This is a genomic window from Parabacteroides acidifaciens (genome assembly GCF_003363715.1).
GTDB classification, from domain to species: Bacteria; Bacteroidota; Bacteroidia; order Bacteroidales; family Tannerellaceae; genus Parabacteroides; species Parabacteroides acidifaciens.
On record NZ_QREV01000010.1, the window covers coordinates 57672 to 112188 of the forward strand.

General features: G+C 48.5%; 49 protein-coding genes (1 of these 49 running past the window's edge). 2 read left to right on the plus strand and 47 right to left on the minus strand.

All coding sequences use genetic code 11. From position 1 onward, the window contains the following. Positions 1 to 159, plus strand: partial view of a formate--tetrahydrofolate ligase gene (locus DWU89_RS06360; protein ID WP_115498800.1) — the 3' end only. It extends 1509 nt beyond the left edge of the window; only the last 159 of its 1668 coding nucleotides appear in the window; its start codon lies off the left edge, out of view; its stop codon occupies positions 157 to 159. 134 nt (positions 160 to 293) lie between these two features. Here the strand turns inward: DWU89_RS06360 and DWU89_RS06365 are convergent, their stop codons facing one another. The 13 genes from DWU89_RS06365 to cysQ form a co-directional block, all read right to left on the minus strand. After that, entirely contained in the window at positions 294 to 1100 is an 807-nt protein-coding gene (locus DWU89_RS06365) for an alpha/beta hydrolase (RefSeq protein ID WP_115498801.1), read from the minus strand. 31 nt (positions 1101 to 1131) lie between these two features. Beyond that, positions 1132 to 2175, minus strand: a complete 1044-nt coding sequence (locus tag DWU89_RS06370) for a cytochrome-c peroxidase (protein ID WP_244205868.1) — start codon at positions 2173 to 2175, stop codon at positions 1132 to 1134. 56 nt (positions 2176 to 2231) lie between these two features. Beyond that, a complete protein-coding gene (locus DWU89_RS06375; protein WP_115498803.1) occupies positions 2232 to 2408 on the minus strand; it encodes a DUF4250 domain-containing protein in 177 nt (58 codons plus the stop codon). A 3-nt stretch (positions 2409 to 2411) separates the two neighbouring features. Then, entirely contained in the window at positions 2412 to 3305 is an 894-nt protein-coding gene (gene dapA, locus DWU89_RS06380; RefSeq protein ID WP_115498804.1) for a 4-hydroxy-tetrahydrodipicolinate synthase, read from the minus strand. Positions 3306 to 3398: 93 nt separating this feature from the next. Then, positions 3399 to 3920, minus strand: coding sequence for a DUF6913 domain-containing protein (locus tag DWU89_RS06385; protein WP_115498805.1), 522 nt, complete (start codon positions 3918 to 3920; stop codon positions 3399 to 3401). Next, positions 3917 to 5920 carry an NAD-dependent DNA ligase LigA gene (ligA, locus tag DWU89_RS06390; protein WP_115498806.1) on the minus strand — a complete coding sequence of 668 codons (2004 nt, stop codon included), beginning with the start codon at positions 5918 to 5920 and terminating at the stop codon, positions 3917 to 3919. The genes DWU89_RS06385 and ligA overlap by 4 nt, the downstream gene beginning before the upstream one ends. 89 nt (positions 5921 to 6009) lie before the next feature. Next, positions 6010 to 6981, minus strand: a complete 972-nt coding sequence (locus tag DWU89_RS06395; protein WP_115498807.1) for a PCMD domain-containing protein — start codon at positions 6979 to 6981, stop codon at positions 6010 to 6012. Between the two features lie 28 nt (positions 6982 to 7009). Beyond that, on the minus strand, positions 7010 to 8110 hold the full coding sequence (locus tag DWU89_RS06400) for a sulfotransferase family protein (protein ID WP_115498808.1): 1101 nt from the start codon (positions 8108 to 8110) through the stop codon (positions 7010 to 7012). Positions 8111 to 8113: 3 nt separating this feature from the next. Next, complete coding sequence (cysN, locus tag DWU89_RS06405; RefSeq protein ID WP_115498809.1) at positions 8114 to 9577, minus strand: sulfate adenylyltransferase subunit CysN; 1464 nt, start codon at positions 9575 to 9577, stop codon at positions 8114 to 8116. 1 nt (position 9578) lies between these two features. After that, positions 9579 to 10490, minus strand: coding sequence for a sulfate adenylyltransferase subunit CysD (gene cysD / locus DWU89_RS06410; RefSeq protein WP_187574922.1), 912 nt, complete (start codon positions 10488 to 10490; stop codon positions 9579 to 9581). 27 nt (positions 10491 to 10517) lie between these two features. Next, the gene (gene cysC, locus DWU89_RS06415) at positions 10518 to 11135 is read right to left on the minus strand and encodes an adenylyl-sulfate kinase (RefSeq protein ID WP_115498811.1); all 618 of its coding nucleotides are present in this window, start codon (positions 11133 to 11135) and stop codon (positions 10518 to 10520) included. 10 nt (positions 11136 to 11145) lie between these two features. Continuing rightward, positions 11146 to 12699, minus strand: a complete 1554-nt coding sequence (locus tag DWU89_RS06420; protein WP_115498812.1) for an SLC13 family permease — start codon at positions 12697 to 12699, stop codon at positions 11146 to 11148. A 141-nt stretch (positions 12700 to 12840) separates the two neighbouring features. After that, positions 12841 to 13656 carry a 3'(2'),5'-bisphosphate nucleotidase CysQ gene (cysQ, locus tag DWU89_RS06425; RefSeq protein WP_115498850.1) on the minus strand — a complete coding sequence of 272 codons (816 nt, stop codon included), beginning with the start codon at positions 13654 to 13656 and terminating at the stop codon, positions 12841 to 12843. A 185-nt stretch (positions 13657 to 13841) separates the two neighbouring features. On the opposite strand from cysQ, the gene DWU89_RS06430 reads away from it, so the two are divergent. After that, a complete protein-coding gene (locus DWU89_RS06430) occupies positions 13842 to 14222 on the plus strand; it encodes a hypothetical protein (RefSeq protein ID WP_115498813.1) in 381 nt (126 codons plus the stop codon). Positions 14223 to 14310: 88 nt separating this feature from the next. Here the strand turns inward: DWU89_RS06430 and DWU89_RS06435 are convergent, their stop codons facing one another. The 34 genes from DWU89_RS06435 to DWU89_RS06600 all read right to left on the minus strand — a co-directional run bounded on the left by DWU89_RS06435 (position 14311) and on the right by DWU89_RS06600 (position 54123). Next, a complete protein-coding gene (locus DWU89_RS06435) occupies positions 14311 to 15141 on the minus strand; it encodes a patatin-like phospholipase family protein (protein ID WP_115498814.1) in 831 nt (276 codons plus the stop codon). A gap of 93 nt (positions 15142 to 15234) precedes the next feature. Next, entirely contained in the window at positions 15235 to 16233 is a 999-nt protein-coding gene (locus tag DWU89_RS06440) for a 2-hydroxyacid dehydrogenase (RefSeq protein ID WP_115498815.1), read from the minus strand. 126 nt (positions 16234 to 16359) lie between these two features. Further along, positions 16360 to 16491 carry a hypothetical protein gene (locus DWU89_RS21180; protein WP_255418887.1) on the minus strand — a complete coding sequence of 44 codons (132 nt, stop codon included), beginning with the start codon at positions 16489 to 16491 and terminating at the stop codon, positions 16360 to 16362. Next, on the minus strand, positions 16488 to 16688 hold the full coding sequence (locus tag DWU89_RS06445) for a DUF6722 family protein (RefSeq protein ID WP_115498816.1): 201 nt from the start codon (positions 16686 to 16688) through the stop codon (positions 16488 to 16490). Before DWU89_RS06445 ends, DWU89_RS21180 begins: the two co-directional genes overlap by 4 nt. A 75-nt stretch (positions 16689 to 16763) precedes the next feature. Beyond that, positions 16764 to 17942 (minus strand): sensor histidine kinase, encoded by a 1179-nt coding sequence (locus DWU89_RS06450; protein WP_115498817.1) that lies wholly within the window; start codon positions 17940 to 17942, stop codon positions 16764 to 16766. Beyond that, the gene (locus DWU89_RS06455; protein WP_115498818.1) at positions 17939 to 18616 is read right to left on the minus strand and encodes a response regulator transcription factor; all 678 of its coding nucleotides are present in this window, start codon (positions 18614 to 18616) and stop codon (positions 17939 to 17941) included. The genes DWU89_RS06450 and DWU89_RS06455 overlap by 4 nt, the downstream gene beginning before the upstream one ends. A gap of 53 nt (positions 18617 to 18669) precedes the next feature. Next, complete coding sequence (locus DWU89_RS06460; RefSeq protein WP_115498819.1) at positions 18670 to 21795, minus strand: efflux RND transporter permease subunit; 3126 nt, start codon at positions 21793 to 21795, stop codon at positions 18670 to 18672. Between the two features lie 24 nt (positions 21796 to 21819). After that, positions 21820 to 22908 carry an efflux RND transporter periplasmic adaptor subunit gene (locus DWU89_RS06465; RefSeq protein ID WP_115498820.1) on the minus strand — a complete coding sequence of 363 codons (1089 nt, stop codon included), beginning with the start codon at positions 22906 to 22908 and terminating at the stop codon, positions 21820 to 21822. Positions 22909 to 22938: 30 nt separating this feature from the next. Continuing rightward, the gene (locus DWU89_RS06470; protein ID WP_115498821.1) at positions 22939 to 24186 is read right to left on the minus strand and encodes a TolC family protein; all 1248 of its coding nucleotides are present in this window, start codon (positions 24184 to 24186) and stop codon (positions 22939 to 22941) included. Positions 24187 to 24285: 99 nt separating this feature from the next. Continuing rightward, positions 24286 to 24747 carry a septal ring lytic transglycosylase RlpA family protein gene (locus DWU89_RS06475; protein WP_115498822.1) on the minus strand — a complete coding sequence of 154 codons (462 nt, stop codon included), beginning with the start codon at positions 24745 to 24747 and terminating at the stop codon, positions 24286 to 24288. Positions 24748 to 24794: 47 nt separating this feature from the next. Continuing rightward, on the minus strand, positions 24795 to 26174 hold the full coding sequence (locus DWU89_RS06480) for a cytochrome c peroxidase (RefSeq protein ID WP_115498823.1): 1380 nt from the start codon (positions 26172 to 26174) through the stop codon (positions 24795 to 24797). Between the two features lie 188 nt (positions 26175 to 26362). Then, positions 26363 to 27250, minus strand: coding sequence for a beta-propeller domain-containing protein (locus DWU89_RS06485; RefSeq protein ID WP_115498824.1), 888 nt, complete (start codon positions 27248 to 27250; stop codon positions 26363 to 26365). Between the two features lie 6 nt (positions 27251 to 27256). Continuing rightward, entirely contained in the window at positions 27257 to 28129 is an 873-nt protein-coding gene (gene lsrF, locus DWU89_RS06490) for a 3-hydroxy-5-phosphonooxypentane-2,4-dione thiolase (RefSeq protein WP_115498825.1), read from the minus strand. 83 nt (positions 28130 to 28212) lie between these two features. Next, positions 28213 to 28827 (minus strand): DAK2 domain-containing protein, encoded by a 615-nt coding sequence (locus tag DWU89_RS06495; protein WP_115498826.1) that lies wholly within the window; start codon positions 28825 to 28827, stop codon positions 28213 to 28215. A gap of 7 nt (positions 28828 to 28834) precedes the next feature. Next, on the minus strand, positions 28835 to 29851 hold the full coding sequence (locus DWU89_RS06500) for a dihydroxyacetone kinase subunit DhaK (RefSeq protein WP_115498827.1): 1017 nt from the start codon (positions 29849 to 29851) through the stop codon (positions 28835 to 28837). A gap of 33 nt (positions 29852 to 29884) precedes the next feature. Next, positions 29885 to 30199 (minus strand): hypothetical protein, encoded by a 315-nt coding sequence (locus DWU89_RS06505; protein ID WP_115498828.1) that lies wholly within the window; start codon positions 30197 to 30199, stop codon positions 29885 to 29887. A 61-nt stretch (positions 30200 to 30260) separates the two neighbouring features. Continuing rightward, positions 30261 to 32696, minus strand: a complete 2436-nt coding sequence (gene ccsA / locus DWU89_RS06510; protein ID WP_115498829.1) for a cytochrome c biogenesis protein CcsA — start codon at positions 32694 to 32696, stop codon at positions 30261 to 30263. Positions 32697 to 32826: 130 nt separating this feature from the next. Then, complete coding sequence (locus tag DWU89_RS06515) at positions 32827 to 36822, minus strand: SUMF1/EgtB/PvdO family nonheme iron enzyme (RefSeq protein ID WP_115498830.1); 3996 nt, start codon at positions 36820 to 36822, stop codon at positions 32827 to 32829. Positions 36823 to 36852: 30 nt separating this feature from the next. After that, complete coding sequence (locus DWU89_RS06520) at positions 36853 to 37614, minus strand: cupin domain-containing protein (RefSeq protein WP_115498831.1); 762 nt, start codon at positions 37612 to 37614, stop codon at positions 36853 to 36855. A gap of 144 nt (positions 37615 to 37758) precedes the next feature. Next, positions 37759 to 38853 carry a chorismate transformation enzyme, FkbO/Hyg5 family gene (locus DWU89_RS06525; protein ID WP_115498832.1) on the minus strand — a complete coding sequence of 365 codons (1095 nt, stop codon included), beginning with the start codon at positions 38851 to 38853 and terminating at the stop codon, positions 37759 to 37761. Then, on the minus strand, positions 38850 to 40625 hold the full coding sequence (locus DWU89_RS06530) for a YncE family protein (RefSeq protein ID WP_115498833.1): 1776 nt from the start codon (positions 40623 to 40625) through the stop codon (positions 38850 to 38852). The genes DWU89_RS06525 and DWU89_RS06530 overlap by 4 nt, the downstream gene beginning before the upstream one ends. A 17-nt stretch (positions 40626 to 40642) precedes the next feature. Beyond that, positions 40643 to 41452, minus strand: coding sequence for an IclR family transcriptional regulator (locus DWU89_RS06535; protein ID WP_115498834.1), 810 nt, complete (start codon positions 41450 to 41452; stop codon positions 40643 to 40645). Positions 41453 to 41694: 242 nt separating this feature from the next. Continuing rightward, complete coding sequence (locus DWU89_RS06540; protein ID WP_115498835.1) at positions 41695 to 42789, minus strand: ABC transporter permease; 1095 nt, start codon at positions 42787 to 42789, stop codon at positions 41695 to 41697. Between the two features lies 1 nt (position 42790). Then, positions 42791 to 43885 (minus strand): ABC transporter permease, encoded by a 1095-nt coding sequence (locus DWU89_RS06545; protein WP_115498851.1) that lies wholly within the window; start codon positions 43883 to 43885, stop codon positions 42791 to 42793. Between the two features lie 4 nt (positions 43886 to 43889). Beyond that, a complete protein-coding gene (locus DWU89_RS06550; RefSeq protein WP_115498836.1) occupies positions 43890 to 44624 on the minus strand; it encodes an ABC transporter ATP-binding protein in 735 nt (244 codons plus the stop codon). Positions 44625 to 45038: 414 nt separating this feature from the next. Continuing rightward, a complete protein-coding gene (locus DWU89_RS06560) occupies positions 45039 to 45965 on the minus strand; it encodes an ABC transporter ATP-binding protein (RefSeq protein WP_115498838.1) in 927 nt (308 codons plus the stop codon). A 26-nt stretch (positions 45966 to 45991) separates the two neighbouring features. Next, positions 45992 to 46882, minus strand: coding sequence for an HlyD family secretion protein (locus tag DWU89_RS06565; protein ID WP_187574921.1), 891 nt, complete (start codon positions 46880 to 46882; stop codon positions 45992 to 45994). Positions 46883 to 47018: 136 nt separating this feature from the next. Further along, positions 47019 to 47342 carry a GIY-YIG nuclease family protein gene (locus tag DWU89_RS06570; RefSeq protein WP_115498840.1) on the minus strand — a complete coding sequence of 108 codons (324 nt, stop codon included), beginning with the start codon at positions 47340 to 47342 and terminating at the stop codon, positions 47019 to 47021. Between the two features lie 162 nt (positions 47343 to 47504). Further along, on the minus strand, positions 47505 to 48821 hold the full coding sequence (locus DWU89_RS06575) for a TolC family protein (protein ID WP_115498852.1): 1317 nt from the start codon (positions 48819 to 48821) through the stop codon (positions 47505 to 47507). A gap of 14 nt (positions 48822 to 48835) precedes the next feature. Further along, positions 48836 to 49480, minus strand: a complete 645-nt coding sequence (locus tag DWU89_RS06580; RefSeq protein ID WP_115498841.1) for a TetR/AcrR family transcriptional regulator — start codon at positions 49478 to 49480, stop codon at positions 48836 to 48838. Between the two features lie 123 nt (positions 49481 to 49603). Beyond that, on the minus strand, positions 49604 to 50605 hold the full coding sequence (locus tag DWU89_RS06585) for a glycoside hydrolase family 43 protein (protein WP_115498842.1): 1002 nt from the start codon (positions 50603 to 50605) through the stop codon (positions 49604 to 49606). Between the two features lie 10 nt (positions 50606 to 50615). After that, the gene (locus tag DWU89_RS06590) at positions 50616 to 51818 is read right to left on the minus strand and encodes an L-serine ammonia-lyase (protein WP_115498843.1); all 1203 of its coding nucleotides are present in this window, start codon (positions 51816 to 51818) and stop codon (positions 50616 to 50618) included. A gap of 39 nt (positions 51819 to 51857) precedes the next feature. Next, positions 51858 to 52988, minus strand: coding sequence for an acyltransferase family protein (locus tag DWU89_RS06595; protein WP_115498844.1), 1131 nt, complete (start codon positions 52986 to 52988; stop codon positions 51858 to 51860). A gap of 19 nt (positions 52989 to 53007) precedes the next feature. After that, positions 53008 to 54123 carry an acyltransferase family protein gene (locus DWU89_RS06600; protein ID WP_115498853.1) on the minus strand — a complete coding sequence of 372 codons (1116 nt, stop codon included), beginning with the start codon at positions 54121 to 54123 and terminating at the stop codon, positions 53008 to 53010. Positions 54124 to 54517: the final 394 nt, after the last annotated feature.

Here is a 54517-nt window from a genome sequence, read left to right on the forward strand (position 1 = left end):
AAAAACTTCGAGATGAAAGTACGCGATATCATCATCAACAACGGCGCTGAAATGATCGTCGTGATTATGGGTGAGATCATGCGTATGCCGGGACTTCCCAAAGACCCGCAGGCAAAACGCATCGACATCGTGGACGGTGTGATCGAAGGATTGAGCTGACCAAAAGAAAAGCGTTACATCCTATAAAACCAAACACTTATGTTGCGATTCAAAAACATAAGTGTTTGGTTTCAAAAACATAAGTATTTGTCGGTGAAAACATAAGTATTTCGACTTCAAGACATAAGTATTTCTTATTTCCGGTCGAAAAATTTCTTGAAGAACATGATCTGATAATCGATCGAGTTTTTCCAATACTCACCGTTATGGGCACCGGGACGGACCAGGAAATCATGGTCGATCTTATACTTCAGGAGTTTCTTGTGAAAGTCATTATTCACTTCAAAGAAGAAATCGCTGTAACCGCAATCAAAGATAATTGCCAATTCGCCATTCTTGATACGGTCAATCTGGTTGATTGCCGTATGGCTATTCCAGACATCCTGGTTGTCGCTCTCATTCCCCAGCTGCTTGCTCATCTCCCAGTTGTTCGGAAACGGACGGATATCGACACCTCCACTGGTACTGCCAACAGCCCCGAACACATCTTTATGGCGGAAAGCCAGCCACATGGCTCCATGTCCGCCCATGCTCAAACCGGTAATGGCACGGCCGCTACGGTCCTTGACTGTCTGATATTTGGAATCGATATATTTGACCAGTTCCCCGGAAACGAATGTTTCATAACGATACGAAGGATCTTTCGGGCTATCCCAATACCAACTGTTTTTACCATCGGGGCAGACAAATATCAGTCCGTCCCGGTCGGCAATATCTTTCAACTCCGGTTTCATGGAGATCCAGGTTTTCGCATTCCCGCCATATCCGTGCAACAGGTAGATCACAGGCTTAGGCGACCGGCTATTATCCGGAGAGACGACAACTACCTGGACATTTTTTTTCATCGCATCGCTGTAAACAGCCAACGTATCGACAACAGCACCTTTTACTGAAAAAACAACCAGTATAAAAACAGCCAGAAAAGAGAATTTAAGTTTCATGGTTTCAATTTATTAAGTTATTTATTAAGTCCTAACGATAGCCATCGGTCAGCGCCTGCATGAAAGCAACAATGGCAGCCTCTTCCTCCGGGCTAAGCCCCAGATTGCCCAATTCCTCCCGGTTGACCGTCGCGGCATATTCGGGCGCCGGATAGTCCTCCACATCACGTACGTTATAAAAATGGACAATCTCTTCGAGTGTCTTAAAATAGCCGTTATGCCCATAAGGGGCGGTCAAAGCGATATTACGCAAAGTGGGTACACGAAACTTGCCAAATTCCGCACTGTCACCGAGAAAAGCGCCCAACCCCAGGTCCATCGTATCCCGCCCTACCGTGTTATAAGGAGGCGAAACATGAAAAAACGGGTTGTCCGGATTGGAAGGGATCCCTAAGTTATCATACGTATGGTCGGTAAACAAAACACGTCCGGCACGTTCGTCTTTCTCCAGTACATGACATTCGGCACACATCCCTTTTTCCTTAAACAAAGCCAAACCTTTCTTCTCCTGTTTGGTAAGTTTGCATTTGCCCTCCAGATAGGCATCATATTTCGAAGTGTAGGGATTGACTTCCACCGAACGCTCGTAGGCAGCCAACGCATCCAATATTTTCGAAAAGAGAGAATCATCAGACGCTATCTCGCCATAAAGGCGGACAAAATCAGGATAGTAGGCTGTACGGCGAAACTTCCCGACAACCATCCGGCTGTCCTTGTTACCCATCTCCAACGGATTGATAAAAGGTTGGCCGGCCTGTTCTTCCAAAGAGTTCACACGTCCGTCCCAGAACAAACCGCCGACATATGTTTCATCCTCGTCATCGTAATACAAGGCGGGGACATACGCCACATATGAACAGGTCATGGCATTCCGGTTGCTGAACAAACCTTGCACGGCCCCCTCCGAAGTGATCCGCCCATATTTATCGGCAAAGCCTTTAGACGGTTCATGGCAGGTTCCACAAGATTGTCCCGCCGGTTCCGAAAGCGATTCGTCGAAAAAGATTTGTTTTCCCAAGAGTTCTTTTTCACTTAACGCCGTACGAACTCCGGTAGTACACGAAGAAAGCAACATGGCGATCCCGACCGACCATGCAGCCATTGTTTTTCCATATACTACACAACTATTCATTACCAGAACTTATTATTCTCCCGGCTATACTCGAATCCAACGTTTTTCAATTTCTGAACAAGTGTTTCTTTCTTGATATGCATATCGTCGCACAATTCATCAAGAGAAGAATAATCATCACGCAGTTTCATATTGATGACGCTAAACAGCATCATCGGATCTTCCGGCAATGTCATCTTTTAGCACTTTATACTAAGTTGGTTCAATACGTCACGGATCTTTTCAAATGTCGTAATACGGGTCGGAACCAATGGCAAACGCAACTTGTTTTCGATAAAGCCCATTGCATTCAGCATACTCTTCGCCCCTGCCGGATTACCGTCTACAAACAAAAGGTTGAACAACTCCGTAAAACTATGGTGAATCGTACGGGCACTGTTGTAGTCACCTGCCAATGCCAAGCGTACCATACGGCTAAATTCACGCGGGAAAGCATTCCCGATTACGGAGATCACGCCGACAGCACCCAATGTGATAAGCGGGAACGTGATACCGTCGTCACCGGAAATCACGCTGAAGTTAGCCGGCTTGTTCTTGATGATATCATCCATCTGGGTAATATTGCCGGAGGCTTCCTTGACTGCAATCACATTCTTAAATTCACGGGCAATGCGGAGAGTCGTTTCGGCCGTCATGTTCACACCCGTACGTCCGGGGACGTTATACAACACGATCGGCAACGTAGTCGCTTCGGCAATCGCTTTATAGTGCTGGTAGATTCCTTCCTGGGAGGGTTTATTATAATAAGGTACGACAGACAGGATCGCGTCTATACCGTCGAAATTGTCGTTCTTCAGTTTTTCGACAATCGACCGCGTACAGTTTCCGCCCAGTCCCAACACAATGGGGATGCGACCGCTAACCTTCGTTACTACTAAATCAACTATATTCTTCTTTTCTTCTTCTGTAAGTGTAGGGGTTTCCGCAGTGGTACCAAGCACAACCAGATAATCGGTTCCATTCTGCAACTGATAGTCTACAAGCCTTCCTAACGCTTCGTAGTCAACACTTTCATCTTCTTTAAAGGGAGTGATCAACGCCACACCCATTCCTTTTAAGTTTATGTCTGCCATGATTATTAATTGACAATTGATAATTGACAATTGATAATTGAAAGAAAAATAGCAACAATTATCAATCAGCCTTGCAAAAATAAGGAATTTATATCATTTTGAGCGTATCGCCTGCAAATAAAATAATATATGGTCGAACAAATGCTTGATATCTTCACGCTCTGTCAAGGATATAGACAGGTCGTACAAATCGATATCGGCACGCTTCACTCCCACCTTAAACCGGCAAGGATGCTGTAACATAATATATTGCATCGGATAACAATCAGAACGTGTAAGGTCGATCAGTATATCCGCCCTGACCGTCTTCAATTGTTCGACAATGGCATCCGAAGGTGTCTGCCAGGTATCCAGATCCTTCTTGGCATGGACTGCCGTGTATGACGCTTTCATCTCCGGAAGCGTACTGCCGGACACATAGACACAGGCCTCTACCTTTTTACGCATCTTACGCAACTTTTCGAGACAAGGCTCCACAAACTCATGGTCGTCCGCCTGGTACAAGACCAGGATGTGGCCGGCATCTTCCAATGTGCAAAACTCATGTTTGCGGTTTGCAGCTCCGGAAGCTAAAGACTGCACTTTCTTCTTAATAAAATAATTCGTCAGTCTCATTCCGCTATCATGTTTAGAAATTCGTCTTCGTTTATAATCTTCACGCCCAATTTGGCGGCCTTTTCAAGTTTAGCCGGTCCCATATTCTCGCCTGCCAGGATATAATCGGTCTTACCGGATACGGAACCGCTGTTCTTACCGCCATGCTGCTCGATCATCGCCTTGTATTCGTCACGCGAATGTTTCGAGAACGTCCCGCTGATCACGATGACCAACCCCTTCAGTTTCTCGGAACGGTTCGCCAAAACCTCTTCGGCAACGGACATCTGAAGACCATACTCTTTCAAACGGTCCACCAACACCCGGTTACGTTCGTCGGCAAAGTAATCGATTACGCTCTGTGCGATACGCCCCCCGATTTCATCCACTGCCGTCAGCTCTTCCAAAGAAGCTTGCTCCAGCTGTTCCATCGAATGGAAAGCGGAAACCAAACGTTTTGCAACTGTTTCCCCCACATAGCGAATCCCCAATCCATACAGGACACGTTCGAAAGACACCTGCTTGGACTCTTCAAGGCTGGCGATCAAATTGCTCGCGCTCTTCTCCGCCCAGCGTTCCAGACGAAGCAAATCGGCTATTTCCAGCGTATAGAGATCAGCTGCGTTCTTGACATAACCGGCCTCGTACAAATCTTCGACTGTTTCCGGCCCCATATTGATATTCATTGCCCTTCGGGTAACGAAATGCTCGATCCTTCCTTTAATCTGGGGAGGGCAACCGGATTCGTTCGGACAATAATGCCCGGCTTCTCCTTCCGGACGTACCAACGGCGTTCCGCATTCAGGGCAGGAACGGATGAAACGCACCTTGTCGCCTATCAGTAAAGAACGGGCTTCGACGTCCACCCCTACGATCTTAGGGATAATCTCCCCGCCTTTCTCCACATAGACCATATCTCCCAAATGCAGGTCGAGGCCTTCGATAATATCCGCATTATGCAAGGATGCACGCTTAACAGTCGTACCTGCCAGCAAAACCGGTTCCAGATTGGCCACCGGAGTGACAGCTCCCGTACGCCCCACCTGGAAAGAGACAGAGTTCAGACGGGTCACGGCACGTTCTGCCTGGAACTTATAGGCAATCGCCCAGCGCGGGCTTTTAGCTGTAAAGCCTAAATTCTTTTGTTGCCGCAGGGAATTTACTTTCAGGACGATCCCGTCGGTTGCCACCGGCAAGTTCTTACGTTCGGTATCCCAATAGGCGATATAATCGTAAATATCCTGCAGGCTGTTACATTTACGGATCACATCCGGTATTTTAAAGCCCCATGAACGGGCAGCCTCCAGATTGTCATAATGCGTCTCAGCCGGCAACTCTTCCCCTAACAGGTAATAAAAATAGGCATCCAGCTTACGTGCCGCCACGACAGTAGGATTCTGCTGTTTCAATGTGCCGGAAGCCGCATTACGGGGATTCGCAAACAGCGGTTCTTCCTGCTCCTCGCGTTCCTTGTTCAAACGATCGAACTCAGCCCAGGGAAGCAATATCTCCCCGCGTATTTCAAACACCGACGGATATCCGTCTCCCATCAGCTTCAAGGGTATGGAACGGATTGTTTTCACATTCGCCGTCACATCGTCGCCACGGGTACCGTCGCCACGGGTTACAGCGCGAAGCAGGCGTCCGTTCTCATAAATCAGCGAGATGGAAGTTCCGTCATATTTCAGTTCGGCAACAATCTCAAAAGGCTCGTTCAGGTCACGGGCTATACGCTCGTAGAAGTCCTTTACTTCCTCTTCCGAATAAGTGTTGCCCAAAGAAAGCATCGGATATTTATGCACTACCTGTTCAAACTCTTTAGAGAGGTCGCTTCCCACCCGCTGCGTAGGCGAATGGGGATCGGCATATTCGGGATGCGCCTCTTCAAGGGTTTGCAACTCCTTCATCATCTCATCAAACTCGCGGTCTGATATCGTCGGCGCCGAAAGCACATAATAATTATAATTATGCTGCTCCAAGGCCTCACGAAGTGCTTTTATTTTATCTTTTGCTTCCACCATTTTTTCAATTGACAATTGATAATTGACAATTGACAATTAAAGACATCGACAAACAAATTGTCAATTGTCCATTGTCAATTATCAATTTATTAATATATAAGTTCTACGTTATCGATCCACATCGTATTACCCGGCGAACCGATATAGGCACCGCCATGGCTGGAAGTAAACTGCAGGATCAGATGAGTCGGCATTTCGTCTTCCTCCGCCCAGCCTATTTCCTGAATCGGGACGCTTTCTCCCCGGCTGTTCAAGGCATACCGTTCTTCCACCTGAATCTGCATATAGGGTTTATATTCCGGATGATGGGATATATCTCCATAAAGAATCGGATAAGTAGCGTCGTTCGTCCAGCCGTCTGTGGACTCCGTATAACGCTGCACCATTGTCCCGACACGCTTGGCATATATATTCCCTTCCTTATCCTCCCAACGTTTCTGCAAGAAAAGGATGGCGGCGATCGAATCCTGCCCGGCCACCGTCGATTTACGGCTGAAACCGGTACTGCGAATACGGTCCTTTTCCGGAGCCAACTTCACCTTATAATCAAAACGCAGGGCTTTCGGCTTCTTGCTAAACGCAACTCCGCTGTTCAACATGGCCTGCGGGTTCTTGGTCCCTTTGATCGGTTCGTGCACTGATCCTAAGAAAAGAGAACCGGCAGCCACGACTTCGATGTCGACCAAACCGAATACTTTTACGCTCTCCATCCGTGTTTCCAGGCGTGCGCACCATCCGTCACCCCGTTCCTCCGGGAAAACGGAAGTATTGGTCTTAACCACGCCCGCTACTTTAGCCATCACGTTGGAGTTTGCCCAAGGAGAACCGCCCCGGTTCTTATACGCCGTATTGCCGACGATCGTATCTGTCGGCCCCAGCTCATAAAGGTGCTTCGTGTTTCCTCCGATAATACCGGATTCATGTATTTCACGAACCACCCACTGGTCCATATCGCCGTAAGTAAACGGGACGACATGCTCCTGTCCTTTGACAAGCGATAGCTGACCATTGGCAAGCAACAGGGAACCTATCGCCAATATTTTCAAATATTCAAATCTCATTCTCCTTTTATTACACAAACTATCCATCTTATAAAGAATACCCCCATTCCTTGAGAGCCATTCCCCAGTTTTCCTCTACAAGCTGTACCGTACGGTCGTCATACTTGTATTGGTTCTTTTTATAGCCTTTCTTCTTACCGAGATATTTCTCGATATCTGCTTTAGACTCTTCGAATCCGGGGAGGTTTAATTTCTTGTAAATATCCTCCGTCATGGCAAAGGCGTCCTGCTCGAAATCCTCGAACTTCACCTCTACCAGGTTTCCTTCAGGTATCAGGTGCTTTTCTTCTTCATATTTATAGAACAAACGGCGATACACTTCGATCAGGTTGCTTTCGATCTGTTCGTTGGAAATATCCTGCAAGCGAAGCGGCTGTATCGTATTAGTGAAGAAGCTGCGTGTACTTTCGAATACAGTGTACGGATTCCGTTTCAGGTAAATAAATTTGGCATTGGGGAACATCTCGACCAATGTCTTTACACGTCCCGTATGAGGTGGGTTCTTGCTCAAGAACTGGGTTCCGTGCGTATTCCAGAGTGAAATCTTGATCAGTTTGAGGAAGGTCTGCTTAAATATTTCCCGCTCATGTTCGCTGATATTATTGAACAGCAGGTAGCGATCACAATATTCTAACATGTGTTTCGGGAAAAACCAGAAGTTATAATACGAATAAGGCATCATGTTAGCCAAAGCAAACTCCTCTTCCTGGGGAAGATCCACCTTCAACTCCATATTATCGGTCGGACGCTTATCCGGCATCATGAATGACATATTCTTCTTAAAGAAAGGCTGTCCCCAAAGCATCAGGTTCGGGAATACGGTCTGATACGTCGTGTTATAACCGAAATGCTTATCGCATGAAAAGACATTGTGCATGAATGTCGTCCCGCTGCGCCAATGCCCGAGGATAAATACCGGGTCCATTTCCAGCGGCTTGTCGGCAATCTTACGATAGCGTGCATTTTCAAACGGTTGCAACGGACTAAGCAGGCGGCAAACGGATTTAGTCAGAAAATACTTCTTACGAAATCCTTTGTCGATGGTTCTATTGGCTGTCACAGCCTTAAACGTTTTCCAGTCAGCCCCTACCAATGTATTGATCGGTAGCTTGTCAAATTCCAATCCCATAATTTATTTATTTTCTGTTATGTATTTCACAGGAACACCTTGCCGTTCGAGTTCCTGGCAAACAGTACGGATAGCCTCGTAATGCTCGGCCCCGATACCCAATTCCGGCAGGTTCAGTACGGCCAGTGCATCCTCCGTCACCATATCCCGTGCATCTATGCGGCCGATAATCATACCGACAGCCGATGTGTTGTTCGTGATCGGGTCGATCAGGATGAAGGCACCAGTCTGTTTATTCTTCTGATACGGATCAAAGAACAGTTCTTTACCGGTCGTAAAGACTACACGTCCGATCTCATTCAATTTCATTGGCAAATTCTCCACTGTCAATTGTCCATTGTCAATGGACAGCTGTTCCATCGTATTGACATTCACTTTATAGCGGATGCTGTCCACACGGGCACGTGTCAGGTTGGTCGTATGTTTGATATAGAACTGTTTGTTGACATCCATCGGTTCCTCGTCCATCCATACCAGCATCGCTTCGAAGTTACGGTCTGCAATCGGCTGATTATCCGGATGAACCAGCATTTCCCCGCGTGATACGTCGATCTCGTCTTCCAGTGTAATCGTTATGCATTGGGGCGGGAAAGCATATTCCAGTTCACCGTCATACGTAACGATACTTTTTACTTTGGAAGTCTTACCCGAAGGTAAAGCCATCACCGTATCGCCCTTGCGCACGATGCCGCTGGAAACTTTTCCGCAGAAACCGCGGAAATCCAGGTTCGGACGCAAGACATATTGCACCGGATAGCGGAAATCCTCAAAGTTACGGTCCTGGTCGATAGGAACCGTCTCCAGGAAGTCGAGCAACGACGGGCCTTCATACCAGGGCGTGCGATCGCTCCTGTCCACCACATTATCGCCATCTAAGGCGGAAAGCGGAATATAGGTGATATCCGGGATATTCAAGGAAGTCACAAATTCTTTATAATCGGAAACGATCTTATCGAAAATCTGTTTGTCGAAATCGACCAGGTCCATCTTGTTCACCGCCAACACCACATGTTTGATGCCTAACAGGGAAACTAAATAGGTATGGCGACGTGTCTGCGTGATCACTCCCGTACGGGCGTCCACCAGGATAATGGCAAGGTTGGCTGTCGAACCGCCGGTAATCATGTTACGGGTATATTGTTCATGTCCCGGGGTGTCGGCAATAATAAACTTACGGTTATTCGTACTGAAATAGCGGTATGCCACGTCAATGGTGATTCCCTGTTCGCGTTCGGCTTTCAGTCCGTCCAGCAACAAGGCATAATCGATATGATCGCCTGCATTGCCCATACGCTTGCTATCGCGTTCGAGGGCATCCAGCTGGTCTTCGTAAATCTTTTTACTGTCAAACAGCAAACGGCCGATCAGCGTCGATTTCCCATCATCCACCGATCCGGCAGTCAGAAAGCGGAGTAAGTCTTTCTGTTCATCCTTATCCAAAAACTCCTTTATATTTAATGTTGCCATATTAAAAATATCCTTCACGTTTCTTTTGTTCCATACTTGCATCCTGGTCGAAGTCGATCACACGGGTCGTGCGTTCGCTCTTCGTGGTGGTCATCATTTCTTCGACAATCTTTTCGATCGTGTCGGCATTGCTTTCCACAGCACCGGTCAGCGGCCAGCAACCCAATGTACGGAAACGTACCATCCGCATCTTGATCTGATCGCGATATTGTTCCGGCAAGCGGTCATCGTCTGCCATGATCAGGTTGCCGTCGATCTCTACGCAGGGGCGTTCCTTGGCGAAATACAATGGTACGATCGGTATGTTTTCCAGACGGATATACTGCCAGATGTCCAGTTCCGTCCAGTTCGACAACGGGAACACACGGATACTCTCGCCTTTATGCACACGTGCATTATAGATATCCCACAACTCCGGACGCTGGTTCTTCGGGTCCCACTGGTGGAACTTGTCGCGGAACGAATAGATACGTTCTTTCGCACGGCTTTTTTCTTCATCACGACGGGCACCGCCGAAAGCGGCATCAAACTTGTATTTATCAAGAGCATGCAACAAAGCCTGCGTCTTCATCAAGTCCGTATGTACCTTGCTGCCATGCGTGAAAGGCCCTACACCTGCATGGAAGGCCTCCATATTGGATTCGACGATCAGGTTCCATCCGAACTTCTTTGCATAGTCGTCACGGAACTGGATCATCTCCTTGAATTTCCATTTGGAATCGATGTGCATCAATGGGAAAGGAACCTTTCCCGGATAAAAAGCCTTTTCAGCCAGGCGAACCATGACGGAAGAGTCTTTGCCGATAGAATAAAGCATAACAGGATTCTCAAACTCGGCAGCAACCTCCCGGATGATGTGGATGGATTCTGCCTCCAACTCCTGTAAATGGCTTAACTTATAATCTGACATAATTATAGGATTGTTTTGTTTATTTCTTATTTATGATTGTCTTGCGACTGTTACTTTCGGAATGACCAATTCCATCAGCTTACGGACAGAGTCCTGCAAACTCAATACGGACGTATCTAACGTCAGGTCGGGATGCCCGGGAGCCTCGAACGGTGCGGAAACACCTGTAAAGTCTTTGATCTCACCCCGGCGTGCCTTTGCATACAAGCCTTTGACATCGCGCCGTTCGCATTCTTCGATCGGCGTGCTGATATAAACCTCCAGGAAATTCTCTTTTCCGATGATGGATGCCGCCATTTCCCTCAGATCGTTGTTCGGGCTGATAAAAGCCGCTATGGTTATAATACCCGTATCGATAAAAAGTTTGCTTACTTCGGCTATCCGGCGGATATTCTCCACCCGGTCTTCCGCAGAGAAGCCCAGGTTGTTATTGATCCCGCTACGGATATTATCTCCATCCAGGATGCGGCACAACAGACCGCATTTATGCAACTCACGTTCAAGCGCAATAGCAACCGTACTCTTACCGGAACCACTCAGCCCGGTAAACCAAACCATCACACTGCGCTGCTTCAACAAGCGCTCCTTATCCTCCCTCGTCATCATCTTATCGAAGATAGGATAGATATTATTTTGTTTTTCTTCCATTTTCAACTGTTTAGAATTTCCAGATCAGAGGTATCATGAATACCGAGATCAAAAAAGTGATCAGGTTCAGCGGCAAGCCGATTTTCACAAAGTCCGTGAACTTATAACTGCCGATACCTTGCACAATCAGGTTCGTCTGGTAGCCGATCGGCGTACTGAAACTGGCGGATGCCGCCATACAGATCACGACAAAGAAAGGCGTCGGGTCCACACCCAACTGCGTTGCCACCGACAATGCGATCGGAAAGCTAAGCGCCGCAGCCGCATTATTGGTAATCAACTCCGTAAAAATATTTGTAATGATAAAAAGAATGGCCAGCAAAGCATACGGGCCTATATTGTGAGCCATATCGATAATATGGCGGGCAATCAAAGCGGCAAAGCCTGAATTTTCCATCGCCTTACTGATCGCAAAAGCGCAGGCAATCGTGATCAGGATATCCCAGGAGATATATTTCGTGTACTTCTTCGGAGGAAATATCTTTGTCCAAGCCATGATTATCGTTGTGATACAAACGAAGAAAAACATATCCAGACGGATTTCCGGAAAAGCTTTTCTCACAACAGGCAACTCCCCGACTGTCGCACCGACAATCATAAAGATAAGCAGCCCCAGTGCCAACCAGCGTTTCTTACGGGAAACAGGTTCCGTCCCCTCGCTTCCGTTGGCAAGCAAAAGGAAGACACTCGATTCGCCCCATGTCGGCACGAACGTTTCATCCGCCCAAAGCACCAGGGTGTCGCCTTCATGCAAGACTACTTTATCCAGATCCCGCGTGAACCGTTGTCCCCCGCTCTTGACCTCTTTTACGATCGCCCCATAGTGACGGGTAAAGTTAAACTCGCCCAATGTCTTATTGATACCAGGAAAACGCGAACCCAACACAGCCTCCACACGGTGCAGATTGCCGGGGTTTCCCTCCTCCTCCTCTTCCTCGTAAGTGTCCGTCCGTGAATCGGGCAACAGTTTATTGGAGAATATAAACAGATAGATAATACCGGCCAAAGCGATAAAGATGCCGACCTTACCAAGTTCGAACATCGTAAACCCTTCGTAGCCTGCCTCCAGGATCATCCCGTGCACAACCAGGTTGGTCGACGTCCCGATCAGGGTACAAATACCGCCTAAGATCGTCACATAAGAAAGAGGTATCAGAAATTTCGTTGCCGGCAACTTGACCGACTCCGCCCACCGTTTGATGATCGGAGCAAAAATAACGACAACAGGAGTATTATTCAGAAAAGCGGAGATAAAAGCGATAGGCGGCAACATACGGAACTGAGCCTTGAAAACAGTCGTTTTCCCTTCCGGCAACAGTTTCTTTATAAGCTGTCCCAATGCACCGCTCTGCCGGATACCCTCGCTTACCAGAAAAAGCATCCCTACGGTAATCATTCCTTTATTGCTAAAACCTTCCAGCATTTCCTTCGGCGTCAATATACCGGCACACAGGAACAGCACTACAACCGTGAGTAACACCATCCCGGGTCTCAACTTATCCCAGATCAACGCCGCTATCATGCCGACCAAAGCCAGCAATACAAATATTATTTCAAAGTTCATGCCTACCCAATCTGTAAGTATAAGTTTTTAGATAAGGTGCAAATGTAATAAGAATATTAAAGCCAATCTCATTACAATAACCTATTTTTAGGGATTTCTTACTTACAGACCAAAAGTTTCAGCAAACGGAACAAACGTTCGTCAGAGGGGTTTGACTATGAACCAAGGATTGTGAAGGTCTTCCTTATTATACTTTAAAGGTGTCTTTCCGTCTATATGGAAAACCTCGCATCCGGCTGCCCGTGCAATTGCATGTCCGGCTGCCGTATCCCACTCCATTGTCGGGGCAAAACGAGGATATACATCGGCCGATCCGTCTGCTACTAAACAGATTTTCAGACTGCTGCCGCTGCTTATCAGCGTAACCGGCTGCCCCTGTTTACGCAGGTTTTCTATAAAAGCGGTCGTATCTTCCGTCTGGTGCGAACGGGAAGCCACGACGACAACTCCCTGATGCCCCATCGACAAAGGCAGACGCACGGCATTCGCCAGCATCTCATCCATTGACGGCTGGTTACTGCTATCCACTCCGGTAAGCTTAAAAGCCCCCTGCGAATCGACGGCAAAATACAATTCCTTCCGTACCGGGACATAGATAACGCCCAACACAGGCACTCCTTCTTTCACGAGCGCGATATTCACTGTAAATTCACCATTCTTCTTGATAAACTCTTTCGTTCCATCCAGCGGATCCACAATCCAAAGTTCATCCCACGCCGCACGTTCGGCAAAAGGAATCTCCTTTCCTTCTTCGCTCAATACGGGAAACGGAGTTACGGACAAAGCCATCGATATAATCTTATGTGCTTTCTTGTCCGCCTTTGTCAAGGGGGAGTTATCGGCTTTTCGCTCGATACCGAAATCAGACTCAGGATCAGTATAAATATCCATGATAGCTTTGCCTGCATCGAGGGCGGCACGCACTGCTATATAAAGGTAGTTTGCATAGTTGTTCATCATCACTTGTCTCTTTTTTAGATTGTCAATATACAAATATAAGTATTTTCCTTGAATAACCGGAATTATAAGGGCTTCTTTTTATACTTTGGGAAGATTGGCGGACCACAGAGATGGTTTACCGGAGGGGGACTTATTGTATAAAACGCATTTTTCAGCCTCGGAAGAAGTCCGAGACACAATAAATGTCAATCCGATTTTCAGCCGTCAAAAAAGGGCTTTTTCCCCTTTCCCGGGAGTCTATTGCCGGGAAGTCAACCTTTATTTCATTTATCCGGAACTTTATCGCCCTGAAGACGGTCGTCATACCCTATGAAGACGGTCGCCATTCAAATGAAGACGGTCGCGACGGCGATGAAGACGGTCGTCATGGCGACAAGGCCCCGGAATTTCCTTTGAATATTTGGGACGCCGCCCGTCTTCGTTTTGCTACAGGCGATTCTCCGGGAGTTAAGCTTTATCACATTGGCGGTGTTTCCTCCTTCCGGCAATCAAATTGCACGCTTTCCGGAACGAGCCGTGCACCTCATCTCCTCTGTTGTCAGTCGAACAGGTTAAAACCATGAAAAGAGTCAATTCAAAATCGATCAACTTTTCGGACGAAATAGAAAAACACCCCGGAAAGGGGGTTATTGTCAGTTTTAACATATTTAACTATACGATCGACCGCCCAATCTCATACCCTTCTTCATAAAGGGCGGTCAGCTTCTTCCGGTCGCTGGTCGTGCGTCCCACTTCTATTTTCTTTTCAGGACGGATAACGATTGCGTCTCCTTTGGCTTCCAGCTCGTCGATATAGTCCAGTACTTCGTTATAACGACGGTAGCGCAGTTTCAACTGTTCGCGGATAGCCGGATATTGGCGGTAGATAAATCCCGGCAACCAGAAATCCTTTTCTTTTTTCCGGTAACCTTTATTGCGTGTCAGGACAATCACATTCTTGCGGAAACCGTCGTCGATGGCACGCTGGATGGGGATTGCATCACAAACACCGCCATCTACCATCGGTATGCCGTCTACATACGCCACCGGACAAAGCACCGGGAGCGTACACGAAGCGCAGCAGATATCGACAAGGCGTTTCGCATCATGCTTTTCCTCGAAATATTCGGCTTTACCGGTGAGACAATTGCTGGTGACCATCACGAAACGGTCCGGCGATTTGAAATAAGTATCAAAATCGAGCGGGTAATATTGCTCCGGATAGATATAAAACAGATATTTCATATCGATATATCCCCGCCCACGCAGGAAATGCCGCAGACCTATGTAGTTATACTTTTCCAGCAGGTCGATATTACTGAAACGAGAACGCCCGGGCTGCCGGGAAGCATAAGAGATGCCATTGCTTGCCCCGGCGGAAACACCTATTGTATAAGAGAACCAAAGGTTATGCTCCATAAAGCAATCCAACACGCCGACGGTAAAAACGGCACGCATTCCCCCGCCCTCCAGCACCAAACCTGTATGACTGTCTATTTCCATATCTGTTTTATTATAAAATAAAAGCCATTGCCTGGCTCACACCGGACAATGGCCCCAAAAATATAATAAATCAGCGATATAAACATAGTCTCTTTACAGAATAACTTCGTTTACTAACGGACGGTGATGACGGAAATCATCGATGTTTTGAAGGGTAGTTTCTGCTATATTATGCAGTGCTTCCCTTGTAAAAAAAGCCTGGTGCGAAGTTACTATTACATTGTTAAAAGAGAGCAGACGGGCCAGTACATCATCGTCGATAATCTTATCGGACTTGTCTTCATAGAAATACTCTCCCTCCTCCTCGTACACATCCAAACCGGCGGCTGCAATCTTCTTTTCCTTCAAGCCTTCGATCAGATCGTTAGTGTTGATCAGCTGTCCGCGACCGGTGTTGATAATCATTACGCCGTCCTTCATCTTTGAGATGGAGTCTTTGTTGATCATATATTTCGTCTGGTCGGTCAGCGGACAATGCAAAGAGATAATGTCCGACTCACGATACAGCTCGTCCAGCGATACATAAGAGAAGCCTTCTTCTTCGGCAAACTTCAGGTCCGGATAAAGGTCATAAGCCAGAATACGCATACCGAAACCTTTCAGCATCCGGATCAGTATTTTGGCAATCTTTCCGGTGCCGATAATACCGATTGTCTTGCCGTGCATATCGAATCCCATCAAGCCGTTCAATGAGAAATTGCCGTCACGCGTACGCCAGTAGGCACGATGAATCTTACGGTTGAGCGACAACATAAGGGCAAGCGAATATTCAGCTACAGCATAGGGCGAATAGGCCGGAACGCGCACGACCGGCAGTTTGCCTTTGGCTGCTTTCAAATCCACATTATTAAAACCGGCGCAGCGAAGGGCCAGCAGCTTGACACCGTTGTCCACCATCGCGTCGATCACGGTAGCGTCGGCAGTGTCGTTTACAAAGATGCAGACAGCGTCCACACCTTGTGTCAGTACTACGTTATTCGGGTTCAGATGTCCTTTGTAGTAACGGATGTCGTAATTGTACTTTTCATTAACCTTGTCAAATGAAGCTATATCGTACGGTTTAGCTCCAAAGAATGCAATCTTATATGCCATATTATTTGTTTTTATATCTAACAATCAAAGAAGGCTAATTGTTGCTACAGCCAAACCGTCATAAAAACGAGGTCCGGCTAAGAAGTACTTAACCGGACCCAGTCTATAATTGATAAATAATATTTCTTATTCAGCTTCCTTTGAAGACTGCTCTCTTTTTTCTGCAGCGGCTTTACGCTTATTATCCAAATGAATAAAATAACCGCCTATAACAACTGTCCCTAATAAGCACATTCCCATAAACCACATCATATTCATATACAATCTCCTTTCTTATCAGTGTTATCAATTAAAACAAATCCTATTGCGATTCCAAACATAAAGAAAAAGAAACCCAAACCATATACAACAGCCGGATTAATATTTTCCGATACAATACTACTAAGGATTACTCCTCCGAAAATCAACTTTGAAATGTCTAAGACAAAGATTCCAACTCTTTCTTTTATTTCCATAGCTAATACATTTAGTTAAACAATATCGCAAAGATAATCAATCTTTATTACCAAGCAAGCATTACTGCCTGAATCTTACGGAAATTCAATCGCCACCGTTGTCCCCTTACCTACTTCCGAAAGGATATTCACTTCAGCCCCGTAGGTCCGCAGGATACGCATGGAAAGACTGAGGCCGATGCCGTGTCCGGCAAATTCCCGTGTATTGGAGGCGCGATAGAAAGGTTGGTACACACGGGTGATTTCCTCTTCCGGGATGCCGATACCCGTATCGGTAATGGTTAAGGTAGCGCCTTTCAAACGCATTTCGACAGGCGCTTCCCCGGAATACTTACAGGCGTTATTCAGGATATTATTGATTGCTATCTTCAGCAGATACGGATTTGCCTGAATGACAAAAGCAAAGTTATCGGTTGTAAAGCGAATCCGGTTGCCGACGAACTGCATCAGGAAATCGGCCAACAGGACTGTCTCGCGCTCATTCTTCAGTATTTCCTTATCCCCATGAGAGAGGAAGAGCAGATTTTTCATCAACTGGATAATCCGCTTTGTCTCCGACGCAATACGCCCCAAAGCGGCCTGATATTCGGCAGGCGTACGCTCTTTCAGCAGGCTGATTTCACATTCTCCCTGAATGGCCGTAAGCGGATTGTTCAGCTCATGAGAGGCATTACTGATAAAAGACTTCTCGCTCTGGTAAGCCGCATCTATACGGTCCACCATACGGGTTGCATAGAGGCGGCCTACGAAATAGACCAAGACTGCACTGACCACCAACATAGCCAGCAGCAGCCACCCGATCCGTTGCTGTATATCACCGCCATACTGGTTACTTGAAATCACCACAACGATAAAATTGCCTTCATTATCGGGATAATAGACTGCCGCCCCAAATTCCTTGTCTTTATGGAACCGGGCAACATTGCCATTATAAAGATCACTTATCTTATCGTCCGTCAGATAACGGGATAAAACAGTTCGTGTTTCGGCAAGACTGTCCGCATTCAACAATATTTCCGAAGCGACCGGCAACGTCTCCTCATAGTGTTTCTGGATACGGGCATAGTCTTCTTCGTCAACCTCGTCTTTCTCCCAATGTTTCTCGGCAATAGCATATGCCTTTTCGGTCAGATAGGAATAATAAAGACGGCTGATGTAGTTAGTTGCCACAAAATAAAAAACAACTGTCACCATTGCAATAATGCCGATGGTGATAGTCGTATAAAAAAGAGCGATCTTATTTCCTGTTTTCATGCTTCCAACATATAGCCCACTCCCACCACGGTGCGGATCATTTTGTGGTCAAAATCCTTATCGATCTTACTGCGGAGATAGTTGACGTAGACGTCCACCACATTCGTATTCGTATCGAAATTCTTATCCCATACGTTCTTCAGGAGTGTCAGGCGGCTCTGTGCCATTCCCTGATTCTGGATCAGATATTCAAGCAAGCGATATTCCTTAACAGTAAGATCGATCACAACCTTGCCGCGCGTAGCCCGGTGGCTGGACGGATCGAGTGTCAGTTCGCCACAGGTCAAAAGCGGAACGGCCGGCTCCGCTCCCGTACGCCGCAGGAGGGCTTTGATACGCGCCTCCAGTTCCTGGAAACTGAAAGGTTTCACCAGATAATCATCGGCACCGGCATCCAGACCACTGACGATATCTTCCGTCGTTCCCAAAGCGGTCAGCATAATGACCGGCGACTGATAGCCATACGTCTGGCGGTATTGCTTACAGAGTTGCAGACCGTTCATTTTCGGCATGATAATATCGAGGATCAACAATTCGAAATCTTCCTGCTGAACCAACTCCCAACCGGCCTGGCCATCATAGGCTACACGAACCTCATGCCCGAACTCCAGCAACCCCCGTTCGATGAACGAGGCAATGTTTACTTCATCTTCTACTAATAATATCTTTGCCATTGTTTATATCGTGTATCAGACTACAAATATATTAAATTATTCCTGACACCCCGTTACAACCTGCGTTGTAACAATTTCCCATCCTTATCGTAAAGCATCCGGCGGTAAAAAGCCTCCACCATCAACGGAAAGACGAAAAGAGTGAAGAATGTCGCGCCGATCAGACCGCCGATAATGACGATTGCCAACGGACGCTGGCTTTCCGAACCGATACCGTGACTCAAAGCTGCCGGCATCAAACCTATTGCGGCCATCGACGCTGTCATCAGGACGGAACGCACACGCGAACGGACACTTTGTTTCACCGCCACATCCAACGGGCTACGGGCTTTCAGGTTACTTTTGATATCCGAAATCATAATCACCCCGTTCTGTATACAGATACCGAAAAGGGCGATAAACCCGATACCGGCCGAGATAGAAAAATTAAACCGCGTTATCAACAAAGCGAGGATACCTCCAACGGCAGCATAGGGCACATTCAGTAAAACCAATCCTGCATCGCGGGCATTTCCGAAGAGGACAAAAAGGATGATAAAGATAATCGCAATACTGACGGGTACGACTTGTGCCAACCGCTTTGTCGCACGCTGCTGGTTCTCAAAATCACCGGTCCATTTCAGGGTATATCCTTCGGGAAGGTTCACCTGTTTTTGTACTTTCTGCTGCGCCTCGGCAACAGCCGTTCCCATATCACGTCCGCGGACAGAGAACTTAACGGCACAGAAACGGGCATGATTGTCACGATAGATAATCAGTGGTCCGGTAATCGTCCGGATATCAGCCAACTCTTTAATCGGAACCATCGTCCCGTCACGTGCCGGAACCAATATCTTCCCGATCTCTTCTTCGCCACGGCGGAACGTGGAGTCGTAACGCACCATGATATTGAACTTCCGCTCATCCTCATAAAGCAATGAAGCACTTTTGCCTCCTATCGCCATCTCGATGATCGACTGCACATCCTCTTTGGCAACACCATAGCGTGCCAGACGGGATTCATTCAGTTCGATCCGGAGCTCCGGCTGTCCGATATTGCGGATGACGCCCAAGTCTTCTATGCCGTCTACGGTCTGTAATACCTTATAGACTTCTACCGCTTTTTTCTCCGATTCATATAAATCTTTACCGAAGACCTTCACCGCAATAGAGCCTTTCACACCGCTGGCAGCCTCTTCCACATTATCACTGATCGGTTGCGAGAAGTTGAAATCCACACCCGGATAAACATCCAGCCGGTCCTGCATTTTATCTATCAGTTCCGCCTTTGTCAACTTGCTTTTCCATTCTTTCTCGGGATAGATGTCCACATGAAACTCAATATTGTAGAAACCCGTCGCATCCGTCCCGTCATTCGGGCGTCCCGTCTGCGAAAGTACTTGCCGGACCTCCGGATAGGAAGCTAACGTACGCCTCATCTGGTTTGCCAGTTTCACAGACTCATCCAACGAGATACTCTGCGGAAGCGTCGCACGGATATAGATAGAACCTTCGTTCAACTGCGGCAAGAATTCCGTCCCCAAAAGTGTGAAACACCACAACCCTACGGCTGCAACTAAAGTCGTAACGGTTATCATCATCCGTTTATGGGCATGGCAGCGGTCGAACAACCCTGTTGCAGCCCGGTTCACCCAAGCAAGAAACGGGTTATGTTTCTCGCGCACATTCTTTTTCAACAGCATCGACGAGAGAACCGGTACAAGCGTCAATGTAAAGATCAACGCTCCTAACAAGGCAAACCCTAACGTGTAGGCAAGCGGGCTGAACATCTTCCCTTCCACTTTCTGGAAAGAGAAGATCGGCACCAAAGCCGTAATAATAATCAGTTTGGAGAAGAACACGGCTTTCGCCCGGTCTTTCGCCGTATGCCGGATAATCCCCATCTTACTCATCACGTTGAAGGCCGGCATCCCGACCTCGCGAGCTTTTTTGTCGAGCGCGACAAACAGCCCCTCCACCATCACGACAGCCCCATCGATGATGATACCGAAGTCGATCGCCCCCATCGACAACAGGTTGGCACTCATTCCCATCACCCGAAGGCAGATGAAGGCAAAGAGCAGCGCCAACGGTATGATGATGGACACCACTACCGTTGTACGCCAGTCCGCCATAAAAATCAACACAATGAAAGTTACCAGTAAAATACCTTCTATCAAGTTATGCGTAACCGTACGCACAGCGAGATTCACCAAATCTTCCCGGTCGTAGAACGGTACGATCCGCACATCTTCCGGCAACGCATTTTGCTGGATATCGGCAATCTTATCTTTCAGCGCGGCAATCACTTCGCCGGGGTTCTCCCCTTTCCGCATCACGATGATTCCTTGCACGACGTCGTCCTCTTCCATCCGGCCTACCTGTCCGAGACGCGGCAGGCACGACTCGTGCACATCCGCCAGGTTCTTAACCAAAATAGGCGTTCCGTTGATGTTCTTGACAACGATGTTTTCGATTTCCTTCACATCATTAATCAGACCGATACCCCGGACGACATACGCCTGCGAACTGCGTGTAATCACATCACCGCCCACATTGATATTACTCTTGGCAATGGCATCATACAGTTCGAGCGTCGTCACTCCATAGTTAATCAACTGGTTCGGGTTCACGCTCACTTCAAACGTCTTGACTTCACCGCCAAAGCTGACGATGTCCGCCACTCCAGGCACCGCACGCAGCTTCCGCTCAATCACCCAGTCCTGGAACGTCTTCAACTCGCGCACCGTCCGTTTATCACTGCGTAGCGTATAGCGGAAAATCTCCCCTGTCGGTCCGTACAAAGGTTGTACCTCGGGTGTCACGCCTTCCGGCAGGTCGGCATCGTTCAGCAGGTTATAGACTTGCTGGCGGGCATAGAAATCATCCACATCATCGTCAAACATCACATTGATCACCGACAGCCCGAACAAGGTTGTACTCCGGATATCCGTCTTCTTCTGTACCGGATTCATGGCTATCTCGATCGGGATCGTGATAAACTTCTCGATCTCTTCTGCACTTCGTCCCGGCCACTGGGTGATGATGGTCACCTTCGTATTCGTCACATCGGGAAAGGCATCGACGGGCGTATGCAGGAAACTGACAGCTCCGGCAATAATGGCTATCACGGTCAGGAAAAAGATAAAAAACTTGTTCCTGAGGGAAAAGGTGATAATCTTATCTATGAATGTATGCATCTTGTCTTCTCTTCTAAAGGATCATTATTTCAGCGCATTGTAAACTAACAACGCATTCTTGTTCACTACCCGGTCGCCCTCTTTCAAACCGGTATTCAGGTAGCAATACTTGTCAGTCTGTTTATAGACATCGACCTCCTGCATGCGGAGGTATCCATCCGGACCAACACATACGACATACTGTTTGCCCCCTTCAAATATCAGGGTATGGGCCGGAATACGGGGCATAAGTTCCCCTTCCACCCGACATTGCACATACACATTCGTAAACATTCCCGGTTTAAGCATATAATCCTTATTATTCAATTTGATACGTACTTTCATTGTTTTGCTCTCATCATCCAATATGTTATAAACCTTATCGATCGTCCCGGTGAACTCCTTGTCCTTCCCATAAGCAAGTGTCGTAATACGGACATCCGCACCTTCGTTTACCTTCCGGATATCGCCTTCATACACATCAGCCATCACCCAAACGTTGTCAAGACCGGAAACGGTAAATAACTCTTCTCCCTGATCGGAACGGATCAACATATTCTTGCTGATATTCTTTTCCACCACAAAACCGGAAACGGGAGATACAATATTATAAGTCGAGTTCGCATTGATTTGATAGATATCATAAACTTCCCGAAGCCTTTTCACCTCAGCCATTACATTTGCTGCTTCCTGTTCGGCTTGCAGAAGATCGCGTTCGGAAGCGGTTCCGCTATCAAGCATATCGCGCGTCGCCTCGAGGTTGCGGTTTGCTAATGCGAGCTGATGCTCGGCATCTTTCTGTTGCTTTTCGAAATCAGCCACTTCACTGCTTCGAATAACGGCAAGGACATCGCCTTTGCGGATATAATCGCCAATCTCCACGTTTACCTGTGCAATGGTTCCACCGAAGATGGGATAGACATGCGCTACCTGCCCGGCATCAAAAGTCACACGTCCGTTCAATAGCAGTTCGTTATTTAATGCGGTTTCCCGGACGGTGTCAATAGAGATGACCTGTTGAAGGCTATCCGTCAACATCAGACCGTCAGCCGCTTTTTCCTGTACTGCCACCTGTTTACCACAAGAGGCGAACAAGGGAAGCAAAAGAATTATTAATAAATTATTCTTATTCATATGTTTTTGAGTTTATTTTATTTATCCGTATTAATCTCCTACAACCGTATTCAAGTCTTCCACAGCTTGCAACACATTCTTCTTTATGTTATACAACTGTAGACAGGTTTCCTTATAAGCCTGATAGTAGTCGATAAATTCCAACAGGCTGATATTACGCTTCTGGAAACCCGTATTCACCCCTTCGATGATACGATTGAAATCCCGTTCCAGCTCATAGTCTGACGAACGGTATAACTGTAAAGCCTTTTCCAGTTTGGTATAGCAAGCAAACAGTTCGTTATCCACTTGCCGGCGGACTAACTCCGCCCGGCTATTGTTCTGCAACACCGAGAGGCGCGCCGATTTAATATTCCCCTGATTGCGATTGAAGATCGGGACCGATACGCTTAGCCCGATTGCGAAATAATTATTACAGAAGTTCCCTGCCCTGTCATACGCACCTTTCAGGCTCACTTCCGGGAATGCAAGCGATTTTTGCAGCCGCACGTCCGCTTCCGATGCCCGTATGCCCGCCTCAGCTAACTTCTGATCCGGACGGACGGAAAGACGGGCGCTCAACTCGGCAAACGGGAGCTTATCCAAGTCGATATGTTCCAATACCGATTCATCGAAAAGCGGTTCCAGAAGCTCACTGCTTTTCAATCCTAACAGTAGCCGGAGATCGCCTTGCAAAGTGACCAATTCGTTGGAAAGATCATTCCTCTCCTGCTGCAGCGAAAGCAAAAGAGCCTGTATACGCGACTTCTCCAGCAGGGAGACGTTCCCCTTTGCACTCTGCTCCTTATAGACATTGAGCAATGTCGACAGATAGCTGATCTCACGGTCGTAAACCGATACAGACTTTTGTGTATAATAAAGATCGATAAACTTAGATTTCAGTTCTCCCCGCAGTGTACGAAGAACTTCCTCAAACTGGTAGGCAGCCATTTCCTTATTGATCTTTTCCAGACGGACACGCTTGTTACGCTGACCGGCAATGTAGATCAGCTGCTCGATCTCCACAACGGCTTCTCCTTCACGTCCTACATCAAAATATTTGCCGTTATTACGGTTATAGATATTCTGTTCGAGTGAGATTACGGGGTTATCGAACAGTTTCGCCTGAATGATTTCGGCTTCGGCCATGTCAATGTTGTAGCGCTCGGCTATCAACGAAAGATTACACGTGGTAAAACGCCCGACCGCATCTTCCAAAGACAGTTTAACGGTATTATCCTGCGCCGTAACCGTCCATATACGGAAAAATAATAACACAAATAAAACAGGTTTGTACATTTGCTTTTTCTTTTTTTTGGCAAATGTACGGACCTGCGATTTTACCAGTCTGTATATCTGATTAGAAAACTCTTAGGTGAGATTAGAAAATCATTAGATTTATTTATTAATCTCCATCCTGTAAGGAGGCTTCGGACGAAGATGATCAACCTTTAAGAAAGGTATTTCGGGATAAAGGAAGTCGAGGAAACTAAGATCGATCTTTCCGGGAACGACTTCGATACGGACACGGGCAAGTCCTTTTTTCTTAAATCCTAACAGTTCGGCGGCACCGTCGGAAACATCGATAATACGTCCTTTGCGGAAGGGACCGCGATCGGTGACACAGACAATCACCCGCTTCATATTGGAAAGGTTCGTGACACGGAGGTAAGTACCGAAAGGATAGGTCCGGTGGGCAGCCACCAGCTCGTCGTTATCATGGATACTCCCATCGGCCGCCTTACGTCCATGAAAACGCTTGTGGTAATAAGAAGCAAGCCCTTCCTCCTGACCCCACGCTTCACCGACACTCGTGAGAGCGACCAACAGAAGAATGATATGTACCAGACGGAAGGGCATGCACGTTATTGTTTATCTTACTTAGCAATAACGCAAAAAACCGGATTTTATTGTAACAGCTCGCCGTTATACTCTCCGGTCAGCGTATTCAGGAATGCCACAATACTCTTGGTATCGTCAGAAGAAATGTTCTTACCGATCTGGAACTGGTGCATGATGCGGATAGCGTCTTCCACTGTGGCAATCGAACCGTCGTGCATATACGGAGGCGTAAGCATCACGTTACGCAATGTCGGGGTCTTGAAACGGTGACGATCCTGTTCGTTCTTAGTCACGGCATAGCGTCCGTTGTCTCCATCAGTCAGGCCCGTACCGCGATAATCGAAGTAGTTGTCCTTGATACCCATGTATTCAAACGACTGTCCGCCAAGATTAGCACCGGTATGGCAAGTTGCACATTTGTTTTCCTTAAACAATTCGTAACCGGCAATTTCTTCGGCAGTCAAAGCTGTTTTATCGCCCATCAGATATTTGTCGAAACGGCTCGGAGTGAGCAGCGTCTTTTCAAATTCGGCAATTGCATCGGTTATAGTCGACTGGTTGAAACCTTCCGGATAGACTTCCAGGAAGCGTTTGCTCAACTCTTTATCTTCAGCCAGCTTAGCCGAGATATCGTCGAACGAAAGGCTACCCATTTCCACCGGATTCAGAGGAGGACCAGCAGCCTGTTCTTTCAGGTCAGCAGCACGTCCGTCCCAGAACTGGAGAATATTCAGAGCCGAGTTATAGACCGTCGGAGCATTCACGCCACCAAACTGCCCGTCAATACCTTCGGAATATTGTTTACGGTCCACACCTGCGGTAGCCAATCCGTGACAAGTTGCACAAGAAATCGTATTATCACCCGAAAGGCGTGTGTCGTGATAGAGATCGAAGCCCAACGCCACCTTTGCCGGATCGGTCGGAATCGATACAGGCAGTGGCTGTACTGGTTCGTTGGCAAATTCTTCGGCGACAGTCGGTGTCGAGTAATTCTTTTTACGTACATCTTTAGCCCATGAGAGCAGTACAGCCTTTTCACTGCTGTCAAGCGTGGTACCCCAATGCATCGGCATATGGGAATACTTGGCGGGAGGCATGGAGCCGGAAAGAGCGGCATCCTCCACCTTTGCCAGGTCGGATTCGGAAACGAGTTTGCCATTGTCGAGCGCATCCAGCATAGCCGTCAGATCCAGATAGCGTGTACCCTCCCGCATATCAGCCTTTACCGTCGGGCCGATCAGGGGAAGTTTGCCATAGAAAGGAAGCGGTGCCGTAGCCGAGTGACATTCCATGCATCCGTTCTCCCGAAGAATGGAAGCAACCTGTTTTGCCTGGTTATCCGCATACTTCTTGTATTCGGAAGAACCACACGAAGGCAATACCAGAGCCAATGCAAGCAGCCCTACAGGTAATGCCGTCCTCTTACTAAGAATAGTGTTAAGCATAAATATTGGTTTATTTAGATTTGTTAAGCACAAAGGTAACATAGAAAAATCAAGCGCTACTCAGAACCGGGATAAGTTTTATCTATGGGATGATAAATAAAACTTATATACAACCTTCTAATTAAAAAAATACCCTATAGCCTGTCTCGCAAAAGGCTATAGGGTAGAAAGATTATACAGTATCGCGATTATTCGATCGCACTGATTGTAGAAATCATACCGAACTTTTCATTGTCATTCAGGCTCCAAAGTATTTCGCCTTTCTCGTTGATCTCGAATACTTGCGGGCTGTTGGCCTCTACGGCATTCTTGTCGTGGCCCTGCCAGTTACAAACATACAGGCCGCCATCCTTTGCGGGAAGCAGACCGGCAACAAAGAAGAGACGGGCACCTTTGATATCGTTCTCACCAAAACGACGAGCTACCTGCCCGTTATCGAGATTCACTTCCATCAGGGAATGACCGTCGCCACAGGCAACCCAATAGTTACCGTTAGCCAAGGCCAGAGTAGTAAAGGGAGTTCCTTCAAGCGTTGTAATCTTCACGACTTCACCAGCCGGAGATATCTCGCGAACCTGTGAAGTAGCGAAGAGAGGCATCAGGTAGTTACCACGTTCGTTCTTGTTCAGCTGACGAAACTGGGCGTGCGGATGTTCGATACCTGTTTCGTACTCGGTACGCGACAGGATATCGCCTTTCGGGCTTACTTCCATGATTACAGCCGGATGGCCTACCCAACCTAACAAATAGTTGCCGTCGGACAATACGCGGGCAGTCTGCATCTCGCAAGTATCCGGAGCTGCAATATTCCAGATCTCCTGGTGATTGCGGTCGATCAGCTTCGCACCTCTGGCATAGGCAAAGAGGATATTACCGTCCGGAGTGGCAACAGCGGAATTACACTCCCATCCTTTTTCAAGAGGATGTTCCCATTCCACCTGCTTGGTGTTCTTATCAATAATAACGATCTTGTTCCACCCGGAACCGCCTAACAGCAATTTTTCTGTTTTCTTCTCGCAGGAAGTGGCAGTCACCAGCAACAATGCAGAACAGAGATATGTAAATAATCTACGCATGGCTTATTATTTTGACAAATCCTTGAACATTTCAAAGCCTTGTTCCGGCGTCAAACCTTCGTGTACAACAGCATGTACAGCCTGGATCATGGCAGCAGGGCTTTCGCTCTGGAAGACATTACGTCCCATATCGACACCGGCAGCACCATCGTTAACGGCATTATAGCAGAGTTCGAGCGCTTCTTTCTCAGGGAGTTTCTTACCGCCGGCAATCACTACGGGAACCGGACAGGAAGCAGCAACCTTTTCAAAACCGTCGCAATAGTAAGTCTTCACGATAGAAGCTCCGTTTTCAGCACATACGCGGGAAGCCAGTGCGAAATAACGGGAGTCGCGTGCCATTTGTTTGCCGACAGCCGTAACGCCCATCACAGGAATACCGTAGCGGTTACCCATGTCCACGGCTTCAACCAGATTGGCAGCCGTTATCGCTTCCTGGTCGCCGTCACCGGCAGAGAACATGACTGCCAATGCGGATGCATTGCAGCGGATTGCATCTTCGATGTCGATCAGAACGTTACGGTTCAGTTCCGTAAGAATTGTCGAGCCGGCATCCGAGCGCAAGCAGACAGGTTTATTGATATTAGCAGGGATCGAAGTTTGCAGGATACCGCGTGTACACATGATACAATCGGCATACTGTACGAGAGGAACGATGTTCAGGTCGATACGTTCCAAACCGGAGGTCGGTCCCATAATAAATCCATGGTCGAATGCCAACATAACGGCACGACCTGTTTTCGGGTTGAAGATACGGGAAAGACGGTCTTTCATCCCCCAGGGTAAGTTAGACGCACCTTTTACATGAAAATTATCAAATTGAGAAGTCTGTCCGAAACCATAGTTGTTTGCTTCTCTGAAACCATCCATATCTGGCATAGTGTTATTCCTTTCTTTATTTGTTATACAGTTAATTAAATCAGACGAAGGGCGGTTCACGAACCGTCCCTACGAGGAGTGTGTTATAATGCCTGGGCGAATGAAGCAAACATACAGCTCCAGGAAGTAGCGCCACTGTCGGCATAACCGATGGAACGTTCGCCGTAGTTACGGGCACGACCGAAGTTAGCTTTCATATCGACAGTCGAAGCAGCACCGACAAGAGCGGCTTTTGCACCGGCTTCCAGTATTTCTTTGATGTCGTCGGAAGAGCATGCCTGAATAGCATCCACAGCAGGGATCAGTGCATCCATCATGGTCTTGTCGCCTTTCTGAGCTTTTGTCTGTTTCTGCACGTTGGCAAGGCCGCCGGCAAACATCGCTTTCACTCCGGCTGCATCCAGCTCCGTTCCGGCAGCATGGTCACTCATACCTAAGAAAAAGGCACCCAGCAGGGTGCTGGTAGAGCCGCTCACCTGCAGCATGACGTCGAAACCCATATCGTTCAACATGGATTTAAACTCTGTTCCTTTCTGAGCCGTAGCAACGATGGCGGACATAGCCGTTACAATTGCCTGTCCGTGGTCGCCATCACCGATAACGGCGTCCAGTTTAGAGAATTCGTCTTCGCGTTCTTTGATGTTCTTCAAGGCGGTGTCCAGCATCGCCTTGAAGTTCTCGATAGTCAATTGTTTCATATCTCGTTTATTTACCGATTGTTGTCCAGTAAGGTGCATCAGCACGTTTATTCTTCAGATAGTCGATATGGTCTTCGTCGAGGATAGCCATGATCATCTGGAAACCGGCCTGTTCCTGTACGGTCAGGATTTCCTGGATGCGGCTCACGACAACCTGCAAACCACGGGCTTCCAATTCCTTGTAGGCTTTACGGAAGATAATGTTCAGTTCCATGTGTGTAGTAGCTCCTACACCGTTGATGATAAGCATCATCTTATCGCCGGCCTTCGGCTGAAGCTGCTGGCAGAGCAGGTCCACCATTTCGGCAGCCGTATCGTCAGCTGATACCAACGGTTTCTGTCCGCCGCCGCCTTCACCATGCTGCCCCATACCGATCTCCATGATACCGGCAGGCAGGTCAGTGATCGTACCACCATTCTGCGGATGTGTACAAGAGCGCATAGCGACAGCCAGAGTTGCTACATTTTTATTATAACGTTCTGCTATTTCAGCCAGCTCATCCAGTGATTTGCCTTCTTCGGCGGCAGCGCCCAGTATCTTGTACAATGGCACACATCCGGCCAGACCGCGGCGGTCGTCTATGTTAGCACCGATACCGGCACTGATATCATCGTGAGTCAGCACTTGCTTCACCTTGATGCCTACACGTTCTGCCAACTGGCAAGCCATGTTTGCACTCATCACGTCGCCCGAGTGGTTCAGGACAACTAACAGGATGCCGGCTTCGCGTTTCATCAGTTGCAAAGCCTGAAACAAACGCTGTGCACCGGGAGCGGCAAACACGTCACCGACTACGGAGCAGTCCAGCATACCTTCGCCAACGAATCCGCTCAATGCAGGTTCATGGCCGGAACCGCCCAAAGTAACGATAGCAACCTTATCTTCACTCTTCGGGTTGGCACGTACTACAATGTTTTCACCTCCCAATTTAACCTGGTCGGGATATGCCAATACATAGCCTTCCAACAATTCGGGTGTTATCTGTTCAGGATCATTTATGAATTTTGTCTTAATGTCTGACATGGTATTTTCCTCCTATTTAAGTTATTTATATTATTATTTAATCTCCATGATTTCAATAGCAATGCCTTCTTCTTCGATGAAAGCGATCGTAAGATGTTCGTCACATACAGCCGGACCAAAAATGACCTTTTTACCTTTCAGCTCTTCTTCCAAGGAAGGAACAGTGTAAGCGATATGTCCCTGTTTCTGCACCAACTCGGGCAGACAGCTTCCTGCTTCAAATTTCAGGAACTCGATACGGTTCGGGCTCTTGCTGTAGTCCGTCAACCATACGCTCAGGCCTTCGTTAAACATAGCCCCTTCTACTTTTTCTGTCGTTACGATACCGACGTGATTAAATGTTCTCATGACTAATTAATTTTAAGTGTTCGTAATATTTATTATTCGTTGTTTATTCTATTCTTCTAATCTACTCTGCCCTCTTCCATCTCTTATATGAAAGGAAAGCCAGAACAATGACAACACCCAATGCCATATAAAGGTAGGTAAATATTCCATTCACATTATCATTCTGCCCGTATGAATGCATCCCGCTCAGGAAATAATTGACACCGAAGAAAGTCATCAGTACAGAGGCAAACGCAACGACGGACGTTAAGTTGAACAACCAGGGGTTATTCCAACGTTTTACCAAGTGAAGATGGGCAACCACGGCATAAACAACCATCGTAATCAGCGCCCAAGTCTCCTTCGGATCCCATCCCCAGTAACGGCCCCATGATTCGTTAGCCCAGACAGCTCCGAGGAACGTTCCGACAGTCATCAAGGCAAGTCCTACCCAAAGCGCCATCTCGTTCACAATACTCAGTTCCGTAATGCGTGTCTTCAGCATCTCCCCGTTCTTCTTTCCCAGGATAGACATCATCACCATATTGGTCAACCCGATCAAGCAACTGATACCGAAGAAACCGTAAGCAGCTACGATAACCGCAACATGAAACATCAACCAGGGAGATTTCAAAACAGGAACAAGCGGATTGATCTCCGGATCCATCCAATTCAAACTGGACACAAAAAGAATGATACCACCAAACAGGGTAGCCAACGCAAAGGTGATCGTACTGCGCCGCACGAACAACAAACCGGCCAGGACAGTCGCCCATCCGACATAGACCATCGTCTCGTATGAATTGCTCCAGGGAGCATAGCCTCCGATATACCAACGCATACCCATACCAAACATATGGTAATGGAATACAACCAACACACCGATACCTAATAGCCAGGCAGTCATCTTCATCCAGCGGCTCTGACGGAACAGCATACCAAAAGAGAGGACCAGCAACAGCCCGCCCAGGATCAGATAGCCGATCTTGCAATAGCGGAAGACATCCATCTTGTTGTATTTCAACTCTGCCTCCATCCGTTTGGGACTGATATCGAGTGTTTTGTTCTTTGCCTGCTGATACGTGCCGATCATCCCTACAACTTCGTCGGCTTTTGCCCAGTCGCCGCTCTTCAACGCTTCCTGTACTTCGCCTAAATACCATTCGAGGATACGGGACACGAACATGGAGTCCTTACCGGCAAAAGCCGAAAGGTCGTCACCCGGCGCGTACCATTTATGGTTCGGATCGTTCTCCTTCGGGAAGAGATTCAACATCTGGTGGTTCATCAACTGATGGATGATGTTCATCTGTTCATCCAGTTTCATCAAATCCTTATCAAAACGGGTACGCTGGGCAGGCATTTTATTGTAGGCTTCTTCCAGCTTATCCTGTAACTTATAATTACCGTTACTGTCGAAAACCTGGATATAAGCACATTCGCCGTCCGTCAGATCATAGTAGTTTGCCAGCTCCGGATTGGACAGGGCGATAAAAGGAACCCGCATCCACATATCCGGCATGGCCAGAAGGCTCAACAGGAACTGGTCGGAATTCAGTTTGCCGATCTTATCCGATTTATGGAGTTTACGAAGCACTTCGGAAGAGAACGTATTGACCGGCATCATACGCCCGTTAGCCGACTGGATCGGCAAAGCGCCGAACAGTTCGGCATGGGCAGGGCTCACCTGGTATTTCTGTACGGCATCCAGCATGGGAGAAGCATCACCTTTTGCTTCCGCCGGCATGGAGAAAGCCAGTAAGGCAAGCGCTACGACCACTACATCCGTCGCCCGGCGCAGTTCTTTCAACCGGCGGCTCTGGCGCATAAAACGGGAATCTTTGCCGACCAGGCTGAGAATCAAACCAACCAACAATATCAAGTAACCGGTATAAGTTATATTCCGTCCGGCCACATCACGGTTGACGGAAAGGATGGTTCCGTATTCGTCCTGGTCATAGGAAGCCTGGAAGAAGCGGTAACCTTTTACATCCAAAATATTATTCATATAAATCCGTTCTTCACGATCCTGTCCGTCCACATGGACAATTACTTCGCTCTCGTAAGACGAAGGACTGGCGGAACCGGGATAACGGGTTAAGGTGAATTTCTTCAGTTCAACGGAAAAAGGCAGGGTATGATAGGTTGTGTTATCGGAAGTACGGACAGCAATCCGGTTGCTTGTCTCCCCTTCACGCAAATGCAGGATGCCTTCCTCACCGAAAAGGAAAGAGGTGAGAGCTCCTAATAGGATGATGATAAAAGCGAAATGGGTCAGTATCAGTCCCCATTTGCCACGTTTCAGGTATTGGTGTTTGACGACTGCCGCCAGGAAATTGACAACTAAAAGAAATTGGAGAAGGAAGAATAGAGGGGAATAATAAACCATTGCTTTGGCTGCAGCTGTACCGTGATACTTTTCAATGAAAGTGGCAACGGCCAGGCCAAAGGCATAAATCAGTAACAGGACAATCGTCGTTACAAAAGAGGAGAAAAATCTTTCGAGACTTGTTTTCATTTACATTATAATTAGAGTTCACAGATGCGGCAAATGTACGCAGATTAATCGTGCAATGAAATAATCTGTGGCAATCCGCCACATCTGTGTGCTCTATTAGTTGATAGATGTCATTTATACATCTTAATTATCAATCTTCAATGATCATACGGAAGCCGACATTAAACACACGCTGATACGGGTAATAAGCCTTACGGGTATAAGCTGCGGCATATTTCGGACGATCAATATAGGAACCGCCGCGTGCCACCTTATATTCAGATGTCTCTTTCGTCTTTTCATTATACGGATAAGATACATAATCCGAACGGGTCCATTCGGCTACGTTCCCGTGCATGCTGTACAGACCGAACGGATTGGCTTCGTATGCCTTACCGCCTACCTGGACAAGATTACCGTCGTCCACGCTTTCTTCTTTCGGAAGGAAGGTGTAGTATTTGTACCACGGATTGGTCTTTGCCATCGGCTGCGGGTCTATACCGGAAACGGCAAGCAACAGCGTTGTCTTGTCAGCCAAGTTGTCTTTCTTACCGAAGTCGGTGTGCATATCGCCATACCAGAAGTCCTGATCGCTACCGGCGCGGCAAGCCCACTCCCACTGCGCTTCTGTCGGAAGCGTAATGTTGAGACCGGTCTTTTCGCTCAGTTTCTTGCAATACTCCATGGCGTCGTTATAGCTGACACGGATAACCGGCTGTTCCGGTTTGTTGGCCGGATAACCCTGGTTCACGTGGTCTTTCCACTGCTGATCCACAAAACGGCTGTCGTGATCCGGGAAAACAACGTTGAACTGTTCATTGGTTGTTTCCAATTCCGCCATCCAGAAACCTTTATCTATCTTCACCTTAGCTGTCGGATAAGTATCCGGTTCACCACGATAGCTACCCATTACAAATTCACCGGCAGGAACACGTACGAAGTTAATCTTAACACCCGGAGCGATTTCCACCGTTTTACGGGTTTCTGTTTCCTTCGCCAGCATTTCCTTGATACGGTCTGCACCGAAAGGCCAGCCTTTCACCTTCACCTGCTTTTCCTTGACAGGAGCAGCTTTTTCCGGCATTTCCGGAGTGATCGGGCCTTGTTTCTTCAGATAGTCGGCATAGTCGGCGATCTCTTTCTTCCAGTCCACACCGGCACCATTTGCATACTTGTCGGTCAAATCCTTACGGCGTTTGATCTGGTCGAATCCCTTGTAAGGAAGCATATCCAGGACGTTTGCGTTGAAATAACCCTTGTCCGGAGCATTATAGTCGATCCAGTTATAAAGCGTCTTCCATTCCTTATCCGTCAGTTTCACATTGTGATGGCCTTTCTTCAACAGGCGGACCAGCTCGCTGGTGTTCGGATGATATTCGTACGGCTGCAGGACAACCATATCGCCTTCACCACCCTGGCGATGTACATAAGGATGCAGGTTCAGATAAGACGTACCGTAACCCAACTCATCTTTCACACCGCCACGCAGATCGAATGCTTTGCCATTGCCATTGTGACAAGCGATACATGCACGATCAAGGATCGGCTGCACTTCCAGATCGAACGTAAAGGAACGCGTACCGCCTTCCGGCAAGGTCAAAACCGACGGAGCCTTCTGCGATGCGATCACACGCTTCGGAATAGGAATCTGATTCTGGTCTTCGTGGCAACCGATACAGGAAACCACTTCACCCGGCTGGCCTGTCACCCAGCTACGCATCCACTGGATAGCAACGCCATCCTTATCCAACGGCTGGATGGAAATAGGAGTATTGGCCGGAGCTTTGAAGATCACGGAACCGTCTTCTTCGACAGGAACCGTACCTAATATACGCTTGATGTCCCAACCGGACTGAATACCATGCCAGTTATGATCGGAGCGAGTTTTCACATACGCATATTCGTAAGCATGCAGACGGAGAGATTTAACCGTACCACGAGGAATACCTCTCAGGCCTTCGCCTTCGTAGATATCCTGGATAAAGAAGGTTGCTTCCTTTTCATTCAGCTTCACACGGTCAGGAATAGACGGAGGAGTCTTGGTGTTGCGCACCAGGATCGGGCTGATATACCCTTCACCTTCAGCCTGCATCAGGCAAGTCACGTTGTCGTAAACGTCCACCAGATAAAGTCCCCACAGTGCATGCGGGTCTAACTTGGCTGCAACTAAGAAATATTTGTCGTTCAGCGGAGTCGGTTTGATGAACTGCGGCCATACGCCATTAACCAGCTGGTCTTTGATTTCTTCTTTGACCGGACGGTTGCGGTGAGGAATTTCCTGTACCATACCGAGTGTGCTCTTACGTCCTTTTGTCGGATCGAAGATAATCATACGGCCGGAACGGGCTACGCCGTGGTGGCCGGAGATGATGCCGACGAAGGCAGAACCATGACCGGGCAAAGGCTGCACGTCGAACGTACTGTTCGGGAACATCGCGCCGCTGCCATAGAGAGCCTTGTTCTCCGTTCCGTCCGGGTTCATATGCATGACGATACGGGAATAATAGTGAGTCAGGTCGGTATATTCCCAACGGGTGTACATCACGCGTCCGTTATTCATGATAACCGGATTCCAGTTGGCATCCTGGTCGAACGTCAGACGGCGCATACTCTTATCCTTCGGATTATACAGCACCATATTACCTACTGCATCAGAACCGTTCACACAAGGAACACCCTGGTAACCGATATTGGAGATCGCAATCACACGGCCGTCGGGCAGGTAAGTCCCGTCATAGAACTCCAAGTCCGGTTCGTCGTTTTCAACCAACGGCTTGAAGCCTGTTCCATCTAACTTCACTTCGTAGATGTTCCAGCGCTTGTCGTCCTGTGTCTGTGTGAACATCACACGATCACCGTCCCAGTGCAACTTCAGGTCGGCAATGGAAGAACCGTTCGTCGGCTTGTAGACCTGACGCATCTGTACGTCGCCACGCAGATTGGAGAGTTCGACAATTTCAGCATCGAAGCCTTCGCGACCGGCCGATTCCTGGTTACTCCAGTTATTAGCCTGCGTTCCTAATGAAGGAGTCATGATCTGATGCGCCTTGGCCCCTACTTTAAAGCGGGCGGCCACAATCTTGTCGGCATCCAGCAACGGGTTGGCCAGCAGGATGGCACGTTTACATTCCAATGCTTTCTTGGCATCGGCTATCACCTGCGCGTCATCGTTGTAAATACCTTTGAAGCCTTTCTTTTCGAGCTGTATCAATTCGTTCAGCATCGGTTCGTATTTGGCAGCATCATAACCCTTTTGCTTTTTCATATCGCCAAAGGCCAGCTTGACAGCTTCCACGTTCAACCATTCCAGTTCGTTCTGCAGGTTATAGACTTCCTGTACTTTTTCGACCAATGCAAGATACTGGTGTATCTGTGTATAGAGGTCTTTCTCACCGGCAATCTGCTTCGCTACATTGGTGAAATAAGCACCGTCTTTCAACCGGGCGATTGCATTCTCCGCAGCCTGTTTCTCGACAGAAGCATCCGGAGTAATCAGCCAGGTATCCAAGCCGTCCAATACAGCGCCTAACATGCCGATTTCCTTCGGGTATTTGGCATTCAACTCTTCTGCCACGAAAGCCGGAACAGTATTCAACGCCTGGAAAAAGACGCTTCCGCCGCTCGATGTATCATCGATACCGACTTCAGCTTCAAAACGGACATATTCACCATTGACCGGATAGACCAATGTGCCGTTTGCATGACAGAAGACACCGTGTTTATATTCCTTGCCGGCAATGAAAATCTCATGATCGTAAGCATTTGTGTTCATCTTAGGCGCCGCCCAACCGGCAACACCATATTCATAAGGAACCTCGTCCAACCATACGGCTGTACCATCGGCTTTTATCAGACGGGCGTTTGCCCATACAGCCTGGTCGTAATCCGTACCGTCGGGACCTCCGGCAGTCACAAGCACCAGCTTATCCAGTCCTTTCAAATCTACCACGAAAGGTTCGGCTTTCGCCTTATGTTTCATCCAGGTAGAGATGATCGGCATTCCGGATTTCTTCAGCTTTGCCTGCAATTCCGTCTTAGCTTTGACTGAAGCATCAATCCACGTTTCCGCCTTCTTCTGCTTGGGTCCTGCGGATACCAGGGCAGAAGAGGACAGAAAGAGTGATACTAATAAATAGTATTTGTTCATGTAATAAATTATAAGGTGGTATTACTTACATTATAACGAAGCTTTCGGATGAGTGAAGCGCAAGCCGTCGTTATCGTGATAGCATGCCCATTCATCAACAATAGCACCTTCAGGACCAGCCATCATAAAGTGGAATGTTTCCAGTTTTTTCAGGCGAAGAACATCACCGACATTCTGAACCACGAAGTTCTTGCTCTTGATAGCGCCGTGAGTGGCAGGAATAGCCGGAGCGTTAGGCGTTTCGTCTCCTATTTCAGAGAAGTTATACACCCATCCTTTTTCTACCATCCAAGACTCGTGTTTAGCCGGGAATTTAGTTTTCACATGAGCGTGCTCGGGAATCATCTGTCCCGGAAGCAGATAGATTGCATGAGCAAAGTAACCATAGTCTGCGTCGTTCACCCAGAAGATACCGCCCATACCTACGTTTTCAAAATCACCCAGACCGAAATCTGTTACCCACATGTCTTTAGCCATCAACTCGGTGTAAGGAACACCGTAGAAAGCAAACATGTCTTTCATTGCCTCTGTGGCAACATCCTGTTGGAACTTGCCGTCTTTGTAAAAGTCGGCGTTTGTGTACTTCTTTGAATACTTCATTTCTTTCTTATTTTTACAGTTAGCATTGTTTCCACATTCATTCTCACAATCACTTCCGCACTGTTCGGTGCATTGCCCTTTACCCGCTGCTGCGCAACAAGTAGCTTCGCCAGTAGATGTTTTGCCGGTACATGCTGCCATAGAAAGCAAGAGTGCTCCCATAGCCGTTAATTTCATCAGATTCTTTTTCATTTCTTTCTTTTGTTTATTTAGTTAATAATATTCGTTCTTTCCTCCTTAGGTAACTTTAGTTTCATGCCGACGAAACTTTAGTTTCATGCCGACGAAACTTTAGTTTCATGCCCATGAAACTTTTGTTCCATGCCTATGAAACTCCTATTCGATGGCGATTCCTTCTATCTCGATCAGTAACTCATCCCGGCAAACATCCGCCCACATATAGGAAATCGGTATATCCAACCGATAGCCTTCCAACAATTCGCGTGCTTCTTCGTAGAAAGACTTTTCTTTCAGGTAGACGCGCAGCATCTTCAACTTAGCATTTCCAATCAACTGGTCGATATTCTCCATTGTGATATGGAGCTGGCGTCCGAGGCCCACTCCCACCAGGCTTTCTTCTCCCCGGATAGCAGCCGTGCCGGAAATATAGACGATCCGCCTGCCATCAAAGGTCATACTTTTAGCGCGTTCGAACTTCGGAGTCGCCTTCTTCTGCTGGGCAGCTTCCAGGACCTGGTCCGAATAAGCGTGTGCAGCGACCTGCAACTTATTGTCGATCGGCGTGGCATAACATTCGGGACGGGCAAAAACAGCCGCATCCAGATCTACCAGGATTCCGCCCAGATTAGCCCCGATACCGGTTGCAGCCGGATAGCCATTATTCCAGTCTGTCTTCCCGTAAAAATCGGCACGGGCGTTATTAAACATCTGGTAATGCTGGTCCGGGCCATCGAAACGCGTAATCTGCTCGATGTAGTTCCATTGGCGGATAATGCTGTTTACGGGGAAACCTTCCCGACGCATCACTTCGCCTATCATGTGGAATACTTCCGCCGACTGCTGCTGGATACCGAAATTGATCACATCTCCGTGGAAACCGCCGGCAAAAAGGAAACGTCCGTCTGCATTCTCCAATACGACATACGGGAAACCGCCGTAATGACGGAATGTGACATGATCGCCTTCGCCGGTCTTGTAGCTGTGAACTTCCAGAATCAATCCGGCATTCAGAGGCGGCTGGGAGACATAGCTCAGCACCGGCTCGTGGTTGCCGTAGTACTTGCGGATCTTCTCACGCAGAATGATACGGCGAGAGACATATTGCTCGTTGTCGGACGGCATGCCAAAGAAGGCCAAGCGGAGAATCTGTTCGTCCTGCGGCAGTTGCGCCAGCAAGGCGTCGACCATTTCACTGAAGGCAGCAACCCCGGTTGTATAAATATTATAATGTATTTTATCGCAGTAGTTCATAAAGAGTTTACGTATTCGGTTAGTGCTTCGATGTCTTTCTCTGATACTTTCTTCTCGATGCCGTGTTTATAGACGCTGAACACCTCTTTCATCGTGGCAGCCCGTCCGTTAAACAGATAAGGAGCCGTGCGCCATACCTCACGCAAAGTCGGAGTGTCCCATCCTTTCTCGAACTCTATGTCTTCACCGATACGGTGCATTTTCATGTCTGTGTAGTAAACGCCGCTGTGGCATTCGCCGCATTTCAGCTTCTCGAAGACCTTCTGACCTTCTTTTGCCAGTTCGGACAGTTCGCCGTTGACCAGATAAGGACTGGCGACGGGACGAAGCGCTTTCAGGTAAGCATCCACACAAAGGGCGTCTTCTTCGGTAATATCAAAGAACTGGATAAAGTTGTATCCTGCACGGACAGCCACTTCCGCCGATGCGCGGATTCCGGAAATCATATTGGGAGGCGTCACATGGCTAAAGAGCAGGCTCTTGCAGTTCTTGGAGTTGCCGACACCGTCGTTCATCAAGTCCCAGTTCATGCCGTCCGTACGGGCATCGCCCGGATGACAGCCGTTGCAGCTTTGCCAGTTCTGGAAGCAGTGGGAGGCGTCGTTGAAATAGCGTTCTCCTTTGTTTTCATCACTTTCTTCGCGGCCCGGGTTCAGTTCGGTTGCCGTCACCTCGTTGGTCTGGATATCCATGATGTTCAATACGTCGGCAAAATAGGTCGGGATGATCAGTTTGTCGTCGACTAAAAGCATATTGCGGGGACCGTTTCCTTGTAACTGGATGCGTTCGCGCAAGCCATAGAGGAATGTCAGGTCATAATCCAGCACCGCCTTGTTCGGATAGTTCAGGAACTTGTCGAGCATGGCTTTATGGTCGATCACGCTGACTTCGTGTGTACCGGAATGTGAGATAAAGACTGATTCGTCATTACAGGCGATGCTCCAGATACCGGCTGCGCCCCGTTCCGGTTCGTCAACTACAACGGCACCTAAGAATTCCTGCTTGTCCACGTCGATCACGCTGAAAGCGCTGGTGTTCATCCAGCCCTGCTGCAACTGTGAAGTCGGAACCGTGAAGCGTCCCAGGTTGTGCGAGACGTAAATATATTTGCCGTCGGGAGTGATGCAGATGCCTCGAAGTGCGTTACTGCCGTTGGCCAGCTGAATATCTTTCACCTTTGTGAAGCCATCCATCTCGATAACCGAGACGCAGGCGGCCACGTAATCGAGGTCAGCCCGCTGGGCCGGCAGGAAGTTAGTGACAAACATATATTTGCCATCCTTGCTGAACACGGCCGATTTCGGTTCGCGTAGCACTTTCACGGTGCGTACCACCTTGCGCGACGCCGGGTCGATCTCGGATACTGTATTTTGGAACTGGTTACATACATATATATGTTTCCTATCCGGACCGAACATCGGATGGCAAGCTCCCGAACCGGTCGGAATGGAAGCCTCTATCCTGCCCGACTCCAACAACAGCACCTGCAAATGGCCTGTCGTTCCGAAAGTAGTCACATACGCTTTATCTCCATCCATCAGGATGCCGGTAGGCGCTTCATCCATCGGGAAAGAGCGCAGTAATGCCGTACCGTCAGGCGAAAAGACATCCACTCGCTTTACTCCTTTATCTGTCATCAACAACTCACCTTTCCCGTTCACGGCAATGTCCGTCGGGAAGAACGGTGGATTGCCTGCTGAAGCAATGGAGATGCAACAGCAGGCAAAACAAGCCACCAGTGAGTTTTTTAGCATGTATTTTCGTGTGTTCATGGTAAGATTATTATGTATTATATTTTTCTTGCTTTACTATATCCTAATTCAAGAGAGATAGCCTGCGCCACATTCTTTATGCAGTCTACGGATGTCCGTACCACCTCTTTCGACAAGCGGTCCTTCGGGCCTGAAATCCAGATGGCCCCGCAAGGATAACCCGTGAAATTAAAGATAGGAGCACCGATGCAAATCACACCGTTCAGTTCTTCCTCGTTGTCCATGGCATAGCCCAATTTCCGGACTTTCTCCAATTCCTCTAAATAAGCATCACGTGTAGTAATCGTCCGGGCGTTGTAGCGTGTAAATTCCATGTATGACAAATAACGGTCCCGGACAGTATTCGGCAAATATGCCATAATTGCTTTTCCCGGAGCCGAACAATGCAAGTCGAAAGATTTTCCCGGAGACAGGATGAAGCGGAACGTATGATGTCCCTGCGCCTGCTCGATGAAAATGCCTTTCTTATCCCCTAACACGCCGAAGCATGCTGTCTCTTTCACCTGGTCGCGCAAGTCACGCAGACGCGGTAAAACAGTTTCCAGCAGATTGTGTTCGTTTAGCGATCTGAATCCCAAAGTTAGTAATTTGCGGGACAACTTGTATCGTTTTGTATCCTCATTATATATCAAATAATCCAAGCGTACAAGCGTATTCAGAATACGATAAGCCGTAGTCTGGGAAATGTCGAGATCAGACTTGATTTCCTGAAGCGTGCCGCCTTGCGTGTGAAGCGACAGATACTCCAGTACGGCAATCCCTTTTTCGAGATTGGGCACCTTGTAGTTCTCTTCCGGTTTTTCCATATTTGGAATACTGCTTTTCATATTTGAAATATTGTTTCAGATTTGAATCAAATATAAAAGAGTGCGGAGAAATGAAGGCAGGATGTATGCAAAAATTAGTTAAGTATGTCGTAAAGCACATTATTCAATGAGATTGTGTTAAAACATCCCTGTCCCCGCGCTTGACGCGGGGCCGCAAAAGAACAGGCTTTATCGATCAGTTGTTTATACTGCCGGCTCTAATGCGATCCCGCGTCAAGCGCGGGAACGAGGAGCTTTTGACGTCAACTGTTTTTCCGGTAGCTCAACACTGCCAGGACGTTAAAGAACACGGCAAACAGGCAGATGATCGCAAAGTGCCCCGACATATCGGCCAGGCTGCTTCCTTTCAGATAGACCATACGCATCACTTCCACTAAATAGCGGACCGGATTAAACCGGGTCAGCGCCTGCGCCCATTCAGGCATGCTGCTGATCGGCGTAAACAAACCGCTCAGAAGAAGGAATATGATAAAGAAGAAAAAAGCCGTAAACATAGCCTGCTGCTGGCTTGAAGAAATAGACGAGATAGCCAATCCGAACCCGGTAAAAGCCATCAGATAGACAGCCGCAAACAGGTAAATGATCCCAAGGTGGCCGACCGGAATCAATCCGTAGACCAGCCAGGCAACAAGCGCCCCGATCGTAAGCAGAAACAATCCGATCACCCAAAACGGTATCAGTTTGGACAGCAGGAACAAGGCCTTCGGAACAGGCGTCACATTGATCTGCTCGATCGTCCCCTTCTCCTTCTCGCTCACGATATTCAGGGCGGAAAGGAAACCGCCGATGATCGTCAGCAAGAATGCCATGATCCCCGGGACCATATAAATCTTATAATTCAGATGCGGATTAAACAGGTTTGTCACACGGATGCCTCCCATCTGCCCGGCGGCGGGAGAAAGGCCTTTCTCCTGATTGAAGTCCATCAGGATGGACGAGAGGTATGAACTGCCCATTCCTCCTTTCGTCCCGTTCACGGAATTGGCGGCGATCAGCACCTCCGCTCCCCCTTCGCGCCCTAAGCGTTCCTCGAAGCGGAAAGGGATTTCCAGAATGATATCAGCCTTGTTACTCTCGATGGAGGTGAGCGCTTCGTCATACTTCGCCGAGACGTCGACCAGGTTGAAGTAGCCGGAAGAGAGCACCTTCTCCCTTAATTGTTGGGACAGGACGGAATGGTCGTTATCCACGATGCTCAGGTTGATATTGCGCATCTCGAAATTTGCGGCAAAAGGAAGGATCACCAGTTGCAGGATGGGCAACAGGAAAATGATACGGGGCAGGAAACTATCCCGCTTGATCTGCTTAAATTCCTTTTCCAATAGATACTTCAACATATTACAATCGTATTTTAAAACGTTTCACACTCAATGCAACCAGGAACACCGCCATACCGGCCAAGATACTGATCTCGGGCAGGATCGCCCTCGCCCCCAATCCTTTTATCATGATATCTTTTACCGCGGAAATATACCACCGGGCCGGAACGATATTGGACAGCACTTGCAGGATCTTCGGCATATTCTCGATCGGGAACATCATCCCGCTGAGCAGCATCACCGGAAGCATCAGGACAACGGCGCTGACCAGCATCGCCGCCTGCTGCGTATCGGCCACCGTCGAAATCAGCAGCCCTAAGCAGAGCGACACTAACGCATAGAGGATAGACACCGACACTAACAGCGTCAGGCTGCCGGCAATCGGCACACCTAACAGGAAGTAGGACAGCGACAGGATCGTCGCAATATTGACCAGGCTCAGCAACAGATACGGCGTCGCCTTCGCCAGGATGATATAGACCGGTTTCATCGGAGACACCAACAGCACCTCCATCGTCCCGATCTCTTTCTCCTTTACAATCCCGACAGAGGTCATCATGGCGCAGATCAGAATCAGGATCAATCCCATCACACCGGGCACAAAGTTATAGGCGCCTTTCATCAAAGGATTGTAGAGCAACGAGACGACTGGCGTAATCGCGGTGGCAGTTGAAAGTGGAGAGTTGATAGTTTCAACTTTCACCTGACTAAGGATTGCGGTTGCATAGGCGGCAAGCTGCGTTGCTTCGTTCGGGTCGGTGGCGTCGGCCAGGAGCTGGACGGAGGCGTCGGGCGAAGAGGCGTATTGGGCGGGGAAGATGATGAGCAGCCGCACTTTGCCTTGCCGGAAAAGCGCCTGTCCTTCCGCCTCGCTGTTGACCATCGTGTAGAGTTCGAAGTACTCGCTGGCGGAGAGATGATCGATCATTTTCTGTGTCACTTCGTCCCGGCTCTGGTCCAGGATGGCGATCGGGGCACGCTTAATCTCGGTCGTGATCGCATATCCGAAGAGGATGATCAGGATGATCGGCATTGCTAACAGGATCATCATCGTCCGCTTATCCCGGAAGATATGATAGAATTCTTTTCTGATGAAAGAGATAAATTGCTTCATACGTTTACTCTCCTCTTTTTGCATTTCGAGCCAGGGCCCGGAAGACATCGTTCATATTATCGGCCTTGAAAGTTTTCTTCAGTGCGGCGGGGCTGTCGAGCGCTTCGATCTTGCCGTCGACCATGATGGAGACACGGTTGCAGTATTCCGCCTCATCCATATAGTGGGTGGTGACAAAGACAGTGATGCCCCGCTGTGCCGCCTGGTAGATCAGTTCCCAGAACTGGCGGCGGGTGACGGGGTCCACGCCTCCGGTCGGCTCGTCCAGAAAGACGATGCGGGGCTCGTGGATGACGGCGACCGAGAAGGACAGCTTCTGTTTCCAGCCGAGCGGCAGGGCGTCGACCAGCGTGTTGCGTTCGTGCTCCAGGTCGAGCACCCGGAGCAGTTCGTCGGTCTTCTCCTTCAGCCGCTTTTCGGGCAGGCCGTAGATGCCTCCGTAGAGCCGGATATTCTCCCAGACTTTCAGGTCGCCGTAGAGGGAGAACTTCTGGCTCATGTAGCCGATATGCCGCTTGATTAGTTCCGTCTCCTTATAAATATCGAAACCGGCGACTTTCCCGCTGCCCGACGTGGGAGTCGAAAGGCCGCAGAGCATACGCATGGCGGTCGTCTTCCCCGCCCCGTTCGCCCCGAGGAAACCAAAGATTTCCCCCTCGCCTACCGAGAAACTGATATGATCGACGGCGGTAAAGGTGCCGAAACGCTTCGTTAGTTGTTCTGTTTCTATTACATTCATGATAATAATTACAAATTTTGAATTTGGAATGTGTCAAAACTGCCCTGTTCCCGCGCTTGACGCGGGATCGCATTAAAACCGGCCGTATAAACAACTGATTGATAAGGCCTGTTCTTTTGCGGCCCCGCGTCAAGCGCGGGAACAAGGGACTTTTGACACCCCCCCCTTTTAATCTTCAAAACGACCGTCCCAAGCTGGGACAGGCACTTCAAACCTTCAGAACGATCGTCCCAAACTGGGACGGGCACTTTCAACCCTCGGAACGGTCGGCCCAAGCAGGGACGGTCACTTTCATCCTTCAAAACAGTCGGCCCAAGTTGGGACGGGCACTTTCATCCTTCGGAACGGTCGGCCCAAGCTGGGACGGTCACTTTCTACCTTCAGAACGGTCGGCGCGGCTTGCGCCGGCCACTTTCAACCATCCAACGCCATGAAACAGTCCTCGATACCGGGTTTTATCGGCTCGATCCGGATATCCGTATGCCCTTTTGCCTCTAAAAAGCGATGCAACTCCCGGATAAAGGCCGCCTCTCCCGCTCTCGCCACCACCTCCTTGCCGACGGCGAAATGCTGGGCATCACCGAAGGAGAAACAGGAATCCGCATCCGGATAGCTCCGGAGATCGAGCAGCAAAGGATACATCGAAGCGGAATGGACGGCAAACAGCCGTTTGTCGAACGTCGCACGGATACCATCCGGCGTATCGACCGACAGGCAACGTCCGCCACGCATCAAGGCGATGCGGTCGCAACGCGAAGCCTCGTCCATATAGGGCGTCGAGACCATGATCGTGATCCCCTGACGGCGAAGGCGGTCCAGCATATCCCAAAACTCCACGCGGGAAACCGGGTCGACACCCGTCGTCGGCTCGTCCAGGAAAAGGACATCGGGACGATGGATCAGCGCGCAGCTCAGGGCCAGCTTCTGCTTCATGCCGCCGGAGAGTTTTCCGGCCCGCCGCTTCTTGAAAGGCTCGATCTGGACGTAGATATCACGTATCAGATCGTAATTTTCCTTGATCGTCGTATTGAATACGGTCGCAAAGAAATCGAGGTTTTCCTCCACCGTCAAGTCCTGATAGAGAGAGAAACGCCCCGGCATATAACCGACCCGCCAGCGGATTTCCTTATAATCGCGCACGACATCCAGGCCGCAAACCGAAGCCGTCCCGCTATCGGCCAGCAGCAGCGTGGTCAGAATCCGGAAAAGCGTCGTCTTGCCTGCCCCGTCGGGACCGATCAGCCCGAACAGCTCCCCTTCGCCGATGTGCAACGAGATATCCTGCAACGCCTGCACCTCTCCATAAGCCTTATTGACCTGCTCAATCACAACCTCCCTCATCGCTCACATTTTTTAATTTTTAATTCTTAATTAAACCTCGCTTCCCCATACTGCCCAATCTTCAGATAGCCGTCGTTCTTGACCGCGATCTTGATGGCATAAACCAGATTGGCCCGCTCGTCTTTGGTCTGGATTCCTTTCGGGGTAAATTCGGACTTTTCGGATATCCAGGTGATTGTACCCGGATATTCGCGCTGCTCCTCCTCACCGAAATCGGCAAAGACACGGACAGCCTGTCCTAACTTCAACTGCGTGAGCTGATCGGCGGTCGGATAGGCACGCAGGTAAAGGATATCGGTGTCGGCCATCTTATAGAGAGGCTTGCCGGCGGCGGTGACTTCGCCCGGTTCGGCGTATTTCACCAACACAGTACCGGATTGCGGGCTGACGATACGGCTTTTCTGGAGCTGGTCGTCCAATTGCATGATCTGGTAAACGATGCTTTCGGCTTCGGCGTCGGCTCCGCCTGTTGTCTTGTTCAAGGTGGAGTATTGAGCATCGAGTTGTTTCTGCAAGACTTTAATGTTGTTGACGATGTCGTCCACCTGCTTCTGGTTGCCGGCTTTTGCCTTCACTAAGTTTTCCATACGCTGCTGCTCGCTGCGGGCAACGGCGATCTGCTGCTCGAGGGAGGCGATCTGTTTGCGGATATCCGGCTTGCGGATGTCGACGCTGCGAAGGCCCGCTTCGAGTTGCTTCTTCCGGAGATAGAGTTGCGTACTGTCGACATAGCCTAAGACGGCGCCGGCTTCCAGGCGGTCGCCCTCCTGCAGGTTCAGTTCCATGATCTTCCCGTTGGCTTCCGAAGAGACGATCACTTCTGTCGATTCGAACGCTCCGGTAGCATCGAAGGTGTTGTCTTTGCTGCCACAGGCGGAAAGACAACCCAAAACAATAGATAAAATAACGTATTTCATATCATTATGCATTTAATTAACTACCTGTTCCCGCGCTTGACGCGGGATCGCATTAGAACTGGCAGTATAAACTACTAATTGATAAAGCCTGTTCTTTTGCGGCCCCGCGTCAAGCGCGGGGACAAGGCATCTATTATTAATAACTATCACAAATAAAACCCTCTTTATCCCAATTCTCTGATAAATCTTTCCTCGTCGGATTCATTTTATTAATCAGTTCATCCTTCCAGGCCCGATTCCATTCCTTTAATTGTTTTTCCCGTTTCTTAGCGTCAACCATCATATCGTATTCTTCATAATACACTAATTTATGACAATGATATTTCTTAGAGAAACCCTCTATTGCTCCATTATGATGTTCCATCACTCGACGCATAAGATCATTTGTGAAACCAATATAAAGTACAGTATTATAACTGTTGCTCATTATATAGACATAATATTGTGAGTTGTAATTCATAACAATATTGCCTGCTTTTTTGTGGATGTAAAAGTTCCTTGTTCTCGCGCTTGACGCGAGATCACATTAGAACAGGGAATATAAACAACTAATTGATAAGGCCTGTTCTTTTGCGGCCCCGCGTCAAGCGCGGGGACAAGGATGTTTTGACACAATCCCATGTTAGTTTTCATTCGTCGTGTACATATAATTATATATAGCCTGCAACTGCTGGACGCGATGTGCGGCGGCGGCCTGGCGGGCGAGGTCTTCGGAGTTGATCTCGCGGATCAGGTCGGTGACAGAGATCACGCCGTTTGCCAGTTTGACTTCGGCAGCCTTTTTGATGCTGGTGCGGAGGCGGATGATTTCGTCGTCGGCTTTCATCAGGTCGGTCATCTTCCGGATCTCGCTATTCTGCTGCGTCAGTTGGAGGCGGGTGTTAAAGAGGAATGTCTCCCGTTGCACTTCGACCGCCTGCCGGCTGGTTTCTATCTTCCGGCGGTCGTTCTTCAGTGTGTACAGCTTTCCCATATTCCAGCTCAGACGGACACCGGCCACATAAAACGCACTGAAGCCATCTTCCAGCATATTCAAACCCGGACGCCCGTAACCGCCCTGCACGAAAGCGCCGATACGTGGCATCAGGCCGGCAGTCAGCTGTTTGTTCTGCAATTCAAGGAAGTTGCTCTTCGCATCCAACGCCTGCAGTTCGGGGCGGTTGATGACGGGAGACAGCGCCGTGCTACCCGGCAGCGAAGGTTCCTCCAACACCATTTCCTTCCCTTCCGGCCGGCCGATCAGCGCAGTTAGCATACTTCCGTAAGCCGAACGTGCCGCCTTCAATTCGATCTCTTTCTGGCGGGCATTCAACAGTTCCACTTCCATACTCTCGCGATCGGACAGGTTGGCAACGCCGTTGTCCATCATGGCGGAGATGCGGTCGATATTGATTTGTAACTCTTTTTGGAGCAGACCGTTCTGGCGGATCAGTTCATCTTGCAGGAGGCAGCCGAAATAAAGCTGGTTGACCCGGTCGTTCAGGGTGTAGAGATCGCTCTTCAACTGTTCGCGGTCGGCAACGGCCTGCGCCTCCGTCAGCTTACGGGTGGAACGGATGGCACCGCCGTCCCAGATCGTCTGGTTCACTTCGGCAAGGACCTGATACTGGTCTTTGCTCAATGTCGGGATCTCGAAGCCGGGGATCAGAGCCGACAGCTTATCGGCATCGAACGGCAGCTTCGTCACATCGCTTTGGTACGAGGCTTTTGCATTGACCGAGAGTTGCGGCAGCCAGCCTTTTGCGGCGTTGGACAGGTTGTATTGCTCTGTCTGCTCGATCAGTTTATACTGCCGGATCTGCGGATAGTTCGCATATGCCCATTCATAGCACTGGCTCAGCGTAACCTTTTCCTGTGCCTTTGCCCCACCCGGGACAAACGGCAGGCAAAGAAGCAGCAAAGCCGCCTGTTTCCAGTTATTCGGAATGATTCGTTTCATATTCATATCTCCTTTCATTCGTTACTTGTCCGGGGTTGGTCCGGGGTAAACAACCGGATCATCGCATCCGCAATAAACGCTTTCCGTTCCCGCAGGAAGACTTCAAACTTGCGGGGATCACCGTCCATGAAAACATCTGTCAACGGATTCCGGATCAGTATCGGGAAGATGACCAGACTCAACAGCGTTGAAGCCGTATAGATAAGCGGCACCTTTTTCAGTAGCCCTCTTTCCATCTCGTCCGTCATCTGTTCCTGCAACTGCAACAGCGGCTTGACACGTTCCGGATCTTTCATAATCGTCCGGTACAAATGCTCCGGATCGCGGTTGAACTCACTCACCACGAAGATCGGGAATAACGGGTTGGCCTGAATCATCGCCATATACTGATCGATGATCTTCGGCATCTTTTCCAAACAGGAAGTCGGTTCGTCCATGATCTTTTCGATATTCGGCAACAAGGCATTCATCAACTGCCCGAAGATAGCGTCGAAAAGCATTTCCTTCGTCCGGAAGTAATAGTGCAGAGCCGTACGGCTGATTCCGACTTCAAGGGCTACATCACCCATTTTAGTCGCTTCATACCCTTTTCTTACAAACACCTGTTTTGCCGCTTCTATGATCCGGCTTTCCATGTCCTGAAGTTCTTCTATATTCATCACTATAATGTTATTAAATATTTTGTCTACCATGTCTGACACATGTGTCAAAAGTAGCGCAAAAAAACAGGAGCGCAATAGCTACGCCCCTGTTTTTAATATCTTTTAGAGATTATCGAATGTTTACTTCTTTATTGTACGGGCAGGAACTCCCTCAAAAGTCATTTTAACAGGATTTATGAATCCGTTCTCATCAAACGTCATCCGATCGATACAGGTTACACGGTGGTCACGAGCCGTATCATTAAGCGGACGGCGGTGATAAACGATGTAATAGTCTTCCGAACCCGGCACATGCATAACGGAATGGTGTCCCGCACTGGTCGCAACCTCCGGATCTTGCTGGAGAATCTTGGCTATGCGTTTGAACGGACCAAAAGGAGAATCGGCAATCGCATAGGCTACAGAATAGTCTGGTCCGCCCCAACCGCCTTCGCTCCACATGAAATAATATTTGCCGTTCTTTTTGAACATAAACGGACCTTCGACATAGTTTTCAGGCGTCACTTCCCTGTAAATAGTTCCGTCTTCAAACGGGACGAGTCCGGTAAAGTCGTCATTCAGCCGGACAACGTTACAATGTCCCCAACCGCCGTAATACATATAGTAGCTGCCATCGTCATCGTGGAAAACGAACTGGTCGATCGGCTGTGCCCCGTTCACAATCTCATTGATAAGCGGCTTACCCAGCAAATCCTTGTACGGCCCGTCCGGACGGTCGCTGACGGCAACCCCGATCCCGCCGATTTCGCCTTCATGCACATCGTTAGCGCCGAAGAAGAAATAATATTTGCCATCCTTGCGGATAATGGACGGAGCCCACATCGCCTTCTTCGCCCACTTCACGGCAGACGAATCGAGCACGGAAGAATGTTTCGTCCAGTTCACCAGGTCTTTGGAAGAAAAACAGTCAAAAAAAGTTTGATTCTCATACACATCGCTCCAGGTCGGGAATATCCAATAGGTATCGTCGTAAATGATTCCTTCGGGATCGGCATACCAACCTTCAAACACCGGATTACCACTGGTCAACACATCATCTGCGACAGCCTGCTGTTGCTTCGGCTGTCCGCAAGCCACTAAAGCGGCTGTACATAAAAACACAAACAAACTATTTTTCTTCATATCTCATATATTAATGTTCCATATTCTTAGCCAGACCGCCCTCGGATGTCTCCTTATAAAGGCTCGGCAGGTCATTACCGGTCTGGCGCATCACCTCTACTACCTGGTCGAAACTTACCCGGTGCTTGCCATCGGAGAAGTTTGAGAAAGTATTGGCATCCAACGCACGGGCAGCCGCAAAGGCATTCCGTTCGATACAGGGAATCTGCACCAGGCCGCAAACCGGGTCGCAGGTCAGTCCCAAGTGGTGTTCCAGCCCCATCTCGGCAGCATACTCGATCTGCGCGGGTGTCCCTCCGAACAACTGGCTGGCAGCCGCTGCCGCCATTGCGCAGGCAACTCCCACTTCTCCCTGGCATCCCACTTCGGCACCTGAAACAGATGCATTCGTACGAACGACGTTTCCAAACAATCCGGCCGTCGCCAACGCACGCAAGATACGGGAATCGCGAAAGTCGCGTGACTCCTTCAAGTGGAACAAGACAGCCGGCATGACTCCGCATGAACCACAAGTCGGCGCCGTCACAATCTGTCCCCCGCAAGCATTCTCTTCGGAAACAGCCAGGGCATAAGCATAAACCATTCCCCGGCTTTTGATACTGCTGCCATAGCCTTTAGCACGAATCATATAGTCGGATGCTTTACGGCGGATTCCCAGGCCGCCGGGCAAGATACCTTCGGCTTCAAGCCCGTTATGGACAGCCTGTTGCATCACTTCCCATACTTCAGCCAGATAATCCCAAATCTCCGGTCCTTCACACTCTTCGACATACTCCCAATAAGAATGACCTGTCTTTTCGCACCAGGCTTGTATATCCCGAATCGTATGCATTTCGTAAACCTGTCCTTGCGTCAGCTCGTTATAGGTTTCGTTTGCCAGCGTTCCGCCTCCGATACTGTATATTGTCCAGCTATCCAGTTCTTCGTCCTTTTCATTGAATGACTCGAACAGTATGCCGTTCGGATGAAAAGGCAGGAAGACCTTCGGTTCCCAGGTTATATCTGTCTTAGCCACCGGAGTCAGCACCTCGAGGATTGCAGCATCTGTCATATGCCCTTTGCCTGTAGCCGCCAGGCTGCCATAGAGCGTGACGTTAAACCGCACTGCACCGCGATTGCGTTCCAGAAACATCCGGGCCGCACGCATCGGTCCCATCGTATGGCTACTGGACGGTCCATGACCGATCCGGTATATTTGCTTAATAGATTCCATCTGTTTTTTGTTTACTTTTTAGATATTCACATTTACCATTTATACTTTTAAAAATATATTGCGCTTATAAAGCAGCCACAAAATTACATAAATAATCAATGCATTCGACGCCGCAATCAAAGGTGAATAATAATTCCCGATATATTGTTCCAACCCGTGAAAGAGAGATGTGCCTATACACCTGAAACTAATCACATTGGCCAGCATATAGGCCACTATCGAATTCATTCCGTACACCTTCAGCCAGGTAATATTCTTCCTGTGCCCCTTATAATCGATCCAGTAATAGAACAACCCCATCAACAAGAAACAATAACCGCTACTAACCAACACCATCGAACTTGTCCAGATTTTCTTGATAACCGGCAACTGCAATCCCCACAACCAGCCCAGTATAACCATCGCCGCACCGATGCCCAACAGACACTGCCATTTGCGTTTCTGCTCCATCCCGCTCTTCAGGATATGTCCGGCAAAAAGACCGGTCAACACCGTCACGCCAAAATTCAGGCTACTCAATATCCAGGTGTACCGGTAATATTCGGCAAACACGACCTTCCCGTTCTCGACTACGGCTCCATCACGGAACCGACCTAAAACCGTACGGTCTATCCATTCCGCCAAGTTTCCGTCCGGCGTATAATTGCCGCCACCGTAACCATCGACCGAAATGAACTGCATCGCTCCCCAATAAGCCAGCAACAAGGCAACAGCCGTTCCGATCTGCACAGACAGACGCACGTGCAGGAATAGCATCGCCGCAATCAGATAGCCCATCGCAATCGCCTGCAACGTGTTCGAATAAAGATAAATGCGATCCGGATCAAGCCCTAACAGATTTCCCTGGCACATCATACCAAAAATCCAAAGCAGGACCACACGCTTGATGATACGCCGGTAAACCGCCCATTTGTCCGGCATCGCCTTATAACGCGACAGGGCAAACGGCATCGACACACCCGCCATAAACATGAAGAGCGGCATCACCAAATCCCACGAAGAGAACCCTTCCCACTTCACATGCGAGAATCCCCACAAAAAGTCATTATACCACGACGCATCGATCGCACGTCCCAGCGGATGCAAAATTCCTTCCAGCGCCACCAGGCAGAACAAGTCGAAGCCACGCAACACATCGAGTGACTCCAGGCGATTAGTAACAGGTTTCATAAGAATTACGAGTTATGAATTACACTTTTAAGAATATCCGTTGACGATAGAGAAAATACAGGAATCCCCAGCAAACAACGATATAGCCGATCGAGACAACCAATGGTTGGGCCGCTTCGGGCATCAGCCTTGCGATCCCGCCAAACAAAGCATCGGATGTAAAAGAGAAATTCACAAACTCCTGTGCCAGATAGATCGTAATCGAGTTCGTCCCGATCACCGTAAAGAAGAGTGTCCATTTGCGGAAATTCAGTACATCGACAATATAGAAGAACAACGCGAACATCCAGACCGAATAAGCTCCGACCACGCAAACAAAAGAGCTTGTCCACAGATTCTTATTGATCGGGAAGAAAAGCCCCCACAACAAACCAACCGCTAACAGCACAGCACCGGCAACGACCAGTCCGCCAACTTTCTTCTTATCCGTCAGTCCTTCCCGTTGCAGCTTGATAAATTCGCCCGTAAACATCCCCAACAAAGCCGTAGCGATAGCAGGAACAGTCGAAAGGATTCCCTCCGGATCATGCACCGTCAGATGCAGGCGTCCGGGTAACAGCATGCGGTCCACATAGCCAACCAGCGAACCTTCCATCGTAAACACGCCTGCCCCATTTCCATCTGGTGCGGGAACAAAGGCGAGCAGCAACCAATATCCGACCAGGATAGCCGCTGTAATCCAGACACGCGTAATCGTCCGGGTATTGACAAATATCAACGCTCCGAACATCCACGCCAAACCGATACGTCCAAGAACGCTGGCGTAACGCTGGTGCTCGAAATCAAAATTCAGCAATCCGTTATAGATAAAGCCAAACAGGACCAGTGTCAGTCCCCGGCGAACGATCTTCTTATAGATATCGGCATCCGTCTTCCCCTGTTCCCGCTGTTTCTCCAACGAAAACGGGAACGAAATACCGGCAATAAACAAAAACAACGGAAATATCGTGTCATGGTGCGTCAGCCCGTCCCACTTCACATGGTGCATCTGGTCGGCAATCGCCTGAAAAAAAGGATTCGGAAACAACGTTGCCAACGCAACAAAAAGGGAAGCCCCTCCCATAATAAAGAACATGTCAAACCCTCTCAGGGCATCCAGCGACAGCAACTGCCGGGATTGTTTTTGTTTTTCCATATATACTATTTTGTCTTTTGAGTTGACCTTATCGATTGAAGATACAAATATAGCTTTTTTCCCGCATAAGCAAGATATATAAGAAGCAGATATCATTAGAGACGTTAGAATGTTTCACCTTTTCTCAAACAGTGAAAATAAGTTTTTATGCAAAGGAAGTTTTATCTACCTCCAATTATAATTTTCTTCATATCGATCGAACATCAGCTCTGGCTCACCCGATAATCATTGGGGACAACCACAAGGATGAGGCAAATTATACAATAACCCTCTTTTTTGGCGTTTTTCTATTTCGTCCGAAATCTTGATCCACTTTGGATTGACTCTTTTCACGGTTTTAATCTTCTTTACTGACAACAGATGGAGTGAGGTGCGCAGGTTGTCTGAAAAAGCG

Coding starts and splice junctions, on each gene's coding strand:
- cysQ (WP_115498850.1), bottom strand. CDS start 13,656: ATGAACAACTATGCAAACTACCTTTATATAGCAGTGCGTGCCGCCCTC.
- DWU89_RS06385 (WP_115498805.1), bottom strand. CDS start 3,920: ATGAGACTGACGAATTATTTTATTAAGAAGAAAGTGCAGTCTTTAGCT.
- DWU89_RS06435 (WP_115498814.1), bottom strand. CDS start 15,141: ATGGAAATAGACAGTCATACAGGTTTGGTGCTGGAGGGCGGGGGAATG.
- DWU89_RS06430 (WP_115498813.1), top strand. CDS start 13,842: ATGTCAATCCGATTTTCAGCCGTCAAAAAAGGGCTTTTTCCCCTTTCC.
- DWU89_RS06580 (WP_115498841.1), bottom strand. CDS start 49,480: ATGAATATAGAAGAACTTCAGGACATGGAAAGCCGGATCATAGAAGCG.
- DWU89_RS06600 (WP_115498853.1), bottom strand. CDS start 54,123: ATGGAAAAACAAAAACAATCCCGGCAGTTGCTGTCGCTGGATGCCCTG.
- DWU89_RS06500 (WP_115498827.1), bottom strand. CDS start 29,851: ATGTCAGACATTAAGACAAAATTCATAAATGATCCTGAACAGATAACA.
- cysN (WP_115498809.1), bottom strand. CDS start 9,577: ATGGCAACATTAAATATAAAGGAGTTTTTGGATAAGGATGAACAGAAA.
- DWU89_RS06455 (WP_115498818.1), bottom strand. CDS start 18,616: ATGGCAAAGATATTATTAGTAGAAGATGAAGTAAACATTGCCTCGTTC.
- DWU89_RS06400 (WP_115498808.1), bottom strand. CDS start 8,110: ATGGGATTGGAATTTGACAAGCTACCGATCAATACATTGGTAGGGGCT.
- DWU89_RS06540 (WP_115498835.1), bottom strand. CDS start 42,789: ATGTTGAAGTATCTATTGGAAAAGGAATTTAAGCAGATCAAGCGGGAT.
- DWU89_RS06370 (WP_244205868.1), bottom strand. CDS start 2,175: ATGTTGCTTTCTTCGTGTACTACCGGAGTTCGTACGGCGTTAAGTGAA.
- ccsA (WP_115498829.1), bottom strand. CDS start 32,696: ATGAAAACAAGTCTCGAAAGATTTTTCTCCTCTTTTGTAACGACGATT.
- DWU89_RS06570 (WP_115498840.1), bottom strand. CDS start 47,342: ATGAATTACAACTCACAATATTATGTCTATATAATGAGCAACAGTTAT.
- ligA (WP_115498806.1), bottom strand. CDS start 5,920: ATGGTGGAAGCAAAAGATAAAATAAAAGCACTTCGTGAGGCCTTGGAG.
- DWU89_RS06420 (WP_115498812.1), bottom strand. CDS start 12,699: ATGAACTTTGAAATAATATTTGTATTGCTGGCTTTGGTCGGCATGATA.
- DWU89_RS06590 (WP_115498843.1), bottom strand. CDS start 51,818: ATGGAATCTATTAAGCAAATATACCGGATCGGTCATGGACCGTCCAGT.
- DWU89_RS06560 (WP_115498838.1), bottom strand. CDS start 45,965: ATGAGGGAGGTTGTGATTGAGCAGGTCAATAAGGCTTATGGAGAGGTG.
- DWU89_RS06450 (WP_115498817.1), bottom strand. CDS start 17,942: ATGAAAACAGGAAATAAGATCGCTCTTTTTTATACGACTATCACCATC.
- DWU89_RS06595 (WP_115498844.1), bottom strand. CDS start 52,988: ATGAAACCTGTTACTAATCGCCTGGAGTCACTCGATGTGTTGCGTGGC.
- DWU89_RS06545 (WP_115498851.1), bottom strand. CDS start 43,885: ATGAAGCAATTTATCTCTTTCATCAGAAAAGAATTCTATCATATCTTC.
- DWU89_RS06530 (WP_115498833.1), bottom strand. CDS start 40,625: ATGAACACACGAAAATACATGCTAAAAAACTCACTGGTGGCTTGTTTT.
- DWU89_RS06470 (WP_115498821.1), bottom strand. CDS start 24,186: ATGTACAAACCTGTTTTATTTGTGTTATTATTTTTCCGTATATGGACG.
- dapA (WP_115498804.1), bottom strand. CDS start 3,305: ATGGCAGACATAAACTTAAAAGGAATGGGTGTGGCGTTGATCACTCCC.
- DWU89_RS06440 (WP_115498815.1), bottom strand. CDS start 16,233: ATGGCATATAAGATTGCATTCTTTGGAGCTAAACCGTACGATATAGCT.
- DWU89_RS06480 (WP_115498823.1), bottom strand. CDS start 26,174: ATGCTTAACACTATTCTTAGTAAGAGGACGGCATTACCTGTAGGGCTG.
- DWU89_RS06475 (WP_115498822.1), bottom strand. CDS start 24,747: ATGCCCTTCCGTCTGGTACATATCATTCTTCTGTTGGTCGCTCTCACG.
- DWU89_RS06550 (WP_115498836.1), bottom strand. CDS start 44,624: ATGAATGTAATAGAAACAGAACAACTAACGAAGCGTTTCGGCACCTTT.
- DWU89_RS06445 (WP_115498816.1), bottom strand. CDS start 16,688: ATGGAAATAAAAGAAAGAGTTGGAATCTTTGTCTTAGACATTTCAAAG.
- DWU89_RS06535 (WP_115498834.1), bottom strand. CDS start 41,452: ATGAAAAGCAGTATTCCAAATATGGAAAAACCGGAAGAGAACTACAAG.
- DWU89_RS06515 (WP_115498830.1), bottom strand. CDS start 36,822: ATGAACAAATACTATTTATTAGTATCACTCTTTCTGTCCTCTTCTGCC.
- DWU89_RS06575 (WP_115498852.1), bottom strand. CDS start 48,821: ATGAAACGAATCATTCCGAATAACTGGAAACAGGCGGCTTTGCTGCTT.
- lsrF (WP_115498825.1), bottom strand. CDS start 28,129: ATGCCAGATATGGATGGTTTCAGAGAAGCAAACAACTATGGTTTCGGA.
- DWU89_RS06525 (WP_115498832.1), bottom strand. CDS start 38,853: ATGAACTACTGCGATAAAATACATTATAATATTTATACAACCGGGGTT.
- DWU89_RS06495 (WP_115498826.1), bottom strand. CDS start 28,827: ATGAAACAATTGACTATCGAGAACTTCAAGGCGATGCTGGACACCGCC.
- DWU89_RS06460 (WP_115498819.1), bottom strand. CDS start 21,795: ATGCATACATTCATAGATAAGATTATCACCTTTTCCCTCAGGAACAAG.
- DWU89_RS06365 (WP_115498801.1), bottom strand. CDS start 1,100: ATGAAACTTAAATTCTCTTTTCTGGCTGTTTTTATACTGGTTGTTTTT.
- DWU89_RS06520 (WP_115498831.1), bottom strand. CDS start 37,614: ATGAAAAAGAATCTGATGAAATTAACGGCTATGGGAGCACTCTTGCTT.
- DWU89_RS06505 (WP_115498828.1), bottom strand. CDS start 30,199: ATGAGAACATTTAATCACGTCGGTATCGTAACGACAGAAAAAGTAGAA.
- DWU89_RS06465 (WP_115498820.1), bottom strand. CDS start 22,908: ATGAATAAGAATAATTTATTAATAATTCTTTTGCTTCCCTTGTTCGCC.
- DWU89_RS06485 (WP_115498824.1), bottom strand. CDS start 27,250: ATGCGTAGATTATTTACATATCTCTGTTCTGCATTGTTGCTGGTGACT.
- DWU89_RS21180 (WP_255418887.1), bottom strand. CDS start 16,491: ATGAATATGATGTGGTTTATGGGAATGTGCTTATTAGGGACAGTTGTT.
- DWU89_RS06565 (WP_187574921.1), bottom strand. CDS start 46,882: ATGAAATACGTTATTTTATCTATTGTTTTGGGTTGTCTTTCCGCCTGT.
- DWU89_RS06395 (WP_115498807.1), bottom strand. CDS start 6,981: ATGAGATTTGAATATTTGAAAATATTGGCGATAGGTTCCCTGTTGCTT.
- DWU89_RS06585 (WP_115498842.1), bottom strand. CDS start 50,605: ATGAAGAAAAATAGTTTGTTTGTGTTTTTATGTACAGCCGCTTTAGTG.
- cysC (WP_115498811.1), bottom strand. CDS start 11,135: ATGGAAGAAAAACAAAATAATATCTATCCTATCTTCGATAAGATGATG.
- DWU89_RS06375 (WP_115498803.1), bottom strand. CDS start 2,408: ATGACATTGCCGGAAGATCCGATGATGCTGTTTAGCGTCATCAATATG.